Source organism: Paracidovorax sp. MALMAid1276, from assembly GCF_049198005.1.
Taxonomy (GTDB): Bacteria; Pseudomonadota; Gammaproteobacteria; order Burkholderiales; family Burkholderiaceae_C; genus Acidovorax.
This window is the reverse complement of record NZ_JBMIRS010000041.1, coordinates 1-50526: the sequence shown is the minus strand read 5'-3', so window position 1 is coordinate 50526 and position 50526 is coordinate 1. Positions and strand designations below refer to the sequence as shown.

Below are 50526 nucleotides of genomic sequence, written 5' to 3'. Positions count from 1 at the left end.
CGCCTGGGCGGCGACGAGTTCGTGGTGATCAGCCTCAGCCGCCATGGCGGGGACACCGCAGCCGCCGCCGAAGATGGCCTGGCGCGCCGCATCGCGCAGGCCACGCAGGGGCGCTTTGAACTGCCCGGCGGGCCCGCGCTGGACTACAGCGGCCCCAGCGTGGGCGTGGCCACCATGCCCCCCCACCCCGACCACCGGGCCGAAGACGCCCTGCGCACGGCCGACCGGGCCATGTACCAGGCCAAGCGGGCCCGCCGCACCGCCGCGCCCGCATCGCCCTCCGTGCGGGCTTAAGGGACTGAAGAACGGGGGCCGCCCAGGCCATGCCGGCAGCACCCCCTGACCAAGCCCCCTGACCGATAATCCGGGCGCTCCCTTTGCCATCGCCCGCCATGCCGTCCACCGCGCCCCACGCGCCCACTACCCCAGCGCGCGTGCTCGCCGTCATCCCGCCGATGACGCAGCTGAACACGCCGTACCCCTCCACCGCCTACCTCACCGGTTTTCTGCGCTCGCGCGGCGTGCAGGCCGTGCAGGAGGACCTGGCGCTGGCCCTGGTGCTGCAGCTGCTGTCGCCCGAGGGGCTGGGTGCCGTGGCCGAGCGGGTGGACGCGCTGCCGCTGGCGGCCCGCAGCCCGGCCGTGCAGTCTTTTGCCGCGCAGCAGGACCGCTACCTCGCCACCGTCGGCCCGGCCATCGCCTTCCTGCAGGGGCGGGACAGCACGCTGGCGCACCGCATCGCGGGCCGGGGCTACCTGCCCGAGGGGCCGCGCTTTGCATCGCTGGACGTGTACGTGGACGACGAAGGCGGCGACCCGCTGGGCTGGGCCTTTGGCGCCCTGGGCCTGGCCGACAAGGCCAAGCACCTGGCCACGCTGTACCTGAACGACCTGGCCGATGTGCTGCGCGATGCGGTGGACGAGCGCTTCGAGTTTGTGCGCTATGCCGAATCATTGGCGGGCAGCCAGCCCACATTCGACCCGCTGGCACAGGCCCTCGCCGCACCACCCACGCTGGTGGACACGGCGCTGCAGCAGCTCACGCACGCGGCCATCGAGCGGCACCAGCCCACGGTGGTGCTGCTGTCGGTGCCGTTTCCGGGGTCGGTGTACGCGGCCTTCCGCATTGCCCAGGCCATCAAGGCGCGCTGGCCGCACATCGCCACCGTGCTGGGCGGCGGCTTTGTGAACACCGAACTGCGCGAGCTGGCCGACCCGCGCGTGTTCGACCACTTCGACTTCGTGACGCTGGACGCCGGCGAGCGCCCGCTGCTGGCGCTGCTGGAGCACCTGGAAGGCCGGCGCGGCCAGCAGCGGCTGGTGCGCACGTTTATCCGCGATGACGCGGGCCAGGTGCAGTACATCAACCTGATGGAAGCCGATGTGGCCTTCGCCGAGGTGGGCACGCCCACCTGGGACGGCCTGCCGCTGGACCGCTACCTGTCGCTCTTGGACATGCTCAACCCCATGCACCGGCTGTGGAGCGACGGGCGCTGGAACAAGCTGACCGTGGCGCACGGCTGCTACTGGAAGAAGTGCAGCTTCTGCGACGTGGGCCTGGACTACATCGGCCGCTACGAAGGCGCGAGCGCCAGCGTGCTGGCCGACCGCATCGAATCCATCGTGCGCGAGACGGGGCAGACCGGCTTTCACTTCGTGGATGAGGCCGCGCCGCCCAAGGCGCTCAAGGCACTGTCCACCGAGCTGATCGCCCGCAACGCCGGCATCAGCTGGTGGGGCAATGTGCGGTTTGAAAAAACCTTCACCCCCGAACTGGCGGAGCTGATGGCCGACAGCGGCTGCATCGCCATCTCGGGCGGCCTGGAGGTGGCGTCGGACCGGCTCTTGAACCTGATGAAAAAGGGCGTGTCGGTGGACCAGGTGGCGCGCGTGACGCGGGCCTTCACCGACGCCGGCATGCTGGTGCATGCGTACCTTATGTATGGCTTTCCCACGCAGACGGTGCAGGACACGGTGGACGCGCTCGAATACGTGCGCCAGCTGTTCGCCAATGGCTGCATCCAGAGCGGCTTTTTTCACCGCTTTGCCTGCACCGTGCACTCGCCCGTGGGGCAGAACCCCGACGAATACGGCATCACGCTGGCCCCGCTGCCACCGGGCGGCTTCGCCAAGAACGACGTAGCGTTCACCGACCCCACGGGCGTGGACCACGACGCGCTGGGCGCGGGTCTGAAAAAGGCCATCTACAACTACATGCACGGCATCGGCCTGGAGGACGACGTGCGTATGTGGTTCCCCTTCAAGGTGCCCAAGACCACGGTGCGGCGCGACCGCATCGAGCGGGCGCTGCGCGAGCGGGGATGACGGCAGGATATTGGTAAAAATGCCGCTCACCGCTTGCTGTATCTACATTTGCAGCTATTGATTTTGCAGTACACCAGGCACATTGTCGGCCGGCTGTGGCCCCCGTGCGCCACGGCCTGCAGGCTTCGGGCGGGGGACGTTCACCCCTTTTGCGTCTGATACGCCTTGTCGGCCGGCGGGCCCCGGTCCGTGTCCTGCAGGCCCCGCTTCACGTCTTCATAGGCCTGCTCCACCTCGGGGTGCCGCACACCGTCGGTCATGTCGACCGACTGGTCCCGCTCGTGCGGCAAACGCCCTTCGGGCCCCTGCAGGTCTTCCGGGCCACCGTCAGGCGAGCCCTGCGGCTGCGTGGTGCTGACGCGCCGCTCGGTGCGCGCGGGAATGGGGGCGGAGGGGACGACGTGGTCCTCGGTCGGACGGGGGGGTGATGTGGTCATGGGAATCAACCTCTTCTGGCTCATTGCAGTCTTGTGGCTTGGCGGGGTGTCCTGCCAGGGGCAGCACGCCAACCGCTGCGGAGCCCCTACGCTACCCGGTCCATCCCCGCCGCGCTGTAGGCGCGCGTCCCACGTCGGTGCGGGTGCATGGAATGATCTGGTGACGCTGGAAGGTCAATGCAAGCTGCACTGCCCACCCGCCCCCTTGCCGCCGGTGCACTCACGGCGCGCAGTGCAAGCATGCGACACTCACACTGTATGTCTCAACAGGTATGGGCCGCGCAGGCCCTTGAATCTTTCGATGCGGTGGTGAACGCCACCGAGGGTTTTCGCAGCCGCCCTGGCCAGCGGCGGATGGCCGAGCAGGTGGCGCACACTTTCAGCCGCGCCACGCTGGGCAAGGTGGATGACGAAACGGGCGAGACCGCGCCCACACGCGCCATTGCCGTGATCCAGGCCGGCACCGGGGTGGGCAAGTCGCTGGCCTATTGCGCGCCCGCCATTGCGCTGGCGCTGGCGCGGGGCACGCGGGTGCTGATCTCCACGGCCACGGTGGCGCTGCAGGAGCAACTGGTGCACAAGGACCTGCCCGCGCTGGCCGCGCGGCTGCCGCAGCCGTTCAAGTTTGCGCTGGCCAAGGGGCGGGGGCGCTATGTGTGCAAGCTCAAGCTCGACCGGCTGGCGGGCACGGGCGAGGCCGAGGAAGAAGCCGACGACGACCTGTTTGCCGAGGAAGAAGCCGCCGCCCGCGCCAAGCGGCCCCGGCATGAGACCGAGGCGCGCATCCAGTTCTATTCCACGATGGCGCAGACCTTGTCGAAAGGCGCCTGGGACGGCGACCGCGACAGCCTGGACACGCCCCCCGAACCCGAGGTGTGGAGCCCCGTGGCGGCCGAGGGCGCGTCGTGCACTGGCAAGCACTGCCCGGCGTTCAGCCAGTGCACCTACTACGACAAGCGCAAGGAGCTGGTGGGCGCGCAGGTGATCGTGGCCAACCACGACCTGCTTCTGTCGTCGCTGGGCGCGCGCGTGCTGCCCGAGCTGGACAACTGCCTGCTGGTGCTGGACGAGGCCCACCACCTGCCCGCCACGGCGCTGCAGCAGTTTGCCTGCAGCATGGACCTGTCGCGCATCACCTGGATCGAGCGCCTGGCCAGCCGGGGCCTGCGCATCGGCGCGCTGCTGGAGGTGGAGGAGATTGCCGACATCCCCAAACATTCAGCCCAGCTGCGCCAGACGCTGCAGGACCTGGCGCGCATCGTGATGGATGTGTATGGCGAGGCGCTCAAGAGCCAGAGGGACACCTGGGGCCCGGCGCGCGTGCGGGTGCCACGGGGCGAATTGCCCGCGCCGTTGATTGCGCCGCTGGGCCTGCTGGCGGCCAGCGCGGAAGGCTTCCTCGAAGCCCTGCGCGCCATCAGCAAGGCCCTGCGCGCCGAGATGCGCGACAAGCCCGACGAGGCCCGGCGCCTGTCCACGCTGTACGCGCAGATCGGCATGCTGGCGCCGCGCCTGGAAGAGCTGCACGCCGCGGCGCAGCTGCTGCTGCAGGATGCGCCCGAAGGCGCGGTGCCCGCGTCCAAGTGGTTCACGCTGGAGGTGGATGGCGACTTCATCGTGGTGAAGGCGCATGCCAGCCCCATCCTGCCCGGCAGCGCGCTGCGCACGCACCTGTGGAGCGCCGTGCGCGGCGCGGTGCTCACATCGGCCACATTGACGAGCTGCGGCAACTTTGACTTCTTCTTGCGCGAGGCCGGCCTGCACGGCGATGATGCCGCCACCACGCTGGAAGTGCCCAGTCCCTTCAACTACGCCGCGCAGGGCACGCTGATCACCGCCGAGACGCACGCAGACCCGAAGAACGCCGCGCAGTTCACCACCGAGATGGTCGATGCGCTGCTGCACGACATCGCCCGCGTGGAATACGGCGCGCTGGTGCTGTTCACCTCGCGCGAGCAGATGCGCCAGGCCGTGGACGCGCTGCCTACGGCCATGCGCAGCGTGGTGCTGGTGCAGAACGCGCTGCCGCGCACGCAGCTGCTCAAACGCCACCGCGAGCGGGTGGACAGTGGCGAGCCCTCGGTCATCTTCGGCATGCAGTCGTTTGGCGAGGGGCTGGATTTGCCGGGGCGGCTGTGCGAATCGGTCTTCATCACCAAGCTGCCCTTCGCCCCGCCCGACGACCCCGTGGGCGAGGCCCGCGCCGAATGGCTGCGTGCCGTGGGGCGCGACCCGTTCAGCGAGCTGGTGGTGCCAGCCACGGCCATCCGCCTGGCGCAGTGGGTGGGCCGCGCCATCCGCACCGAGGAGGACCAGGCGCATGTGTATTGCTACGACAAGCGCCTGGTGCGCACCAGCTACGGGCAGCGGCTGCTGAAGGGGCTGCCGCCGTTTGCGCTGGTGCAGAGGGCGGCGGGGTGAGCGCCAGACCAGCACATAATTCCGCCATGCACATCAGCCCTTTGCTCCATGCCCGGATCGCTGACATCTGCCGACGCTATCACGTGCGAAGAATGCAGATGTTTGGCTCCGCCGCGGTAGACCAGGAGCGGCCCGACAGTGACGTGGATCTCCTGATCGAGTTCATACCCGGCGAAGCACCCAGCGGTTTCGGGCTGGTGAACATGCAGGACGAGTTGTCGACAGCATTTGGCGGACGCCGGATCGACATGGCGTTTCCGTCGGTGTTGGACAACCCGTATCGCCGCAGAGCCATTGAACCCCAACTGCGCGCGTTGTACCAATGACGATGGACCGCACTCCCGCGCATCTGGCGGACATGCTGGGTTTTGTTCGCGAGCTACGCAGCCTCGTCGCCCCCCCATTGACTGTGCAGGCGTTTGAGGCCCAGCGGGTCCTTTGTCTCGCTGTCGAGAAGCTGTTTATCAACCTGGGCGAAGCCGCGTACCGCGTAGACGCGGCCACTGCCGCAAGGCTGCCGGAGATTCCTTGGCGCCAGGTCATCGGGCTTCGGAACATACTGGCTCACGGGTACGAGCATGTAGCGCACGAAGTGTTGTTCAAGACGATTCGCGATGACCTGCCGGCATTGGAGCTTGCGGTCACCGAAGCATTGAATAACTTCGATTCGGGCTCTGCGTAGAGCAGGCTGGCCCAGCACCTGTCGGACAAACCCCCACGCCTTGCCGCGCTGCCTGCCGACGCAGCCCGCATGTCTCGGCGCCTACAGTGGGTTACACATTGCCAGCCCCCCTGTGGCCCCCCGGGCCGCGCCGATGGCGAACACATCGCTTGCGGGGCTGGCGCATCACCCCGCTGGAGACCCCTCATGCAACACGACCCGACCGCCCACGAGACCCTGTGGAAGCTCATCAAGGACATTCGCTTCGGCATGCTCACGCACCGCACCGCCACGGGCATGCTGCACGCGCACCCGCTGACCACGCAGAACAAGCAGATGGACGAGCACAACGAGCTGTTCTTCTTCATCCCGCGCTCGGGCGAGCTGTATGAGCGGCTGCTCACCGATGGCGAGGTCAACGTGTCCTATGCCAACCCTGATGACGACAGCTATGTGTCGCTGTCGGGCCAGGCGCGCTTTGTGGAAGACCGTGCGAAGAAGGAAGCGCTGTGGTCGCCCATGGCCAAGGCGTGGTTTCCGGGCGGTGTGACGGACCCGGACCTGGCGCTGCTGGCGGTGCGCATTCGCCACGCCGAATACTGGGACGTGGACGAGAGCAAGATGGTGCAGCTGTTCAAGATGGCCAAGGCGGCGATGACCGGCGAGCCGCCGCGCAACCTGGGCGAACACAAGGAACTGACGCTGTCCTGAGCGAACGACGCCCGCTGCCCGCAACGGGCGGCCGCGATGGCGGGCCTGTCGCGGCACAATGCGGGCCCATGCCGCCCATCGCCGTCATCGACTTTGAAACCACGGGCATCTCGCCCGGCCAGGGTGCTCGTGCGACCGAGGTCGCCGTGGTGCTGCTGGAAAACGGGCGGGTGGTGGACCGGTTCCAGAGCCTGATGCGGACCGGCGCGTGGATCCCGCCCTTCATCACGCAGCTCACGGGCATCACCAACGCGATGGTGGCCGCCGCGCCCGATGCGGCGCAGGTGATGCGTGACGCTGCACGCTTTGTGGGCGACGCGCCCATGGTGGCGCACAACGCGGCGTTCGACAGCAAGTTCTGGCAGGCCGAGCTGGCACTGGCCGGGCTGCAGGCACCGCAGCCGTTTGCCTGCACGGTGCTGCTGTCGCGGCGGCTGTACCCGCAGGCGCCCAGCCACAAGCTGGGCACGCTGGTGGACTACCACGGCCTGCCGCGCACGGGCCAGGCCCACCGGGCGTTGGCCGATGCCGAAATGGCGGCCGCGCTGCTTGGCCGCATGCAGCATGACCTGCGCACCCGCTGGCGCGTGGCCGACCCCAGCCACGCGCTGCTGCAGTTGCTGCAGCGCTGCGCAAAGCCCAAGGTGGACGCGCTGCTGGCGCGCCACGCCGTCGATTCGCTACAACTTTCATAGCTGGCTGCGCTTGTCAGATAAGCGCTAAAGGCACTTTTTATTCAATACTTGCTGCATACTGCGGCCCGGGCGGGGCGCGCGCTCGCTCCATTCACCACTGCGATGAAAGGTTGGGCCATGCTGTTTCTGGTGCTGGGACTGGTGCTTTTTCTGGGTGTGCATTCGGTGCGCATCGTGGCCGAGGGGTGGCGCGCGCAGATGCTCGGCACACTGGGCGAGGGCGGCTGGAAGGGGCTGTATTCGCTGGTGTCTGCCGTGGGCTTGGCGCTCATCGTATGGGGTTACGGGCTGGCGCGGCAGCAGCCGGTGGTGCTGTGGGCACCGCCCACCGGCATGCGCCACGCAGCGGCCCTGCTCACGCTCATCGCTTTCGTGCTGCTGGCCGCCGCCTACGTGCCGCGCAACGCGATCAAGGCGCGGCTGCGCCACCCCATGGTGATCGCGGTGAAGGTGTGGGCGCTGGCGCACCTGCTGTCCAACGGCAACCTGGCCGACGTGTTGCTGTTTGGCAGCTTTCTGCTGTGGGCGGTGTTCAGCTTTCGGGCCGCGCGGCAACGCGACCGCGCCCAGAACCTTGCGCGTGCGCCAGGCACAGCCGCCGGCACAACGGCGGCGGTGCTGGTGGGCGCGGCCGCCTGGGCAGGCTTTGCGTTCTGGGGCCACGCCTGGCTCATCGGTGTGGCGCCGCTGGGCCGGTAGGGCCTTGGCAAAGGGGGCGGGCGCCAGATCCCGGAAAATCTCTGCTTTCCGCCTTTCTTTTTCTTGACGACGCCACACGGCCTTTCTCTGCATGACCGACGCCATCCACCCGTCCGCCACCACCACCAACACCACCCCGCCCGCGCTGCCCGACCACCTGTCGGTGGACCCCCGCAGCCCGCACCACGTGCCCGCCGTGTTCGAGCATGACATCGGCATCCGCTTCAACGGCAAGGAGCGCAGCGACGTGGAGGAGTACTGCATCAGTGAGGGCTGGGTGAAGGTGCCCGCCGGCAAGACGGTGGACCGCAGGGGCCAGCCGCTGATGATCAAGCTCAAGGGCAAGGTCGAGGCTTACTACAAGTGACCGGCCGGGGCGCACCGCCCGCCGATGCCGCCATCACCGGCGCCCCCGCCCCCTGGGTGATCCACTGCGACGGAAGCGCCGTGCCCAACCCGGGGCGCATGGGCCTGGGGGCGGTGCTGACCGGCCCCGATGGCGTGGTGCGCCACCAGATCTCGCAAGCCACCCATTTCACCGGCTGCAACAACGAGGCCGAGCTGCGCGCGCTGCTGGCCGCGCTGCAGTGGCTGACGGCAGCACCACCCGAGGCCGAGGCCACGCCAGCCCGGCTGCGCGTGGTCAGTGACAGCAGCCTGCTGGTGCAGCAGCTGGGCCCGCAGCCCGGGGCCCCCATCGTGCGCCTGGCACCGCTGGTGGACGCCGTGCGCAGCGCACTGCAGCCCTTTGCCGGCGTGGAGCTGGTCTGGGTGCCGCGCCACCGCAACACGCAAGCCGATGCCCTGGCGCGGGCTGCGCTGGGTTTGGCGCCCAAGGCGTCGGCCAGGCCGCCATCGAAGAACCACAAGTCGAAAGCGAAGCGGATGTAACACCGGCGCGCGTAGCGGCAGAACGCGCAGCGCAGCGCCTGTCGACCCGGCACCGGCGAAGCAGCCGCAGCCTACGCAGGGTCCAGCCCCCGGGCTGCGCGGTAGGCCGCGATGCGCGGCAGCAGCGCCTTGCGGCGCGCCAGGCTCGCGGCGGGCCACAGGGCCTCGCGGTCGTAATACTGCGGCTCGGCCGGTGTGCCCGGTGGCAGCTGCACCCAGGGCTGTTTGGAGGCGGTGAAGATGTGCACATTCGGCGGCAAGGCGTCGGGCGTGTCGAGCGTTCCCACCCGCACAAAGGCCACCAGCGGCCCCGCCCCCGCATAGTGGCTCCACAGGGCCACATGGCAGTGCGGGCAGCGCGCCACCTTCTGGCCCAGGCCGCTTTCCGACGGGGTGTCGACCACCTCCACCGTGCCGGTGAGGCGGGCCACGCGGTCGGCCTCGATCATGGCGTTCAATGCAAACGAGGCCCCGCTTTCGCGCTGGCACCAGCGGCAGTGGCAGCAGTGCACGAACAGCGGCGCGGTCTCCATGCGAAAGCGCACATGGCGGCAGGTGCAGCCGCCTTCCAGCGGAAAAACAGGTTCGTCAGGCAGGGTGGTGGACATGGCGGAGTTTTCAGGCGGTGGACGTGTGCCCGGATTCTGGCGCCGAAGGCTCGGCCGTGCCAGCGTGCAGTGCCGCCGCGCGGGCGCGCAGCAGGCTTTGCTCCTGCAGGTTGCGCGTGAGCTGCGCGGCCTGCTCGAACGCGGCGCGCGCTTCGGCGGCACGGCCCAGCTTGGCCAGCAGGTCGCCGCGCACGCTGGGCAGCCAGTGGTAATGCTGCAGGCTCGCGTCCTGCACCAGCGCATCCACCAGCGGCAGCGCGGCGGCGGGCCCCAGCGCCATGCCCACGGCCACGGCGCGGTTCAGGGCCACCACGGGCGAGGGCGACACCTGCAGCAGTGCGTCATACAGCGCCACGATGTGGTGCCAGTCGGTGTCTTCGGCGCGCAGCGCGCGCGCGTGGCAGGCGGCAATCGCGCCCTGCAGCGCATACGGCCCCCAGGGCTTGCCGGCGCGGGCCAGCTGCTCGGCCTGGTCGAGCGCGGCCAGGCCGCGGCGGATGAGCAACGGGTCCCAGCGCGCGCGGTCCTGGTCCATCAGCAGCACGGGCTGGCCGGCACCATCGGTGCGCGCGGGCAGGCGCGAGGCCTGAATCTCCAGCAGCGCCACCAGGCCCAGCACCTCAGGTTCGTCCGGCACCAGGCGGGCCAGCACGCGCACCAGGCGCTGCGCTTCGCCACACAGGGCCGGGCGCATCCAGTCGTCGCCCGCGGTGGCGGCGTAGCCTTCGTTGAAGATGAGGTAGATGACCTCCAGCACCGAGGCCAGGCGCGGCGCGCGCTCGGCGGCGCCGGGCACCTCGAAGGGCACGTGCGCGGCGGTGAGGCTGCGCTTGGCGCGCACGATGCGCTGGGCCACCGTGGGCTCGGGCACCAGAAAGGCGCGCGCGATCTCGCCCGTGGTGAGCCCGCCCAGCAGCCGCAGCGTGAGCGCCACGCGCGCCTCGGTGGACAGCACGGGGTGGCAGGCGGTGAAGACCAGGCGCAGCAGGTCGTCGCCGATGTCGTCCTGCTCGGCCTGGACCAGCGTGTCCACCACGTCGGGGGCCTGGTGCGCCTCCAGCGCCTCCAGGTCGGCGCCCAGCGCCTCGTGCTCGCGCGCCTGCATGGCCTGCTGGCGCAGGTGGTCGATGGCGCGGCGCTTGGCGGTGGTCATCAGCCACGCGGCGGGGTTGGCGGGCAGGCCGGTGGCGGGCCAGTGCTCGAGCGCGGCCACGAGCGCGTCCTGCGCCAGCTCCTCGGCGCGGCCCACGTCGCGCGTCATGCGCGCCACGCTGGCGATGATGCGTGCGGCCTCGATGCGCCACACCGAGTCGATGGTGCGGTGCAGCGCCTCGCGGTCGGGCAGGGCAGGGGGTTTCACTTCACGATCTGGAAGGTGGGCATGGGTCCGGCGTATGCGTCCACCGCCTCTCAGCCCAGTGCCTTGCTGGCATCCACCATGTGCACGTATTCCCAGGTGTGGCCGTCCAGGTCGTCAAAGCTGCGCGAATACATGAAGCCCAGGTCCTGCGCCGGGCGGGGCTCGGTGGCGCCCGCGGCCACGGCCTTGTCGACCAGGGTGTCGACGGCGTCGCGGCTGTCGCACGAGAAGCACACCAGCACCTCGGAGGTGGCGCGCGCGTCGGCAATCGCCTTGGCGGTGAAGGTCTGGTAGAAGTCCTTGACCAGCAGCATCACAAACAGGTTGTCGCCCGTGACCAGGCAGGCGCCTTGGTCGTTGGTGAAGTCGGGGTTGAAGCTGTAGCCCAGGGCACGAAAGAAGGCCTGCGAGCGGGCCATGTTCTCGATGGGCAGGTTCACAAAGATTTGTTGGTGCATCTTGTCAGTCTCCGGGAATGGGGAAGGTAAGGGGAAGCGGTGGTTTTGGCAAAGGGGTTTGAAAGCGGCTACGACCCCGCCGGCTTTTGCACCACCGCCTGCAGGTAGGCCAGGCCATCTTCAAAGTCCTGGCCCACCATGCGGTCCATGTTGAAGAACAGGTGCGCGATCTTGGCCAGGTAGGGCACGGGGCCATGCAGCGCCCAGGTGACGCGCGTGGCGCCCGCGCCTTCGGGCTGCAGCGTGAACTCGGCCCGGTTGTGGGCTTCGAAGGGCGCGACGAAGTCGAGCTTCATGTCCACCCGATGCGGCGCCGTGGCGTCCACGATCTCCATGCTGCCCGTGCCCACCTTGTCGCTCTGCCAGGCGTAGCGTGCGCCGGGGCCGGCCGTGGTGGCGCTGTATTCGCCCTTGAGGGCCGGGTCCTTGCGTTCGTAAGGGTTCCAGGTGTTGAACTGGCGCAGGTCGTGGATCAGGCCGAACACGCGTTCGGGCGGGGCCGCAATCACGCGGCTGCGCTCCACGCGGAAGGTGTCGGGCCGCGTGGCGGCATAGGCCAGCAGCAGCCCCAGGGCGGCCAGCAGGATGAGGGCAATGGTCTTGAGCATGGAAGGAGTCCTTGCGGTGTGCAAACAAACCGGTGCTGGGAGGGCGCGCCTCAGCCGTGCCGCGCCTGCAGTTCGCTGAACTGCTCCACGCCGTCCACCCCGGCGAAGTCTTCCATCTCGAACAGCTGGCGCACCTCGATCTCGGCGTCCAGCCCTTCGCCGCGCGGGTTGGGAAACCGGCGCGTCCATTCCAGCGCCTCTTCGCGGGTGCGCACCTGGATCAGCGTGTAGCCGGCAATCAGCTCCTTGGTCTCGGTGAACGGGCCGTCGGTGACGGTGCGCCCGTCCGCGCCATAGCGCACGCGCCAGCCTTGCGCGCTGGGCTTGAGGCCACTGCCGTCGAGCAGCACGCCGGCGCGGGCCAGCTCCTCGTGGTAGCGGGCCATTTCGGCCATCAGCGCGGGGCCGGGCATGCAGCCCTGCTCGGATTCGGAAGTGGCCTTGATGATGATCATGAATCGCATGGGGGTCTCCATATGGGGGGTTGGAAGTTGCTGAGGGCCTGCTGCGCTTTCGGCCTTCACCTGTACGACGAACGGGCCCGGGCCATTTCGACAGGTGGGGTGACATTCGGGCCCCATTTTTTTCACCCCCTTCGCGTGCGGATTCCCCCAATACAAATTGATACATCTGCTGTCTATACTGGATCGGAATTCGCCCGCGCGCCCCTGGAGCAGCTGATGCAGATGCGGGTGTCCACCGCCAGCCGCTACTCGCAGACCGCGCTGGAGGCCCCCGCCGCCGTGAGCGTGGTGACGGCCGAGGACATCCGGGTGTTCGGCTATCGACACTTGGGCGAGGTGCTGGCCAGCATGCGCGGGCTGTATGTGTCGTATGACCGCAGCTACCACTACCTGGGCCTGCGCGGCTTTGCCACGCCAGGCGACTACAACACCCGGGTGCTGCTGCTGGTCAACGGGGTGCGCTTCAACGACAACCTGTACGACCTGGCTGCCATCGGGACGGATTTCCCCATCGACCTGGACCTGGTCGAGCGCGTGGAATTCGTCCCCGGGCCCGGCTCGGCGGTGTATGGGGCCAACGCCCTGTTCGGTGTCATCAACGTCATCACGCGCAACGGCCGCGATCTCTCGGGCCCGCAGGTCAGCGCCGAGGCCGGCAGCCACGGCGCCGCGCGGTTGCGCTTTTCGCTGGGCACGGTCGACCGCCACGGCGGCGACTGGCTGGTGGCCCTCACCCGGTCGACCACCCGGGGGGCCGACCATTACTACCCGTCCTTCGACACGCCCGCCACCCACCACGGCATGGCCCAGGGGCTGGACCATGACCGCAGCACGCAGCTGTTTGCGCGCTGGAGCCGCGACGGCCTGGGGCTGACCCTGGCCCATGGCGAGCGCCACAAGGGCGTTCCCACGGCGGCTTTCTCGCAGGTGTTCAACGATGCACGGTCGCGCATCACCGACACCAGCACGCGGCTGGCGGCGGAATACGCCACCGATCTTTCGCCGCGCCTGTCCTTCAGCGGCCGCATCCATGCGGGCCGCTATCGGTTCGTGGGCGACTACGTGTACGACTACCCCCCGGTCACCCTGAACCACGACGTGAGCACCGGGCAATGGTGGGGCACCGAATGGCAGTGGGTGAGCACCGCGCTGGCGCGCCACAAGCTGTCGTGGGGCATGGACTACCGCCGCGACGCGTCCATCCGGCAGCGCAATTTCGATGCCGAAGCGCAATCCATGCCGTATCTGGACACGCAGCGCAGCGGCCATGCCCTGGGCGTGTTTGTGCAGGACGAGTTCGCGCTGCGGCCGGACATCACCCTGCACGCCGGTGTACGGTGGGGGCGCCAAAGCGGCAACGCGGGGGCATGGCACCCGCGCCTGGGGCTGGTGTACTGGTGGAACCCCCACACGGCCCTCAAGGTGCTGCACGGCACGGCGTTTCGCGCGGCCAATGCGTATGAGCGCGACTACCGGGTGGACATTCCTGGCGGCGTGGTGGATACCGCCCCCATCCGGCCGGAGCGGGTGCGCACGACCGAGCTGGCGCTGGAGCACGCCACCGGCGGCTCCACGCGCCTGCTGGTCACGGTGTTCCGCTCGGTGGTCAAGGACCTGATCACCCTGGCCGATGCGCCGGTGCCGGACCGGCTGACCTTTCAGAACGCGCGGGGCGTGCATGTGCACGGCCTGGAGGCCGAGGCCGAGCAGCGCTTTGGCCCCCAGGCGCGGCTGCGCGCGGTGTACGGCTGGCAGCGCGCGCGCGATGCCGCAACCCAGGCCGCTCTCACCAATTCGCCCGAGCACCTGCTCAAGCTGCAATGGTCGGACGCGCTGCCCGGCACGGCCGGGTCGCCCTGGGCCGCGAGCCGCTATGCGGTGGAGGCGGTCGGCATGGGCCCGCGCTACACGCTGCAAGGCAGGCGCCTGCCCGCGCACGTGGTGACCAACCTCACGGTGTCCATGCGCTGGGCGCAGGTCGACGCGTCCTTCGGCATCTACAACCTGCTGGACCGCCGCTACGCAGACCCGGCCTCGTTCGAGATCCGCGAAGAAGCGATCCGCCAGAACGGGCGGACCTACCGCGTGAAGCTGACCTACCGGTTCTGAGCCCATGCCCGCCGCCCTGCGCCTGCGCACCACGTTGTCCACTGTGCTGTGCACCCCGCTGATCGCGATCCTCTGCGCGATGGGCACGGCTGCGCGCGCGAGCGACGCCGTGGGCGAACTCGACCTCAAGGCGGCCTACATCTTCAACTTCATCCAGTTCATCGAATGGCCCATGCCCACGGCAGCGCCCGCAGGCGCATGGACCATCTGCGTCTCGCCCTTCAGCCCGCTCAAGCGCGCTTTGACCGCGCTGGAGGGCAAGCCCGCACGCAACCAGCAGCCCATCCGCGTGAAGCTGCTGGAGACGGGCGCCCTGCGCGAATGCCGGATCGCCGTGCTGCACAACAGCGACGTGGAGCCGGTGCTGGCGGCGCTGCGCAGCCTGCCGCCCGACCACGGCGTGCTCACGGTGGCCGACGAGCTCACGTTTGCCGGTCCGGAGATCATGATCACGCTGTTTCAGCAGGACGGACGCATTGCGTTCGGCATCCGCACCGAGGCCACGGCGCGCGCCGGCCTCACCGTGAGTTCGCGCCTGCTGCGGCTGGCCAAGCCGGGCCGCTGAGGCTTGCAGGCAGGGATTGGCCATGACACCGAATGCCCCACAACAGCACGATGCGGCAAGCCGCCTCAACGGGGCGTCTGCGGCGTCTGCTGCTCCTGCGTCTGCTTCGGCGTCCGCCGCGCCCGCCGCCGCGCCTCGCGGGGATGGCACGGTGGCCGCAGCCGCCCACCTGTCATCGCGGCTGGTGTTCACAGGCATTCTGGCGGCGGGGCTGGCGCTCTTGACCGTGGTGTTGGCCACCACCTCCATCGACTACTGGAGCAGCCGCAAGGCCATGCTGCAGGACAGCCGCGTGGAAGCCGCCATCGTGGCGGACAACGTCTCCGCCGCGCTGGTGTTTGCCGATGCCCACACCGCCAACGAGATCCTGGGGGCGCTCAAGGCCTCGCCCACGGTGCTGGGCGCCGGGGTGTACGACGCGGACGGCGTGCTGTTTGCCCACTACGTGCGCGAGCGCGACCCCGACTTCCCCACCACGCTGTCGCTGCTGGGCATGGAGGCTGACACCGAGCGCGCGGGATTTCGCGTGCTGGAGATCACCCGGCACGTCACGGCGCCCGGCGCGGTGAGCGGCACGCTCTATCTGCGCAAATCGATGAGTGCGGTGCACCAGCGCCTGGCGATCCGGTTTGCGGGCGCACTGCTGGTGGCCGGCTGCGTGATGGGCCTGGCCACGGTGATGGTGCTGCGCAGCCGCGCTGCGGTGCGCGACGCCGAAAACCGGCTGAACACCCTGGCGCACACCGACGCCGTCACGGCCCTGGGCAACCGCCATGCCTTCAATGCCCGGCTTGCGGCCGAGATCGAGCGCGCTGCAGCGCTGGGCAGCCGGGTGGCCCTGATCTACATCGACCTCGACAACTTCAAGACGCTCAACGACACCTTCGGCCATGCGGCGGGCGACGGCCTGCTGCGCCAGGTGGCGCGCCGCCTGCAATCGGTGGTGCGCTCGGGCGATGCCATCGCGCGGCTCGGAGGCGACGAGTTCGCGCTCATACTGCGCCTGGACATCGACGACCTGTCCCTCGACCGGTATGGCCAGCGCATCGTGGGCGTCTTCCGCGCGCCGTACACCGAAGTGGGCCAGCAGGTCACGGTGACCTGCAGCGCCGGCATCGCCAACTTTCCGGACGATGCGCTGGACATGGACGCACTGGTGAGCAACGCCGACACGGCCATGTACCGCGCCAAGGAAATGGGCAAGAACCGCTGCGTGCGGTTCGAGGCCTCGATGAACCAGGCCGTGGTGCGCCGCCAGGCCATCGAGCACGCGCTGCGCGCGGAGCTGGCGCATGGCAAGGGCCTGGCGCTGCACTACCAGCCGCTGGTGTCGGCGGGCAGCGAGACCGTGGTGGGCGCCGAGGCGCTCTTGCGCTGGACGCACGCCGAGCTGGGCGTGGTGTCGCCGCTGGAGGCCGTGTCGGTGGCCGAAGACTGCGGGCTCATCGTGCCGCTGGGCTACTGGGTGATGCGCACCGCCTGCCGCGATGCCGCAGCCTGGGACCCCGCGCTGTCGCTGCGCGTGGCGGTGAACATCTCGGCGCGGCAGCTGGGCGACCCGCAGTTCCTTGAGTGCGTCATGGACATCCTGCGCGAGGAAAAGCTGCCCGCGCACCGCCTGGAGATCGAGCTGACCGAGACCGTGCTGATGGAAAACGTGGAGGCCGACACCCACACGCTGCACCGCCTGGGCCAGCTGGGCATCCACCTGGCCGTCGACGACTTTGGCACGGGCTACTCGTCGCTGGCCTACCTGCGGCAGCTGCCGATGGGGCGGCTGAAGATCGACCGCAGCTTCGTCAAGGACCTGCCCCACCAGGAGCACAGCCGCGCCATCGTGTCCGCCATCGTGGCGATGGCCCACGGCCTGGGCCTGCATGTGACGGCCGAAGGCGTGGAAACGCGCGAGCAGGCGGCCTACCTCACGGAGCAGGGCTGCGACGTGCTGCAGGGCTACGCCTTTGCCCGGCCCATGCCGGTGGCGCAGTTCACGGCGATGCTGCCGCGGGATTCGGGCCCGGACGGCGGCTGACCCCTGACCGCCAACCGCTGGCCCCGCCCGCCGCTGGCGGCGGAGCGCGCAAGCGCGTCAGGCGCCGTGGTAGCAGGGCGCCACTTCGCGCACTTCCACGGTCGCCCATTCGGCCGCCGGGCAGTCGCGCGCAATGGCCACGGCCTCCTCGCGCGTGGCGCAGTCCAGCAAGAAGAAGCCGCCCACCATTTCCTTGGTCTCCGCAAACGGGCCGTCCACCATGCGGGGCTGGCCGTCGCGCACCTGCAGGCGCACGGCCTGCTCGGTGCTGGCCAGCGACTCGGTGGCCAGCAGCAGGCCCCGGGCCTTCAGGCCCTCGCCAAACTGCAGCATGCGCGCATAGGCCTCCTGCCCCCCGGCCAGCCCCCGCTCGGCGCGCTGGCCGTGGGGTTCCATGATGAGCAGCATGTAGGGCATGAGAAAGCCTCCGGGCGAAGGGTGATGCGGGACCGCCATCCTATCAGCGGCGCATACTATTATTTTGATAGCTATAAGTGCTTATTGGTAAAGCGCTGAAGGCGTTTTTCATTCAAATTGTTGCGGGCCGCAGCCAGCCTGTGCTAAGGTTGGCCCCCTCATGCAACGCAGCCAGCAGCTCCTGTCCACCCTATCGCTAGGCCTAGTGCCCGGCCGGGGTCTGCCTGCGTTCGCCACCGTTGCCATCTCGCGCAACACCTGATCTCCCCCTGACCCCGGCCCGCGAACCAGCCTTTGCACCACGCAAAGGGCTGCAGGGGATGTCACACGTTTCTTTTCGTCTGACCCGCAGTGCCCCCGCGCACTGCACCGTTCGTGGAGCCAAGATCATGATTGCCAAGCCCGCCACCAAGTACCAGCCCATCGCCCCCATTGCGCTCGCCGACCGCCAATGGCCCAGCCGCAGCATCACCCACGCACCCCGGTGGCTCTCCACCGACCTGCGCGACGGCAACCAGGCGCTGTTCGAGCCGATGAACGGCGAGCGCAAGATGCGCCTGTTCGAGGAGCTGGTGCGCATCGGCTTCAAGGAAATCGAGGTCGGCTTTCCCGCCGCGTCGCAGACCGATTTCGACTTCGTCCGCCGCCTGATCGACGAAGACCGCGTCCCCGATGACGTGACCCTGATGGTCATGACCCAGTCGCGCGAAGACCTGATCGCCCGCACGGTGGAAGCGGTGCAAGGCGCCCCCCGCGCCATCGTGCACCTGTACAACGCCACCGCACCCGCGTGGCGGCGCATCGTGTTCGGCATGAACGTGACGCAGGTGATGCAGCTCATCGCCCACCACGTGGGCTACCTCAAGCAGCTCACCGACGCGCAGCCCGAAACGCAGTGGACCTTGCAGTACTCACCCGAGACCTTCAGCGCCACCGAGCTGCCCGTGTCCCTCAAGGCCTGCCAGACCGCGATTGCCACGTGGGGCGCGGGCCCGGGCCGGCCCATCATCATCAACCTGCCCACCACCGTGGAGAACGCCACGCCCAACGTGTTTGCCGACCAGATCGAGTGGATGCACCGGCACCTCAGCCCCCGCGAACACATCGTGCTGTCGGTGCACCCGCACAACGACCGCGGCACCGGCGTGGCCGCGGCCGAGCTGGCGATGATGGCCGGGGCCGACCGGGTGGAAGGCTGCCTGTTCGGCAACGGCGAGCGCTGCGGCAATGTGGACATCGTGACCTTGGCGCTCAACCTCTACACCCAGGGCGTGCACCCGGGCCTCGATTTTTCGGACATCACCTCGGTGGCGCGCATCGCCGAGGAATGCACGGCCCTGCCCGTGCACCCGCGCCACCCCTATGCGGGCGATTTGGTGTTCACCGCGTTCTCGGGCTCGCACCAGGACGCGATCAAGAAAGGCTTTGCCGCGCAGGACCCGAACGGCCTGTGGGAAGTGCCCTACCTGCCCATCGACCCGGCGGACCTGGGCCGCACGTACGACAGCGTGATCCGCGTGAACAGCCAGTCGGGCAAGGGCGGCATCGCCTTCTTGCTGGAGCGCGAGCACGGCGTGGTCATGCCCCGGCGCATGCAGGTCGAATTCAGCGCCGTGGTGCAGCGCGCCACCGATGCCAGCGAAGGCGAGATGAGCGGCGATGCGCTGTGGACGCTGTTCCAGGCCACCTACCTGCACGCCCCCGCGCCGGCCGCCATCACCTGCCACAGCCACCGGCTCGATGAAGACGGCCAGGGCATCGAGCTCGATGTGAGCATCGACGGCACGCGCCAGACCCTGCGCGGCCAGGGCAACGGCCCGATCGCCGCCACGGTGGACGCCCTCGGCCTGCCGCTGCGCATCGACCACTACGAAGAACGCGCCACCGGCACCGGCGCCCACGCCCAGGCCCTGGCCATCGTCGAAGCCGCGATGGACGGCGTGGCCGGCGCCACCTTTGGCGCGGGGGCACACCACAACATCGTCACCGCGTCGGTGCAGGCCATCGTCAGCGTGGCCAACCGGCTGGTGGCGCGGGGTGGGGCGATGCCATCAAAAATCATAGCTGCCAGCGCTTGATGGATAAGCGCTGATGGCATATTTGACCAATATCCCCAGGGCACTGGTGGGGTAGCGGCACAGCGCGCCGCCCTTCCAGTACGCTCGGGCCCATGCCTGTTGCTGTCTCCCGCCTGGGCCTTGCCGCCGCCTGCACCGCCGCCCTGCTGGTGCTGGCCGGCTGCGGCACGTCCCGGCCTCCGCCCCGTTCCGCGCCCGTCGCCCCGGTGCGCACCGCACCGCCCCTCACCGCCGAGCAGGCGCACGACATCGCCATCCACGCGCTGGGACTGGTGGGCACGCCCTACCGCTATGGCGGCAACACGCCGGATTCCGGGTTTGATTGCAGCGGGCTGATCGGCTACGTCTACCGCAACCAGGTGGGCACGCCGCCGCCGCGCACGGTGGCGCAGCTCAACACCTGGGGCATGCCCATCGACGGCAGCGAGCTGCGCACGGGCGACCTGGTGGTGTTCGGCACCGGCGCCCAGCCCAACCATGCGGGCATCTACGTGGGCGAGGGCCGCTTTGTGCACGCGCCGTCCACCGGCGGCACGGTGCGGCTCGACCACCTGCAGTCGCGCCACTGGGCGCGGCAGAACGCGGCGTTTCGCCGGCCTTGAATTCGGACAGCCCCCTGATCGGCTTCGCCGCTGCGCGCTGCGGGCAGGGGGACGACGCACTCGCTGCGGGGCGGCCCTTGCTCTGCGTCTCTCGCGGGGGCCGCGCCGGCATCCGGCAACGTGCCTCACGTGGCCCAGCGACCGGGCTCCGCGACAATCGGGCCCACCATGACCCACGCCCACCGCTTTGCCACCCCCGTTTCCACCCACGACACCACCCGCATCGACGACACGCGCATCAAGGCCGTGCGGCCGCTGATCACGCCGGCGCTGCTGCAGGAATGGCTGCCCGCGCCCGACGCCGCGCACGCGCTGGTGGAGACCAGCCGGGCCGCCATCTCGCGCATCCTGCACGGGCAGGACGACCGATTGATCGTGGTGGTGGGGCCGTGCTCCATCCACGACCACGGCCAGGCCATGGACTATGCGCGGCAGCTGAAGGCGCAGGCCGATGCGCTGCAGGACGACCTGCTGGTGGTGATGCGCGTTTATTTTGAAAAGCCGCGCACCACCGTGGGCTGGAAGGGCTATATCAACGATCCGCACCTGGATGGCAGCTTCGCCATCAACGAAGGCCTGGAGCTGGCGCGCCAGCTGCTGCTGGACGTGCTGGCGCTGGGTCTGCCCGTGGGCACCGAGTTCCTGGACCTGCTGTCACCCCAGTTCATCAGCGACCTGGTGAGCTGGGGCGCGATCGGCGCGCGCACCACCGAGAGCCAGAGCCACCGCCAGCTGGCCAGCGGCCTGTCGTGCCCCGTGGGCTTCAAGAACGGCACCGATGGCGGCGTGAAGGTTGCGAGCGACGCCATCCAGGCTGCGAGCGCCGCGCACGCCTTCATGGGCATGACCAAGATGGGGCAGGCGGCGATCTTCGAGACGCGCGGCAACAACGACTGCCACGTGATCCTGCGCGGCGGCAAGCAGCCCAACTACAGCGCCGCCGATGTGGACGCAACCTGCGCCGTGCTCCAGGCCGCCGGCCTGCGCGAGCAGGTGATGATCGACGTGAGCCACGCCAACAGCAGCAAGCAGCACCAGCGGCAGATAGCGGTGGCGGGCGAGGTGGCGGCTCAGATTGCGGCGGGGGATCGCCGCATCACCGGCCTGATGATCGAGAGCCACCTGCAGGAAGGCCGCCAGGACATCGTGGTGGGCCAGCCGCTCACGCCCGGCGTGTCGGTCACCGATGCCTGCATCAGCCTGGCGCAGACCGTGCCGGTGCTCGAAAGCCTGGCCTCCGCAGTGCGCGCCCGCCGCGCGCGTGGCTGAAGCCGCTCGTCCCTCAAGCCTGCGGTGCGGTGGCAGGGGCCGCCGGGGTCGCCGCCATGCCCGGGGTCTCGACATTGCGTGCGGTGGCGAGCAGCGTGGCGCACAGGGTTTCGTCGCCGGTGGCGGCGTCCACCGCCCACACGTCGGCCGCACACACGGTGAGCAGGCGCGCCGCGTTCACCACCCGGCCCCGGGCCCGCAGGCAGCGGCCCCGGGCGGGCGCCACCAGCTTGAGCGTGGTGTCCACCGTGGCGTTGCTCCAGCCCTGCGGCAGCACGCTGCCCGCCGCCGCCACGGCGGCAAAGTCGGCGATCGCAAACACCGCCGTGGCCTGCAACTGCCCGGGCCGAAAGCAAAAGTCTTCGTTCACCGGCATCTCCAGCTCGATCTGGCCGGGCTCTGCATGCACAAAGCGCAGGCCCAGCGTGCGGGCCATGGGCATGCCCAGCACCAGCGCCTGCAGGCTGTGCAGCGCGTGCGGGGATGAAGGTGCGGACGAGGGCGCGGTAGAGGGTGTGGACGACGGTGCGGACGACGGTGTGGAGGCAAGGGTCGATGTCATGGAAGGCTCCTGGGTGGTGGTGGTGGGGTGGTGCGATGCGGTGCCGCCCCCGGGCCCCGGCCGCGCACGCGGGGCCAGGGTGCGGGGGCCTTGGCGGGGTCGGCGCGGCGCGGGGCCGGGGCCGGGGCGGCCTGGCGGCGCAGCCAGGCCTGGTGCTCCAGCACGGTGGCCTTCTGGGCCTGCAGGCGGGCGATGTCTTTGTCCAGCGCCTGCACGCGCTGCTGCAGGGCCTGCACCATGTCGTCGATGCGCAAGGTGCCGGCGCGGTAGTCGCCCAGGCGACGGGCGATGTCGGGCAGCGCGAAGCCCAGGCGGCGCGACATGGCGATGAACACCACTTCGCGCCGCAGGCCTTCCGGGTACTCGCGGTAGCCATTGGCAAGCCGGCGGGGGCGGATCAGGCCCTGCCGCTCGTAGTGCCGCAGGGCATGGACGGACACGCCGGTGCGGCGCGCGAGTTCGGAGATCTGCATGCGGTCACGTTAGCAAGCCTCGCCCTGCGCGAAGGTTGCCTTGGCGACTGCGCGCACCGGGTGGGGCCTTGTGTCGCACGGTGGGGCCGGCCCGGCGCAACGTGGGACAAACCCGCATCGGCACGCACTGCGTCGGCGGTGCGCGCGGTGTAGCATTGCCTTTTCGCCGTATTCGCCGTGGCGGCCCCGTCCCGGCGGCCTTTCCCCACTGCCTGTCCAGCCGGTCCGACACCCATGTTGCCGACGTTGTTGCGCGCTTGCCGCCCCGCCGTACCGGACCCTGTGCGCGGGTGCGCGCTGATGCGGCACCTGGCCGCCTGACACCATGCAGCCCGCGCAAGCCGCCGCAGAAGCCGCCCGGCTCCACGCCCTGCAGTCCTACGCCATCCTTGACACCCCGGCCGAAGAAGGCTTTGACCAGCTGGCGCTGCTGGCAGCCCGGCTGTGCGGCTGCCCCATGGCCGTGATCAGCTTCGTCGACGGCGAGCGCCAGTGGTTCAAGGCGGCGGTGGGTGTTCCTTTTGAGCAGACGGACCGGGCGGTGGCGTTCTGCGCGCATGTGCTGGGCGGCAGCCGCGAGCCTGTGGTGGTGCCCGATGCCAGCGGCCACCCGGCCCATGCGCAGAACCCGCTGGTCACGGGCGAGCCCGGGGTGCGCTTTTATGCCTGCGTGCCGCTGGTGAGCCCCGAAGGCTTCGCGCTGGGCGCGTTGGCGGTGCTGGACACCACGCCGCGCTCGCTGGATGCCGCGCAGGTCGAGAGCCTGCAGCTGCTGGCCAACCAGGCCATGGCGCAGCTGGAGCTGCGCCGCCAGCAGCGGCTGCTGTCCCAGCTGGTGCAGGAGCGCGAGCAGATGCACACCGAGATGCTGGCGCAAAGCGAGACGCTGCGCGTGGCCGGCCGCATCGCCCGCATCGGCGGATGGATCGTGGAGCTGCCCAGCCTGCAGCTGAACGGCTCGCAGGAGATCGCCGCGACCTTCGGCATTTCCGGGCGGCTGGGGTCGGTGGAGCAGGTGCTGGAGCTGTACCCCGAGATGCACCGCAAGGCCATCCGCACGGCTTTCGAGAACTGCGTGCGGCGCGGCACGCCGTTCGATGTGGAGGCCGAACTCGTCACGCCCGCCGGAAGGCGCTTCTGGGTGCGCACCGTGGGCCAGGCCGTGCGCAACGCCGAGGGGCAGATCGTGCGCATCCAGGGCGCTTTCCAGGACGTCTCGGCGCAGCGGCTGGCCCAACAGGCCCGCAGCGAAAGCGAAGAGCGCTTCCACCTGGTGTCGCGCGCCACGGCCGATGCGGTGTGGGACTGGAACCTGATCACCGACGCCATGTGGTGGAACGAGGGCATGCAGACCCTGTTCGGCGTGCCGCTGCACGAGCTGCCGCCCGACAGCACCTCCTGGACCTTGCGCCTGCACCCCGACGACAGCGAAGAGGTGCTGCGCGGCATCCATGCCGCGATCGACGGCGCCGACGCCCATTGGTCGGCCGAATACCGCTTCCGGCGCAGCGACGGCAGCTATGCCTGGGTGTTCGACCGGGGCTTTCTGATCCGTGCGGCGGACGGCAAGGCCGTGCGCATGGTGGGCGGCATGGCCGACATCAGCGCCCAGAAGGAGGCCGAGCTGGCCGCGCAGCGCGACGCCCGGCAGCACGCCGAGCTGCTGAAGGTGCAGCACCGCATCTCGTCGCTGGACATGCCGCTGCCCGAGGTGCTGCAGCTGGTGGCCGACACCCTGCTGCAGCAGACCGGCGCGCGCGGCGCCATGGTGGAGCTGCTGGAGGGCCGGCAGCTGGTGGCCCAGGCCTCGGCCGGCGACCATGTGCGGCCCCCGGGCAATCTGCTGCCGGTGGACCAGAGCATCCTGTGGCCGGCGCTCAGCGAAGGCCGCACCGTGGTCTGCAACGACACCGAGGCCGAAGGCTGGGACATGGCGTCCATGCCCCACCGGCACGGCGTGCTGTCGGTCATGGCGGTGCCGCTGCGCTCGGGCAACGCGGTGGTGGGCTCGCTCAAGGTCACGTCCGACAAGGCCCACGCGTTCTCGCGCCGTGACGTGGCCCACCTGGAGATCATCACGGAGTCGCTGGGTGCCATGGTGCAGCTGCGGCACGTGGCAGGGCAGTTGCGCGCGTCCGAGCAGCAATACCGCATGCTGTTTGACGAGCACCCGCACCCGATGTGGGTGTACGACAAGCAGTCCCAGCAGCTGGTGGCCGTGAACCAGGCGATGGTGACGCACTACGGCTACACCGAGGCCGAGCTGCTGGGCATGGGCATGACGGACCTGTGGCCGCCCGAGCGCCGCGAGAACGTGCGCGCCCTCATCGACGCCATCCCCATGGACCAGCGCAACAAGCCGGTGGTCAGCCGCCACGTGAAGAAGAACGGCGGCTTCATGGATGTGGAGATCACGGCCGGCAGCATCAGCTTCAACGGCCGGCCGGCGCGGCAGGTGCTGGCCACCGACGTGACCGAGCGGCTGCGCACCGAGCGCGAGCTGGCCCGCATGGGGCGCGCGCAGCGCCTGCTGAGCGCCTGCAACGAAACCCTGGTGCGCGCCACCTCCGAGACCGCGCTGCTGCAGGCCATCTGCCAGATTGCGGTGGACATCGGCGGCTACCGCATGGGCTGGGTGGGGTTCGCGCTGGATGACGAGCGCAAGTCCATCCAGCCGGTGGCGCACGCGGGCCACAACGAGCGCTATCTGGACAACCTGCCGCTGTCCTGGTCGGCCGATGACCCCTATGGGCGCGGCCCGGCCGGCATCGCCGTGCGCTCGGGCAAGCCGGTGATCGTGCAGGACATCCGCACCCAGGGCGACTTTGCCGACTGGACCGGGCGCATGCTGGAAAACGGCTTCCACGGCGTGATCTGCCTGCCGCTCACGGCCCGCGACCCGGGCCAGGGCGAGGACCGCACCTTCGGCTTGCTCTACCTGTACGCGCCGGACATCCTGCAGATCAGCCCCGAAGAGGCGGCGCTGCTGCAGGAGTTGTCCAACGACGTCGCCTTCGGCATCACCAGCCTGCGCGCGCGCAAGGAACAGCAGCGGCTGCAGGCCTCGGTGCTGAAGGTGGCGGCTGCCGTGTCGGCCAGCACCGGCACCGAGTTTTTTGTGCAGCTGGTGCGCAACATGGCCGACGCGCTGGGTGCCCAGGGCGGCTGTGTGGTGCGCCTGCTGCCCCCGGCCAAGGACCAGCCGCCGCGTGTGGCCACCCTGGCCGCCGTGGTGGATGGGCGGCTGATGCCCCACAACGAGTTCACCCTGGCCGGCACGCCCAGCCTGCTGCTGCTGTCGCAGCGCGCCTACGTGGTGACCGACAAGGCGCAGCAGCAGTTTCCCGAGGCGCCCATGCTGCGCTACGTGGGCGCCCAGGGCTATGCCGGCCAGCAGCTGTGCAACGCCGATGGCGAAGTGGTGGGCATCGTGTTCGTGCTGTTCCGCCAGCCCATTGCCGAGACGGGCTTCATCACGTCCACCCTGCAGATCTTCGCGGCCCGGGCCTCGGCCGAGATCGACCGCCAGCAGGCCGACGCCCGCATCCGCCACCAGGCCTCGCTGCTGGACAAAGCGCAGGACGCGATCCTGGTGCGCGACCTCGAACACCGCATCATCTTCTGGAACAAGAGCGCGGAGCGCCTGTACGGCTGGTCGCAGCTGCAGGCGCTGGGCCAATCCATCGAATCCCTGCTCTACGACGACCCCACCCACTTCCGCCACGCCACGCAGGCCGTGCTGGACCACGGCGAGTGGACGGGCGAGATCGTGCAGCGCCACCGCGACGGCAGCACCATCGAGGTGGAGGGCCGCTGGACGCTGGTGGTGGGCGAAGACGGCAAGCCGCAGTCCATCCTGGCCATCAACACCGACATCCGCCAGCGCAAGGCCAGCGAGCGCGAGATCCAGCGCCTGGCCTTCTACGACGCGCTCACCGGCCTGCCCAACCGCATGCTGCTGATGGACCGCATGGGCCATGCGCTGAACAACGCGCAGCGGCGCCAACAGGGCGGGGCGCTGCTGTTCATCGACCTGGACAACTTCAAGCAGCTCAACGACACGCTGGGCCACGACCAGGGCGACCTGCTGCTGCAGCAGGTGGCGCAGCGCCTGAACACCTGCGTGCGCGCCGTGGACACCGTGGCCCGCCTGGGGGGCGACGAGTTCGTGGTGATGCTGGAGGAGCTGAGCCCCAAGCCCCACGAACTGGCCCTGCATGCGCGCGGCGTGGGCGAAAAGATCCTGGCCATGCTGGCCGTGCCGTATGCGCTGTCCGGCTACCAGTACCGCAGCACGCCCAGCATCGGCATTGCGCCGTTCACGGGCGCCACCACCAGCGTGGGCGAGCTGCTCAAGCAGGCCGACCTGGCCATGTACCAGGCCAAGACGGCCGGGCGCAACACGCTGCGCTTCTTTGACCCCGACATGCAGGCCGTGGTGACCACCCGCGCCGCGCTGGAGGCCGACCTGCGCGCGGCGCTGGTGCAGGACGAGTTCTTGCTGCACTTCCAGCCGCAGATGCACCAGTCCGGCCGCTGCGTGGGCGTGGAGGCCCTGGTGCGCTGGGCCCACCCGCAGCGCGGCATGGTGTCGCCGGCGCAGTTCATCCCGCTGGCCGAGGAGACCGGGCTCATCCTGTCGCTGGGCCGCTGGGTGCTGCACAACGCCTGCAAGCTGCTGGCCAGCTGGCAGGACGACCCCGCGCTGGCCCACCTGACCATGGCCGTGAACGTGAGCTCGCGCCAGTTCCGCCACGCCAGCTTTGTGGACGACGTGGCCCGCGTGCTGGCCATCACGGGCGCGCCCTCGGGCCAGCTCAAGCTGGAGCTGACCGAGAGCGTGCTGGTGGAAGACATGGAAACCACCATCGCCACCATGGAGGCGCTGCGCAGCTACGGCGTGGGCTTCTCGCTGGACGACTTCGGCACGGGCTATTCCAGCCTGAGCTACCTCAAGCGCATGCCGCTCGACCAGCTCAAGATCGACCAGAGCTTCGTGCGCGACCTGCTCACCGACCCCAACGATGCCGCCATCGTGGACACCATCATCGGCCTGTCGCGCAGCCTGCGGCTGGAGGTGATCGCCGAAGGCGTGGAGACCGAGGAGCAGCGCGCACTGCTGGCCGAGGCGGGGTGCATGCTGTGCCAGGGCTACCTGTTCAGCCGCCCGCTGTCGGCCGACCGGCTGCAGGCCTTCCTGCGCCCCGCAGACGCCTAGGCCACGGGGTTGGGATGCGCCAACGCGCGCCGGGCAGCTGCGCGTCCTCCGTCCTCAGGCCTTCACTTCCACCACCGGCTCGAAGCCGCCAAAGATCATGCGCTTGCCGTCGAACGGCATGGGCGGGTTGCCGGGGGCGTTCGGGTCCATGCGCGGGTCCTCCATCATCTTCTTCATGCCCGCGTCGCGCGTGGCCTTGTCGGGCCACTCGATCCATGAGAACGCCACCGTCTCCTGCGGCGTGGCCTGCACCGCGCGGCGGAAGTCGGTGAGCTTGCCGTCCGGCACGTCGTCGCCCCAGCCCTCGATCACGCGCAGCGCGCCCAGTTCGAGAAAGATCGGGTCGAGCTTGCGTGCATGGTCGATAAAGGCCTGCTTGTTGGCCGTGGGGACGGCGATCACGAAACCATCGATGTAAGACATAGATCTGCTCCTGTGGATGGATGGATGAATGGATGAACCGTGCGGTGCGCCCCTGTGGGCGCCCTGCATGCTTACGACGAACGGGCCGCAGCCCGCTCGACACGCGCGCCGCGCCATTTCGTCACGAAGTGTTTCGGGCGCGTGCCTGCATGCACGCATGCGTGGCGTCCGCGCGGGTTCTCCCCTGTCTTGTTCCTTTATCTTTTTATAAATACATAGTGGTAGTAGTAAGGGCCCGCCCGGGCTGTGGACAACTGCCTTTTTGCCAGGCGCACCAAGCACTTGCGCGCCCCGCAACCCTGTGCATGCGGCCCCGCTGCCGCTGCACCCGCAACGGGGACAAACCGGAGCCGACCGCTTTTTCTGTGGACAACGGCCCGGTTGTGCCAGATCTATCCCCACGCTTGTGCACCGCAGGCACTGCGCGCAAAAAATTCAATAAAAATCGGCTTCAGCGCTTATCCATCAAGCGCTGATAGCTATCAATTTGATAACAAACCTTCTCGTCTGCGTGGTGCTGGGTAGAAGGAGAGGGGCGCGGGCACCGCGTTGCCCATCCGTCGCTTCTTCACTTCTTCACTTCTTCACTGCGCAATGGCGCTGTGCGACCCGCAAGCGCCCAGACGCATCACCCCGTTGGGCCCACCCGTCGACCTCCCGCTGCGCCGATTGCCGACGCACCCTGTCCACACGGCTTGCGCCGTACCCCGGATTTGGGGGTTTCTGTTGTTCATTGAATTCAATTTATATAAATAGCAGTAGTAGTAGAGCGGGCGCTTTTCTGTGGACAAGGCCTTTTTCTTCAATGCCGACAAGGGCTTGCACACCGCCAAAGTCTGTGGGACGCAGCCGGGGTTTGCACGGTGCGAACAGACAACAACTTTCGCGAGGCGCGATTTTCTGTGGATAACCTCCGGGTTGTGCCAGAACTCCTCCCAGGTTTGTCCACAGGGAGCGCGCTGGCTTAAGAGCCTGTTCAATGTCTTTTTGGAGTCGCACAAGTACCTTGCCGGGATGGGATGCCAGGCGCGGTGCGCAGTGGATAGCCCAGCTATCCACAAGCGCCGCAACGCCGCAGACCGCCCGACAAGGCCACTGCCCTTCGGGTTGGAGCGAAATCGGGCGACTGAACGCCCCGGCTGCTGGCATGGGCATGAGCCCATGCGGCGCATCCGAGGCATCCACTCATCCCGATTGCGCTCCAACGCGACCCCTGCGAGATCGTAAACACGTTCTTAGGAGGTCGGCGAAGCCAGCATGGTCACCAAGGCGATTGGCCTGGATATCCACGGCGCAAGTGGCTTGGGCGTTGTTTGACGATCCGCGCACCGCCAACGTCCGTTCGGGCTGAGCCTGTCGAAGCCTTGCGCAGCGCTTCGACAGGCTCAGCGTGAACGGCTATCTATGCTTCGCGGCGCACTCAACGCACGCGCTGAAACCCGCCGTCGGCCCAGGCTGCTGCGCTGGCCGGCGTGAGCTTGAAGGTGGGCGGCGCAGACGCACGCGCCACCTCTTCACCCAGCTCGTCCTGCGCGCTCAGCGTGGCCGTGGCGCCTTCCTCGTCGGGCACGATGGCCAGCGCCACGCGCAGGCGCTGGCCATCGGCGGTGGTGATGTGCACGCTCTTGTTCAGCTGTGCGTGCAACTGCTGTTCGTGGCGGCGCAGCACCTCGCTCGCGGTCTTGACCAGGGTGTGGAAGGCCGACACATCGAGCGGCTTGGGGTTCTTCTTGTCGCGCCCCATCGTCCAAGGGCCGACCAGCGCGGGCTCGGATTCGCCTTTGAGCGTCATGGACACCGCCCAGCCGTCGTCGTCCTCGTTCTTGATGACCTGCGCCGTCCAGCGGCCATCGCTCCAGCAGCGGGGTTCCTGGATGGTGTCCGGCGTGTCGTGCGTGTCGGAGCTGTCGGAAGTGGGGTGGGTCATAAGGTGGCGCACGGAACGGAAAAAAGGCGCAGAGCATAGCGGCAACCGGCTGCCGCATCCCTCACAGCGTGCCCGCCAGCCTCAGCCCCATCCACACGGCCATGCCCACCATCATGAGGTTCTCGGTCAGCGAAACGAAGCCGAGCGGCACCTGGCTGCCACCGCCCACGCAGGCGCAGCGCAGTGCGCGCTTTTCCACATACACGGCCTGAAACACCGACACCGCGCCCACCGTGCCGATGAACGCCGCCACGGGCACCACCAGCCACAGCCCTTGCCCGGACAGCATCAGCACCCCCGCGAGCAGTTCGCCGAACGGGTAGGCGTAGGCATAGGGCACGGCGCGGCGGGCCAGCAGGTCGTAGTTCAGGAACATGGTGGAAAACGATTCCAGGTCCTGCAGCTTGAGCATGGCCAGCAGACACATGCTGGCCGCCACGAACGACGCCACCAGCTCGGCGCTCACGAGCGGCAGCCCGGCCGCCCACCGCATCGCAGCGGCCATCAAGAGCGCCACGGCGAACACGGCCACCACGGGCCGGTATGTGGTTTCGCCCTCCTCCTTCACGTGCAGGCCGAAGTGGCGGCGCAGCGCTTCATAGCCGCCAATGCGGCGTCCGTCGATGAACACCTGGGGCGTGGATTCGACGCCATGCCGGGCCTTGAATTCGTCGGTCTCTTCGCGGGTCCGCAACCAGTGGTCGTCCACCGCCAGCCCCTTGCGCCGCAGCAGAAAGCGGGCCTTGAGGCCATACGGGCAGATGTGGCCCGGCATGACCATGCGGTAAAGCGTGGCCACCGGCCGACCGTCGGTCGCCGGAGAGCGGGAATGTGCGGGAGTGTCTGCGGGGGAAGTCATGGGCCCATGGTGCGCGCGCCCGGTCACGGTGTCTGTAGGAACGCACCGCCCGGAGGCGGTCGTCCCAATCGCCCCCGGCCCTGCTGCACGTCCCGGTCTCTTCGTGGCTCCACGAACATCCCGGGCGGGGCGTTCCCCGCACAGCGCCTCAGTTCGCCACCGTGAACCGCTTTTGCAGGTGACGCGGCGTTTCCAGTTCGTCCACGATGGCGACGGCCAGGTCGGCCACGCTGATGCTGCCGGGCTGGTCGCCGTTCATCAGCGGCGCGTCTTCGCCCAGGCGGTACTGGCCGGTGCGCTCGCCGGGCTGCAGCAGGATGGGAGGGGACAGAAACGTCCAGTCCAGCGCGCCTTCGGTGCGGATCCAGTTCAGCGCCTCGCGCGCGGCCAGGGCACCCTGCTTCCATTCGGCCGGGAACTGGGGCGTGTCGACCAGTTGCACGCCAGGCGCCACAAACAGGCTGCCCGCACCGCCCACCAGCAGCAGGCGGCGCACGCCGGCCTGCTTGGTGCCGTCGATGATGGCGCGCGTGCCCTTGAGGAACTGGTCGTGGATGTCGGGCACCGACCAGCCGGGGTTGTAGGCGCTCACCACCGCGTCGTGCCCCGACGCAGCCTGGGCCACCTGGGCGGCGTCCTGCGCGTCGCCGGCCACCACGGTCAGGTCTTCCCGGGCCGTGAGTTTGGAAGGGCTGCGCACCAGCGCAGTGACGCGGTGGCCGCGCCGCAGCAGTTCGTTCAGCACGGCCGATCCGACGAAGCCGGTGGCACCGATCAGGGCGATGTTCATGGCGTTTCCTTGTGTTCAGAGTTGCGATGGCGTGAGAATAAGAGCTTGTCAAAGCGGGCAGTAGAGGGCGAAATCCGCTTTCTTTTTGAAGTTGCACTTCACAATCAACCAGCACCCATGGATGACTTGAAACGCATGGCGGTGTTTGCCGCCGTGGTACAGCACGGCTCGATGAGCGGCGCCGCGCGTGCCCTGGGCATGAGCACCTCGGCCGTGAGCCAGCAGGTGCGCCAGCTGGAGCGTGATGGCGGCGTGACGCTGCTGCACCGGTCCACCCGCAAGCTGGCGCTGACCGAGGCGGGCCAGCGCTACCACGCGCGCTGCGCTGCCATGTGGGCGGCGGCCGAGCAGGCGCGGGCAGAGCTCGCAGCATCGCGCGACGAGCCCAGCGGCGAGCTGCGGCTGTCGGCCACGGTGGGGTTTGCACGCCACATCGCCCCCGCCCTGGGCGACCTGCTGGCGGCCCACCCCGCCCTGCGCCTGCGGCTGCTGGTGGACGACGCGGCCATCGACCTCATCAACGCCCGCATCGACCTGGCGGTGCGCTTTGGGCGGCTGCCGGATTCGAGCTGGGCGGCGCGCAGGCTGTGCGGCATGCAGTGGCTGCTAGCGGCGTCGCCGCAGTGGGTGGCGCAGCATGGCGCACCGCGCGACCCCGATGCCTTGCTCACGCACAGCTGGCTGGGCTTTGCGCGTGAAGGGGGTGGGCTGCTGCTGGACCTGCGCAGCCCGGCGGGCGAACCCCGCGTGCTGCGGGTGGAGCCGCGCATTGCCAGCAACAACCAGCTGTCGATCCAGCAGATGTGCGAGGCAGGGCTGGGCCTGGCGCTGGTGGGCAGCATGGACGCCCACGAGGCGCTGCAGGCCGGGCGGCTGGTGCAACTGCTGCCCGAATGGTCGTTTGGCACGCTCGACATCTGGGCCGTCACGCCCCAGCGCGATGCGCAGCCTGCCAAGGTGCGCCAGGCGATTGCGGCACTGCACGCCTACCTGCGGCAGGTGCCGGGCATTTCGGACTGATTGTTCCCATCGGTTTTTTATTGCCGGGCCCGCCGCCCGGGCGCCGGTGTGACGGCACCGCCACGCCCGCATGCTGCAGCGCACTATTCGGGTATTGCCTGAAGATTTAACGCACTGCGCGCGCCGTTTGGGTCCTAGAATTTGTAAAGGCGCGTATCTTTCTTCTCAGCGCAAAGGATCCACCATGAAAGCCATCCAGCAGGACATCGACGAGCGGACCAACCTCACCAGCACCAACAAGTTCGAGCTGCTGCTGTTCCGCCTGGGCACCGACAACGCGCTGGGCAAGTCCGAGCTGTTTGGCATCAACGTGTTCAAGATCCGCGAGATCGTGGCCATGCCCAGCATCACCCCCATCGCGGGCACCACGCCGCATTCTCTGGGCGTGGTCAACCTGCGCGGCCAGGTGATTCCCGTGCTCGACCTGCCCTCCATCGTGGGCTGCAAGCCCCAGACCGGCCTGAACATCATGCTGGTGACCGAATACGCGCGCACCACCCAGGCTTTCGCGGTCGAATCGGTGGAAGACATCGTACGCCTGGACTGGAAGCAGGTGCTGTCGGCCGAAACCAGCGGTGCCAAGGGCAAGCTGGTCACCAGCATTGCGCGGCTGGATGGCAACACCGATGAATCCCGCCTGGCCCAGGTGCTGGATGTGGAGGCCATCCTGCAGATGGTGTCGCCTTCTGACGGCCACGAGGTGACCGAGGAAAAGGTGGGCGCCAAGCTCACGCTCAAGCCCGGCACCATCATTCTGGCGGCCGACGATTCGTTTGTTGCGCGCTCACTCATCGAGCAGGAACTCAAGGTATTGAATGCACCGTACGAGATGGTGAAGTCGGGCAAGGAGGCCTGGGACCGCCTCAATGCCATCGCCCGGAGCGCGGAAAGCGAAGGCAGAACGGTGCTGGACCGCGTGGCCATGGTGCTGACCGACCTGGAAATGCCCGAGATGGACGGCTTCACGCTGACCCGCAACATCAAGCAGGACTCGCGTTTCCACGGGCTGCCCGTGGTCATCCACTCGTCCCTGTCGGGCTCGGCCAACGAAGACCATGTACGCAGCGTGGGGGCGGACGGGTACGTCGCCAAGTTCGTCGCCGAAGACCTGGCCGAAACCATCCGCCGGGTGCTGCCGCGCTGACGGGGCCGCCCGGCCACAGCGCACCCCTGGCGCCAGCAAAAGCCTGGAGGGGTGACGCCACCGTCATTGGCGCGAAATGATTGGCAAAAAGTGGCTTCAACGCTTACCCATAAAGCGTTTTTAGCTATTTAATTTGTAGCAGTCGAGTGTTCAGCTCTTTCGTCCGGTCAACCGTCCGCCGCCCTTGTGCGCTATGGCAGAAGGCCTGCGCGCACCGCCGGGCGGGCGCGGCAAAGATGTAACAGGTTGCCGGTCGGCTTTTCGGGCGCTTTACCTACAGGCAGGAACGCGCCCCCCTGCCCATAGTCTGAACACCATGACACATACATTCGCCCGCTTGATTTCCACTGCGGTCCTGGGCGCCGCAGTCACGGGTTGCGCCACGGTGCCGGGCGATCCGTATTACGACTCGACCCCGTACCGTGTGTACGAGCAAGCGGGATACGTCTACAGCACACCACAACCCACCTACGTGCGCCCGGGGTATTCCACCTATCCGGCCTACACCACACCCCCGCCTGCGGTGATCTATTACGGCGGGCGCGACCGGCCCGACGACCGCTGGGACCGGGACCATCGCCACAACAACGATTGGCGCGAGCGCGAACGTGACCGGGCTGAACGCGACCGCTTGGCCAGAGAACGCGAACGCGACCGGGCAGAGCGCGACCGCATGGCCCGTGAGCGCGACCGTGACCGCGACCGCCGCGAACAGCAGGCCCGCGAGGCCGACCGCCGCCAGCGCGAGCAGGCCGAACGTGATCGGCGCGCCTACGAGGCCGGCCGGGGCCGTGATACCCGCCCGGGCCATATTGCCCCCGGCTCCTATACACCACACCCGCAGGATTGGCGCTCCCGCCAGTTTGAAAACGGCAGCGAGAAGCCCTGATTTGCGTTGATCTGCGTTGAGTCGCCGTGAATCGCGTTCTGCCGCGCTCCGTCATTCAACGCAAAACACTCACAACTCCAACCCGACGGAGACATGTTGCCGTGACCCTGTTCCGCTGCGCCCCCCTGGTGTTGATGGTCTGCTTGGTCGGCTGGAGTGCCAGCGCACAGGCGCAGGTGGTGCGCTGCACCGATCCGCGCACGGGCCAAGTGACCTACACCGATGGCACCTGTGCGGGTGGCGCGTCGGTGCGCGAAGTGGAGCCGCGCAAGACCCCGCAGGAGTTGCAGCAGGAGCGCGAGCTCGCTGCCGAGGCGCTGGAGCGTCGGCAGCAACGCCTGCAGGCCGAGGCAGCCGCTGCCGACGCCACCGCGCAGCGCAACGCCGAACGGGCCCGCGCGCGGGCCGCTCAAACTGCGGCAGCAGCACCCCAGCCGCACGACTACGCACGCTCGCCGGAATGCGCGCGCTCACGCCGCAGCCTCGACATCGTGGCCAGCGGCGTGGCGCGGTCGGCGCATGAACAGGAACTGCGGCTCGATGCCGCGCAGCGCCAGGTGGACCTGGACTGCCTCGGTCCGCAGGGTTATGCCGAGGTGGAAAAGGCGCGCGCCAACCAGCCCCGCGTGGTGGTGGTGCCCCCGGTGCAGCCGCGCGCCGTGTTTCCAGAGCCTTTTCCGCCCATCGTCAGGCCCCAGCCCGCGCCCTATCTCACGCAGTGCGGCGACTTTCGCTGCACGGACAACCTGGGCAACACCTATCCCCGCGCAGGGCCCGGGCGCTTCCCGGGGCAGGGCGGTGTGTGCCGCTCGAACGGCGGTCAGGCGCCCTGCTGACCGAGGCCTGCCAGGCCTTCGTGCACCGTGGGGTAGCGCAGGCGCAGGCCCAGCTCCTGCACAAGCCGCCGGTTGCACAACCGGCGTGATTCACTCATGAAGCTCAGCAGCATCAGCGGCAGCTGGTCACGGGCCGCGTTGCGCGGCACCCGGGGCGGGCGCGGTAGACCGTACAGGTCGGCCGCCAGGTCGAAGTAATCGCCCATCTTGAGCGCGGTGTCATCGCTCACGTTGTAAGCGCGCTGCGGGCGGCCACGCCACAGCGCCGCCATGCAGGCGCGGGCCAGGTCGTCGGCATGGATGTGGTTGGTGAACACATCGTCCTCGGCGCACAGCACCGGCGTGCCCCGGCGCAGGCGGGCCTCGGGCGTGCCGCCTTCGCGGTCAAGCGCGTAGATGCCCGGAATGCGCAGCACACTGGCCCGAACACCGGCGCGGCCCAGGTGGCGCACCGCGCGCTCGGCGTTCACGCGGCGCTGCGCGCGGGGCGTGCCGGGCGCCACGGGCCGTGCCTCGGGCACCAGGGCGCCCTGGCAATCGCCGTAGACCCCGCTGGTGGAGGCATACACCAGCGACACCGGCAGGCTGCGCTGGCGCAGTGCACGGGTCAGCGCCACGGTGCGCGGGTCCAGCCACCAAGCGGCCCCCGCCCCCTCTCCCGGGGGCGGCGCCAGATGCAGCACGCGGGTGGCCACGCCGGCCAGGCGGCGCAGCGTGCCGGCATCGTCCAGATTGCCCACCAGCGGGCGCATGCCCTGGGCGCGCAGGCCGGCCACGCGCGCGGGGCTGGAGGTGAGCGCCAGAACCTGCAGGCGCCCCGCGCCCGGGCCGCGCTGCAGGTCGCGCGCCACGCGCTGGCCCACGTCACCGCAGCCCACGATCAGAAGGCGTTCACGGCGGAAGCGCGCCGGGAGGGCGCCGAGGGGGCTTTGTATTGAAGGCAAAATCGAGTCCGTTTGCCCGGCGCCTGCCGGGCGGTTGGTTTGACCGAGACGACTCCGAGGATACCCACAACATGACCACCGCAGAGGCTGCAGGCACCGCAGCAGCGTTCCAGATCACCGTGCAGCCCAGCGGCCGCGCCTTCAGCGCCCAGGCGGGCGAGGCCATCCTGGCCGCAGCCATTCGCAGCGGCGTGGGCCTGCCCTATGGCTGCAAGGACGGCGCCTGCGGTTCGTGCAAGTGCAAAAAAATCAGCGGCGCGGTGCACCACGGCGAACACCAGTCCAAGGCCCTCACCGCCGACGAAGAGGCCGCGGGCCTGGTGCTGACCTGCTGCGCGCAGCCGCTGACGGACGTGGTGCTGGAGTCGCGCCAGGTGACGGACGAAAGTGCCTACCCCATCAAGAAGATGCCCGTGCGCGTGTCCACGCTCGACAAGAAGTCGCATGACGTGATGCAGGTGCGGCTGCAGCTGCCGGCCGCAGACACCTTTCGCTACCACGCGGGCCAGTACATCGAATTCATCCTGCGCGATGGCGCGCGCCGCGCCTACTCAATGGCCAATGCGCCGCACACGCAGGCCGACTCGCCCGGCGTGGAGCTGCACATCCGCCACATGCCCGGCGGCAAGTTCACCGACCATGTGTTCGGCGCCATGAAGGAAAAGGAGATCCTGCGCGTCGAAGGCCCCTTCGGCAGCTTCTTCCTGCGCGAGGACTCCGCCAAGCCCATGGTGCTGCTGGCCTCGGGCACGGGCTTTGCGCCCATCAAGGCGTTGATCGAGCACATGCAGTTCAAGGGCATCACGCGCCCCGCCGTCGTCTACTGGGGCGGCCGCCGCCCGGGCGACCTGTACATGCACGACTGGCTGCAGGCCCGCACGGCCGAGATGCCGCAGCTGCGCTATGTGCCCGTGGTGTCCGATGCACTGCCGGAAGACGGCTGGACCGGCCGCACGGGCTTTGTGCACCAGGCGGTGATGGACGACTTTGACGATCTCTCCGGCCACCAGGTGTATGCCTGCGGTGCGCCCATCGTGGTCGAATCGGCACGCGACGCCTACAGCGCCCACCGGGGCCTGCCTGCAGAAGAATTTTTCGCGGACTCGTTCACCTCCGAGGCCGACAAGCAGGGCGTCTGAGGCCCCGCGCAAATCCGTGGGCACGCCGACTGCACCCGCCGCCATGCCCCTGCTGCAGCGGCTGCGCCATGCAGGCCCGGTGGCCATGGCGCTGGCCGCAGCCGTGGCACTGGTGTGGGGCGCGGGCGAATGGGCCACGCGCAACGAGCTGGAAACACAATGGGACAGCCTGCGCCGCTCGGGCGAAGTGCAGGCGCTGGCCCTGCGCGGCGTGGCCACCCGGTACACCTACCTGCCCGCCACCGCCGCGCAGCAGCCGCTGATTGCCGCCCTGCTGCGCAACCCCGAGGCGCGCGACCTGCAAGGCGCGGCCAATGCCTACCTGCACACGGTGAATGCCCACGCAGGCTCCGACGCGCTGTATGTGATGGACGCCACGGGCCTCACGCTGGCATCCAGCAACTGGGCCACGCCCAGCTCGTTCGTACACCAGAACTACGGCAACCGCCCCTATTTCCGCGACGCGCTGCAGGGACAGGCCGGGCGCTTCTATGGCGTGGGCAAGACCACGGGCGAGCCAGGCCTGTTCGCGTCGGCCCCCGTGGTCGACAACGGCGAGGTGATCGGCGTGGTGGCGGTGAAGGTGCAGATGCAGCCCATCGTGGACACCTGGGCGCAGCTGCGCGACCCCGTCTTCCTGGCCGATGCGCGCGGCATCATCTTTCTCGGATCGGTCGGCGCATGGCTCTACAAGACCACCCGCCCGCTCAGTGATGCCGAGGTGCTGCAGGTGCAGCGCGACGAACAGTATGGCGCGCGCTGGACCCCCGAGCCCGTGCCGTGGAGGGCACAGCGGCAGAGGGACCAGCCCGGCATGGAATTGCGCCTGCCGGACACCGGCAAGGAATGGCTGGCGCTGGAAGAGCCCTTGCCCGACCTGGGCTGGACGCTGACCCTGACGGCCGACAGCCGCGGGGTGACCCAGGCCCGCCGACAGGCCTGGGCGCTGGCCACGCTGGCATCGGGCCTGCTGGTGCTGGGGGCGCTGTACTGGCAACTGCGCGAGCGGCGCCTTCGCGAGAACCGCCAGGCCCGCATCGAGCTGGAGCAGCGCGTGCACGAGCGCACCCACGCGCTGCAGCAGGCTCAGGCGTTCCGCCAGTCGATGGAGGATTCGCTGCTGGTGGGCATGCGCGCACGCGACCTGCAGGGCCGCATCGTCTACGTGAACGCCGCCATGTGCGAGATGGTGGGGTACAGCGCGGACGAACTCATCGGCCAGTTGCCGCCCTACCCCTACTGGCACCCCGACGAGCTGGACCGCCACTGGAACGACAGCGACACCGTGCTGGCAGGCAAGCCTTCGCCCCAGGGGCGCGAGAACCGGCTGCGCCACCGCGATGGTTCGGACGTCTACACCATGTTCTACACCACCCGGCTCATCGACGGCGAGGGCCAGCACATCGGCTGGATGAGTTCGGTGGTGGACATCACGGCCCAGAAGCGCGCCGAAGAACAGCAGCAGCAGCGCGAAGCCCAGCTGCAGCGCGTGCAGCGCGTCATCACCGTGGGCGAGATGGCCTCCACGCTGGCGCACGAGCTGAACCAGCCCCTGGCCGCCCTGGTGAACTACGCTGCCGCCGCGCGCTCGCTGGCCGCGCAGGGCAAGGCCGAGGCGCTGAACGACAGCCTCGCCGCGCTGTCCAGCCAGGCGCTGCGCGCAGCCGACATCGTGGGCCGCATCCGCCGCTGGGTGCGCCAGCACCCCGAATCGCGCGAGCCCTGCGACCTGAACGCTGCGGTGGACCAGTCGCTCGCCCTGCTGCTGCGCGCCGAGGCGCGGCGCAACGGCGTGGCCGTGCGGCTGGACCTGTCGCGCCACCCCCTGCGCGTGAGTGCCGACCGCGTGCTGCTGGAGCAGGTGGTGCTCAACCTGGGCCTCAACGCCCTGCAGGCCATGCAGGCCATGCCCCCCGCTGCGGGCGACGCCCGGCCGCCGCACGAACTGTTGCTGCGCACCTTGGCCGACACGGGCCATGCCCTGCTGCAGGTGCTGGACCGGGGCCCGGGCCTGCCGCCCGAAATTGCGGAGCGCCTGTTCGAGCCGTTTTTCACCACCCGCGAAGGTGGCCTGGGCCTGGGGCTCAACATCTGCCGCTCCATCGTCGAGAGCATGGGCGGCGAGCTGCTGGCGCGCAACCGCGATGGCGGTGGCGCCATCTTCGAGATCCGGCTGCCGCAAGCCGCCAACACCCCACCACCATGACCGACACTCCACCCCCTTCCGGGCACGCAGAGCCCGCCGCACCGGCCACCGTGTACATCGTGGATGACGATGAGGGCGTGCGCCATTCGCTGGCGGCGCTGCTGCTCGCACGCGGCCATCTGCCGCTCAGCTTCGGCAGCGGGCCCGACTTTCTGCAGGCCGCCGACCTGTCTCAGCCGGGCTGCGTGCTGCTGGACCTGCGCATGGACGGGATGAGCGGGCTGCAGGTGTTCGAAGACATGCAGCGGCGGGGCACCGTACTCAAGGTGGTGTTCCTCTCCGCCCACGGCGAACTGTCGTCGGCCGTGGCCGCCGTCAAGCAGGGCGCGGTGGACTGGCTGGAGAAGCCCTGCAACGAGCACACGCTGCTGACGGCCGTGGCCAGGGCGGCGCAGCTGTCGGCCGAAGCGGCAGAGCGCGCGCAGCGGCGGCGGGCGCAGCGCGACCGCTGGAACGCGCTCAGCCCCCGCCAGCAGGAGGTGGCCCTGCAGCTGGCCACGGGCCTCAGCAGCAAGGAAGCCGCCCGTGCCCTCACCCAGCGCACGCCCGAGCGCCCCATCGACCCCCGCACGGTGGACACGCACCGCTCGGCCATCTTCTTGAAGCTGGACATCCGCTCATCGCACGAGCTGGGCATGCTGGTGGAGGACCTGGGCCTGTCTGCCACCCCGCCGCGCGCGGCGTAAGGAGCTGGGCATAGCGAGGGTGCAGGTGAGGGCTGCACGACACCGCCACAGGGTCTTGCTAAGCTTTCTTACGATTTTTTTGCACAATGGCACCCATGAACCGCAGAAACCTCACCCTCCTCGCCAGCGCTGCCGCAGCCGCAGCCGCTTTCTCGTTCTCCCCCGCCGCCCTGGCGCAGGATTCAGGCCAGCCCATCCGCCTGATCGTGCCCTATGCACCCGGCGGCCCCATCGACGTGACGGCGCGTGCGCTGGCCGAGCGCGTGCGTGACTCGCTGGGCACGGTGATCATCGACAACAAGGGCGGTGCGGGCGGCAACATCGGCGCCGACGCGATCGCCAAGGCCGCACCGGACGGCCTGACCATCGGCATCGCCGCCACCGCCACGCACGCGGTCAACCCCTGGCTGTACTCCAAGATGCCCTACGACGCGGCCAAGGACTTCGCGGGCATCACGCAGATGGTGCGCGTGCCCAACGTGCTGGTCATGAACGCCGCCAAGGCCGATCAGCTGAAGATCAACACCGTGGCCGACCTGATCGCCTACGCCAAGTCCAACCCCGCCAAGCTGAACTACGGCAGCGGCGGCAACGGCAGCGCAGGCCACCTGGCCGGCGAGCTGTTCAAGCAGCGCGCCGGCATCTTTGCGCTGCACATCCCCTACCGCGGCGCCAACCCCGCGCAGCTCGCGCTGCTGGCCGGCGAGGTGGACTTCAACATCGACAACCTGGCCGCCGCCGCGCCCAACATCCGCTTGGGCAAGCTCAAGGCCCTGGCCGTGACCTCGCTGGAGGCGTCGTCCTCGCTGCCCGGCGTGCCCCCGCTGTCGGCCACGTTCAAGGGCTTTGCCATCGACACCTGGTGGGGCCTGGTGGCACCCGCAGCCACACCCAAGCCGGTGATCGACAAGCTGAACAAGGCTTTCGTCGCTGCGCTCAACGCGCCCGAGACCAAGACCCGCTTCGGCGCCCTGCTGGCCGAGCCCGTGGCCACCACGCCGCCACAGTTCGACAGCTTCATGGCCGCCGAACGCGCCAAGTACCAGCAGGTGGTGAAGGCCTCGGGCGCCAAGGTGGACTGAGGGGGCACAGGGCAACCCGCAGTTCACAGCCCGCAGCCCGCAGCGCGGCGTGTTGCGGGCGGGTTGCCCTGCCGAATTTTTTGAATGTTTTTGGCCTTCAGCGCTTATCCATCAAGCGCTGGCAGCTCCCATTTCAGGAGCAATCAACCCCCACCGGCCCGACCACGCCATCGGCCCACCCGGCATCGCGCACGCGGTGGATGGCCTGCGCAGACACCGCCCGCAGCGCGTCGGCGCTCACCTGCCCCGGCAGCAGGTCCGACAGCGGCAGGAGCACGAAGGCGCGCTCGGCCATGCGCGGGTGTGGCACCGTGAGCTCGGGCGTGTGCACCGCCTGGCCGCCAAACCACAAAATGTCCAGGTCCAGCGTGCGCGGCGCGTTGCGGTAGGGCCGCTGGCGGCCCCCGGCCTGCTCGATGGCCTGCAGCGCCTGCAGCAGCGCGAGGGGTTCGAGCGTGGTCGCCACCTCGGCCACGGCATTCAGGTAGTCCGGGCCGCCCGCATCCACCGGCGCGCTGCCATACAGCGGCGACACGCGAAGCACCCGCGTGCCGGGGCACCGGCCCAGCGCCAACAACGCCGCGCGCAAGGCTGCCTCACGCTCACCCAGGTTTGCGCCCAGGCCCACATACGCCAGCGTCGGCTGCATGCGGATGCTGCCGTCGGGGCTCACTCCGTCAGCCACTCATTCGCCGGCCGAGGCGGGGGCAGCGCCGGTCCCCCCGCCCGTGCCACCCGCACCGCCGGCTCCTCCCGTGGGCTTGCGGCGACGGCGGCGGCGCTTCTTGGGTGCGCTGCCGTCCGGCGGCAGCTCCATGTCTTCGCCGTCGGCCGGGGCGGCATCGACCCGGGCGCCCGCCGTGGGGGTCGGTGCGGTCGCCGGGCGGGGTGCGGGCGCAGCCGCCGCGCGCGGCACGCGCTTGGCCACAGGCTGCTGTGCCTTCTGGCGCGCGCGCTGCTCTTCGCGGGCCTGGTCCATCAGGTCGTCGCGGCGTTCGTCGTCGGCCGACTGAAAATCCTGCCACCACTCGGCCAGCGCCTCCTCCACTTCGCCCACGTCGGCGCGCAGGCGCATGAAGTCGAAACCGGCGCGAAAGCGCGGCTGGATGACCATGCCAAAGGGCGTGTTGCCCACGCGCTTTTCAAAGCGCGGCTGCATGACCCAGATCTCGCGCATGTCGGCGGCCAGCTTGCCCCGGCCCGACACGTCGCCGATGCGTCGGTCAAACACCTCGTCGATGGCCTCCTGCAGCGCGGGCAGCGGGTGCTGGCGCTGGGCCAGGCGCTCCTGCCAGCCCGTGCGCACGTCTTCCCACAGCACGCAGGCCAGCAAAAAGCTGGGGGCCACGGGCTTGCCTTCGTTCACGCGGCGGTCGGTGTCGAGCAGCGCGGCTTTCACGAAGGGGCTGTCGGCGCGCTCCACCGCCACGTCCAGCAGCGGGTAGATACCGCGGGCCATGCCCAGCTTGCGCAGCTGCTCGATGGTGGCGATGGCGTGGCCGGTCTGCAGCAGCTTGAGCATTTCGTCGAACATGCGGCTTTGCGGCACCTCGGCCAGCAGGGCCTGCGACTGCACCAGCGGCGCGGCCGACTTGGGGTCGATGCTGAAGCCCAGCGGGCTGAGCTTGGCCGCGAAACGCACGGCGCGGATGATGCGCACCGGGTCTTCGCGGTAGCGCGTGGCGGGGTCGCCGATCATGCGCAGCGTTTTCTTCTTCGCGTCCTGGATGCCTTTGTGGTAGTCCACCACGATCTGGCTCACCGGGTCGTAATACATGGCGTTCACGGTGAAGTCGCGGCGCGTGGCATCTTCGTCCTGCGGGCCCCAGACGTTGTCGCGCAGCACGCGGCCACTGGCGTCCACCGCGTGGTGCATGCCGGCCAGCTGCGCCTTCGATGTCTTCTCGTTGCCGTTGACCTGCCCGGCAGCGCTGTTGTCCAGGTAGGCGCGGAAGGTGGAGACCTCGATCACCTCATGCTCTCGGCCCCGGCCGTGCACCACGTGCACGATGCGAAAGCGCTTGCCGATGATGAAGGCGCGGCGGAACAGCGCCTTGACCTGTTCGGGCGTGGCGTTGGTGGCCACGTCGAAATCCTTGGGGCGCAGGCCGAGCAGCAGGTCGCGCACGGCGCCGCCCACGATGTAGGCCTCGTAGCCCGCCTGCTTGAGCGTGGCCACCACGTCGGCGGCGCGACGGTCCACCAGCTCGGGGTTGATGCCGTGGACAACGGCCGGCACTTCCTCGCGCTTGCCGAAATGGGGCTTGCCGCCTGCGGTGCTGGGCGCCGATTTGCCCAGCAGTTTGTCGATGAACTTCTTGATCATGATGGTGTGAATAGGTCCAGAACGCGCCAGCCGCGCTCCATGGCCAGCGCGCGGAGGCGCGGGTCGGGGTTGGTGGCGACCGGGTGGTTCACCTTTTCGAGCAGGGGCACGTCGTTCATGGAATCACTGTAGAAGGTGCTGTCCACGTCGGCCCAGCCGAGCTGGCGCTCGGCCAGCCACTGCTCCATGCGCGTGACCTTGCCCTCGCGCATGGTGGGGGTGCCGTCGATCTGGCCGGTGTACCAGCCATTCGCGTCACGCGCCAGTTGCACCGCCAGCAGCTGCGGCACGCCCAGCGCCCTTGCGATGGGGGCCGTCACGAATTCGTTGGTGGCAGTGACGATGAGCACCTCATCGCCCGCCGCCTGGTGCCCGCGGATGAGGTCGAGCGCCTGCGGCTGGATGGCGGGGGTGATGACCTCGCGCATGAACTGCTGGTGCGCAGCGGCGGCGGCCTCGGGCCCGCGCTGGCGCACGGCCTCGGTGGCAAAGCGCACATAGTCGTGCACGTTGAGCGTGCCGGCCTGGTAGTGCGCATAGAACTCGTCGTTGCGGCGCGCGAACTCGACCGGATCGTTCCAGCCGATGCGGATGGTGAACGCGCCCCACTCGTAATCGGAGTCGAGCGGCAGCAGCGTGTGGTCCAGGTCGAACAGCGCAAGCCGCAGACGGCGGGGGTCAGAGGTCATTCAAACTCACAAAAAGGCCAGAGAGACGCCGCGTCATTCCGTCTCCAGCATGGTTTTCAGCAACGGAATCGTGATGGCGCGCTGGGTGCGCAGGGCGAAGGCGTCGAGCCGGTCGAGCAGGCCCATCAGGCTACCCAGGTCGCGCGAAAAATGCGTGAGCATGTAGTCCATCACCTCGTCGCCCAGGAACACGCCGCGCGCATCGGCCTCCTGGCGCAGCACGGCGCGGCGTTCGGGTTCGCCCAGCAGCTGCAGCTGGAACACATGGCCCCAGCCCAGGCGGCTGCGCAGGTCGTCGCGCAGGGGCAGGTCGGCCGGGGGCAGGTCGCCCGCCGCCAGCACCCAGCGCGGACTGCCGCTGGCCGGGCTGATCGCGTTCACGAACCAGTTGAACGCCGTGGCCTGCTGGGTGGTGTCGTAAAGGTGCACGTCGTCCATCAGCACGGCCACCCAGCCATCGTCGAATTCGGGCGGCTCGGCCACCGTGGGGTCCAGCCAGCCCAGGGCGCCGCCGTGCTGCTCGCGCAGGGCCTGGCGCACCGCCTTGAGCAGGTGCGACTTGCCGCTGCCGGGCTCGCCCCACAGATAGGTGGGCACGGGCGAACGCGTCGCCTGGCTGCTGCCCTCGCCCACCGCCAGCCGCAGGTGCTGCAGCGCGGCCTCGTTGGGCCCCGCAAAAAACCGCGCCAGCGTGGGGCCGGTGGCCAGGCCGATGTCCAGCGCCAGCTGCTTCATCGGCGGCATCATGCGCGGCACCCGGGCGGCGGCACGCCGCGGCCCATGGCAGGCGGTGCGGGATCGGCAGGCGGAAGCAGGATCGGCAGCAACATCGCGGCAGGTGAAGGTGGAAGGCGTCCGGCCCGGGATGACTGGGGCCGGCGATGCAACGGAAGTGGGGGCTCACGGCGGGCCGTGGCGGCCGAGGAATGCACAAAAAGTGAGCATTCCACAGCGACAATACGCGCGATTTTAGTCTCTGCCGGGCGCCCCCCCGGCCAGCACCCGCCATGGCCCCTGACACTGTCGCGCCCCGCCGCCTGCCCGCCGGAATCTGGGCGCTGGGCTTCGTCAGCCTGCTGATGGACGTCTCGTCCGAGATGATCCACAGCCTGCTGCCGGTCTTCATGGTCACGGCGCTGGGCGTGAGCATGCTCACGGTGGGCCTGATCGAAGGCGCAGCCGAGGCCACCGCCATGGTGCTCAAGATCTTTTCGGGGGCGCTGAGCGACTGGTGGGGCAAGCGCAAGCCGCTGGCCGTGCTGGGCTATGGGCTGGGCGCGCTGTCCAAACCGTTGTTCGCGCTGGCGTCCACCGCCGGGCTGGTGGTGGCGGCGCGGCTGCTGGACCGCGTGGGCAAGGGCATTCGCGCCGCACCGCGCGACGCGCTGGTGGCCGACCTGGCCCCGCCTGAGCAGCGCGGCGCGGCCTTCGGGCTGCGCCAGTCGCTCGACACTGTGGGCGCCTTCCTCGGCCCCTTGCTGGCCATGGGGCTGATGGTGCTGTGGGCGAACGATTTCCGCGCCATCTTCTGGGTGGCGGTGATCCCCGCGGCGCTGTGCATGGTGGTGCTGGTGTTCGGCGTGAAGGAGCCCGAGCGCCCCGCCGGGCTGCCGCGCACCAACCCCATCCGCCGCGAGAACCTGCGCCGCCTGTCCGCCGGCTACTGGTGGGTGGTGGCCCTGGGCGCCACCTTCACGCTGGCCCGTTTCAGCGAGGCCTTTTTGGTGCTGCGCCTGCAGCAGGACGGGCTGCCCCTGGCCCTGGCGCCCCTGCCGCTGGTGCTCATGGCCCTGGTGTTCTCGCTGGGCGCCTACCCGCTGGGCAAGCTGTCCGACCACACCAGCCACACGCGCCTGCTGGCCTGGGGCCTGGTGGTGCTGGTGGCTGCCGACGCCTTGCTGGCATGGCGCGGCAGCGGGGCGGCCGCCTGGCTGGGGATTGCGCTGTGGGGCCTGCACATGGCGATGACGCAGGGCTTGCTGGCCACCATGGTCGCCGCCGCCGCGCCTGCCGACCTGCGCGGCACGGCCTTTGGCATGTTCAACCTGGTCAGCGGGGTGGCCCTGCTGTTCGCCAGCGCATTGGCCGGCCTGCTGTGGGACCGCTGGGGCGCGAGCGCCGCCTTTGTGGCGGGCGGGGTGTTCGGCACCCTGGCCTTGCTGGGTGTGCTGTGGCACGCGCGGGCGGGCGCTGCGGGCCACCCCGGTCCAAGCCCTTAAAATCTCCGGCTTCCAGCCCGCACAACGGGCCTACCTGCACCAAAGCACCTTCCCATGAGCTCTTCTGCCCCCTCCACCCCCATCTCCTACAAAGACGCCGGCGTCGACATCGACGCGGGCGACGCGCTGGTCGAGCGCATCAAGCCGCTGGCCAAGAAGACCATGCGCGAGGGCGTGCTGGCAGGCATTGGCGGCTTTGGCGCGCTGTTCGAGGTGCCCAAGCGCTACAAGGAACCGGTGCTGGTGAGCGGCACCGACGGCGTGGGCACCAAGCTCAAGCTGGCCTTTGAATGGAACATGCACGACACCGTGGGCATCGACCTGGTGGCCATGAGCGTGAACGACGTGCTGGTGCAGGGTGCCGAGCCGCTGTTCTTTCTGGACTACTTCGCCTGCGGCAAGCTGGATGTGGACACCGCCGCCGCCGTGGTGGGCGGCATCGCCAAGGGCTGCGAGCTGAGCGGCTGCGCGCTGATCGGCGGCGAAACCGCCGAGATGCCCGGCATGTATCCCGCTGGCGAATACGACCTGGCCGGCTTTGCCGTCGGCGCGGTCGAAAAGAGCAAGATCCTCACGGGCCGCGACGTGAAGCCCGGCGACGTGGTGCTGGGCCTGGCCTCGGCCGGTGTGCACTCCAACGGCTTCAGCCTGGTGCGCAAGTGCATCGAGCGCGCGGGCGACAGCGCCCCCGCCACGCTGGACGGCAAGCCCTTCAAGCAGGCCATCATGGAGCCCACCCGCCTGTACGTGAAGAACGTGCTGGCCGCGCTGGCAGCCCACCCGCACTCCGAGGATGCCGCATCGCCCGGCGGCATCAAGGCCCTGGCCCACATCACCGGCGGCGGCCTGCTCGAAAACATTCCCCGCGTGCTGCCCGAAGGCACGGCCGCCCACCTGAAGAAGGGCAGCTGGCCGCAGACCGAGCTGTTCGCCTGGCTGCAGAAGACTGCCGGCATCGACGACATCGAGATGAACCGCACCTTCAACAACGGCATCGGCATGGTGGTGGTGGTGGATGCGGCCGCTGCCGACGCCACCGCCGCCACGCTGCGTGCGGCGGGCGAGCAGGTGTACGCCATTGGCACCATTGCGGCGCGCGGCGACGGCGCTGCCGTGGTGGTGGCCTGACGTGAGGCAGCGCAGGACGGCGTGGGCATGGCGCGGGCAGCGCCGGGCCGTGCCGGTGCCCTGCCGCCCTGGAGACTCGCCGCAGCGTGACTGACCCGATCCCGTCCCCGTCGCCACCGCCGCGCGCCCCGACCCAGGGCATCGTGGTGGCCAGCTATGTGCTGATGGCCGGCGTGCTGCTTCTGGTGATGTGGCGCGGCCTGCTGCCGGGCCTGCTGTGCGTGTGCCTGGGTTTTCTGCTCACCCGCGCGCTCACGCGCTGGTTCACGGCCCTGGCCTTGCGCGTGCAGCGCCAGGCCCTGGCCGGGCCCCGCACGCTGCGCATGGCGCAGGTGTGTGCCGCCGCCCTGGTGATGCTGCTGCCCCTGGTGCTGCTGGGCGTGGGCCTGACCCATTCGCGCGGCTACCTCGTCGCGGCGCCGCACCAGTACCAGGAACTGCTCACCTACATGGCCCGCACGGTGCTGGAGCTGCGCCTGAAGCTGCCGCCCGACATGGCCAGCCACCTGCCCGATGGCGCGGTGGAGCTGCAGCGCGTGATCGCCAACTACCTGGGCGCCAAGGCCGGCGCGCTGGCCATGGCCGGGCGCGCCTGGCTGGCGGGGGTGCTGTTCGCCTACGTGGGGCTGCTGATCGGCTCGCTGGCGGCCGTGCGCCCGGTCGGCGGCACCCGGGGCCCGCTGGCGGTCCAGCTGCGCCAGCGCATCACCTTGTTCGGCGAGGCGTTCCGCCAGATCGTCGCGGCGCAGTTCTGGATTGCGGCCTTCAACACGCTGCTCACCGCGCTGTTCCTGCTGTTCGTGCTGCCCCTGTGGAACATGGAGTTGCCCTACACGCCGGTGCTGATCACCTTCACCTTCGTGGCCGGGCTGGTGCCCATCGTGGGCAACCTGGTGTGCAACGTGGTGCTCACCATCGTGGGCCTGTCGGTGTCGCCGCTCGCGGCGGCGGCCTGCCTGGGCTTTCTGATCCTGATCCACAAGGCCGAATACGTGATCAACGCCAAGGTGGTGGGCCGGCGCACGCAGATGGGCGTGTGGGAGCTGCTGTCGGTGATGTTCGCCGCCGAGGCCGTCTTCGGCCCGGCAGGGCTGGTGGCGGCCCCCCTGTTCTACGCCTATCTGAAGAAAGAACTGGTGGCGGCGCAGCTGGTCTAGACGCCGTCCGCCCCCCCGCGCACGCGGCCCGCGCCGGGGCGGCCATCCTTCCTTTTCCTGCTTGCCATTGCGTCGCATTCCGGCGGTGCGGCAGCGCTGGCCCCTGCGGGTTATTGCCACGCCGTGGCCTGCGCACCGGGCAGTATCCTGACCCCGACATCACCGGCTGCTGGGAATTCGGCAGACCGATGTGTCCCATGAACGCCTGTTTTTTTGTTCTGTTTCAAGAGGCCTTTCATGACCATCGCACGCAAACTGGCCCTTCTGGTGGCGAGCGCCATCCTGGGCATCATCCTCATGACCGCGTGGTTCCTGGTGTCCGAACGCCAGCTGATCCTGGAGGAGCGCCAGGCCGGCGTGCGCCAGGTGGTGGAAACCGCCCACGGGATCGCCACCCATTTCCACGAGCTCAGCACCAAGGGCGCCCTGCCCGACGACGAGGCCCGCAAACGCGCTGCGGCGGCCATCCAGGCGGTGCGCTACAGCGGCAACGAGTATCTGTGGATCAACGACATGCACCCGCGCATGGTGATGCACCCCATCCGCCCCGAGCTCAATGGGCAGGACCTCACCGCCAACAAGGACCCCAAGGGGAAGCAGCTGTTCGTGGAGTTCGTGCGCACCGTGCAGGCGAGCGGCGCGGGCTTCGTGCCTTATCTGTGGCCCAAGGCGGGCAGCGACACGCCGGTCGAGAAAACCTCGTACGTGAAGGGCTTCGCGCCCTGGGGCTGGGTGATCGGCTCGGGCGTGTACATCGACACGGTGGACACCGCCATCCTGCAGCGGGCGATGCGCTTCGGGGTGCTGGCCGTGCTGCTGGGCGGCGTGCTGCTGCTGATCGGCACCCTGATTGCGCGCAACCTGATCCAGCAGCTGGGAGGGGAGCCGGGCCATGCACGCGGCATCGCCCGCCGGATCTCCGAAGGCGACCTGTCGGTGGCCGTGACCACACGCGCGGGTGACAGCGCCAGCCTGATGCACGACATGAAGACCATGCGCGACGCGCTGCACGGCATCGTGCAGAAGGTGCGCAACGGCACCGAGCACATCGCCAGCGCCTCGCAACAGATTGCGGCGGGCAACCACGACCTCTCGGCCCGCACGGAGTCGCAGGCCAGCGCGCTGGAGCAGACCGCAGCATCGATGGAGGAGATGACGTCCAACGTCAAGCAGAACGCCGACAACGCCCGCCAGGCCAGCGCACTGGCGCAGGCGGCCTCCGAGGTGGCGCGCAAGGGCGGCGCGGTGGTCGAGCAGGTGGTACAGACCATGGGTTCCATCGACGCATCGTCGCGCAAGGTGTCCGACATCACCGGCGTGATCGAAGGCATCGCGTTCCAGACCAACATCCTGGCGCTCAATGCCGCCGTCGAGGCCGCCCGCGCGGGCGAGCAGGGCCG

The 50526-nt window shown here is 69.2% G+C and carries 47 protein-coding genes; 29 read left to right on the top strand and 18 right to left on the bottom strand.

All coding sequences use genetic code 11. From position 1 onward, the window contains the following. Positions 1-294: diguanylate cyclase domain-containing protein (locus ACOQFS_RS02265; RefSeq protein WP_421561361.1), on the top strand; the 294-nt coding region annotated here is incomplete at its 5' end. A gap of 161 nt (positions 295-455) precedes the next feature. Further along, on the top strand, positions 456-2324 hold the full coding sequence (locus ACOQFS_RS02260; RefSeq protein ID WP_421561368.1) for a B12-binding domain-containing radical SAM protein: 1869 nt from the start codon (positions 456-458) through the stop codon (positions 2322-2324). A gap of 140 nt (positions 2325-2464) precedes the next feature. Here ACOQFS_RS02260 and ACOQFS_RS02255 read toward each other — a convergent pair whose 3' ends face one another. Continuing rightward, entirely contained in the window at positions 2465-2761 is a 297-nt protein-coding gene (locus tag ACOQFS_RS02255; protein ID WP_421561360.1) for a hypothetical protein, read from the bottom strand. 258 nt (positions 2762-3019) lie between these two features. Here ACOQFS_RS02255 and dinG point away from each other — a divergent pair, with 258 nt between their 5' ends. The 8 genes from dinG (at position 3020) to ACOQFS_RS02215 (ending at position 8839) form a co-directional block, all read left to right on the top strand. Then, positions 3020-5182 (top strand): ATP-dependent DNA helicase DinG, encoded by a 2163-nt coding sequence (gene dinG / locus ACOQFS_RS02250; protein WP_421561359.1) that lies wholly within the window; start codon positions 3020-3022, stop codon positions 5180-5182. Positions 5183-5208: 26 nt separating this feature from the next. After that, on the top strand, positions 5209-5508 hold the full coding sequence (locus ACOQFS_RS02245) for a nucleotidyltransferase family protein (RefSeq protein WP_421561358.1): 300 nt from the start codon (positions 5209-5211) through the stop codon (positions 5506-5508). A 2-nt stretch (positions 5509-5510) separates the two neighbouring features. Beyond that, the gene (locus ACOQFS_RS02240) at positions 5511-5864 is read left to right on the top strand and encodes a DUF86 domain-containing protein (protein WP_421561357.1); all 354 of its coding nucleotides are present in this window, start codon (positions 5511-5513) and stop codon (positions 5862-5864) included. A gap of 186 nt (positions 5865-6050) precedes the next feature. After that, positions 6051-6554: a pyridoxamine 5'-phosphate oxidase family protein gene (locus ACOQFS_RS02235; protein WP_421561356.1), complete on the top strand. Its 504-nt coding sequence runs from the start codon at positions 6051-6053 to the stop codon at positions 6552-6554. Between the two features lie 68 nt (positions 6555-6622). After that, positions 6623-7249, top strand: coding sequence for a PolC-type DNA polymerase III (locus ACOQFS_RS02230; protein ID WP_421561355.1), 627 nt, complete (start codon positions 6623-6625; stop codon positions 7247-7249). A 117-nt stretch (positions 7250-7366) separates the two neighbouring features. Continuing rightward, on the top strand, positions 7367-7948 hold the full coding sequence (locus ACOQFS_RS02225; RefSeq protein WP_421561367.1) for an NnrU family protein: 582 nt from the start codon (positions 7367-7369) through the stop codon (positions 7946-7948). A gap of 91 nt (positions 7949-8039) precedes the next feature. Continuing rightward, on the top strand, positions 8040-8315 hold the full coding sequence (locus tag ACOQFS_RS02220; RefSeq protein ID WP_421561354.1) for a DUF3297 family protein: 276 nt from the start codon (positions 8040-8042) through the stop codon (positions 8313-8315). Continuing rightward, complete coding sequence (locus tag ACOQFS_RS02215; RefSeq protein WP_421561353.1) at positions 8312-8839, top strand: reverse transcriptase-like protein; 528 nt, start codon at positions 8312-8314, stop codon at positions 8837-8839. Before ACOQFS_RS02220 ends, ACOQFS_RS02215 begins: the two co-directional genes overlap by 4 nt. 71 nt (positions 8840-8910) lie before the next feature. Here the strand turns inward: ACOQFS_RS02215 and ACOQFS_RS02210 are convergent, their stop codons facing one another. From ACOQFS_RS02210 to ACOQFS_RS02190, 5 genes are all read right to left on the bottom strand, one after another. Then, entirely contained in the window at positions 8911-9447 is a 537-nt protein-coding gene (locus tag ACOQFS_RS02210) for a GFA family protein (RefSeq protein WP_421561352.1), read from the bottom strand. 10 nt (positions 9448-9457) lie between these two features. Then, on the bottom strand, positions 9458-10807 hold the full coding sequence (locus tag ACOQFS_RS02205) for an RNA polymerase sigma factor (protein WP_421561351.1): 1350 nt from the start codon (positions 10805-10807) through the stop codon (positions 9458-9460). Positions 10808-10857: 50 nt separating this feature from the next. Next, a complete protein-coding gene (locus tag ACOQFS_RS02200; protein WP_421561350.1) occupies positions 10858-11265 on the bottom strand; it encodes a VOC family protein in 408 nt (135 codons plus the stop codon). Positions 11266-11333: 68 nt separating this feature from the next. Next, a complete protein-coding gene (locus ACOQFS_RS02195) occupies positions 11334-11873 on the bottom strand; it encodes an SRPBCC family protein (RefSeq protein ID WP_421561349.1) in 540 nt (179 codons plus the stop codon). A 50-nt stretch (positions 11874-11923) separates the two neighbouring features. Further along, on the bottom strand, positions 11924-12337 hold the full coding sequence (locus tag ACOQFS_RS02190; protein ID WP_421561348.1) for a YciI family protein: 414 nt from the start codon (positions 12335-12337) through the stop codon (positions 11924-11926). Positions 12338-12553: 216 nt separating this feature from the next. Here ACOQFS_RS02190 and ACOQFS_RS02185 point away from each other — a divergent pair, with 216 nt between their 5' ends. From ACOQFS_RS02185 to ACOQFS_RS02175, 3 genes are read left to right on the top strand one after another with little or no spacing between them, the layout of a single operon-like run. Beyond that, on the top strand, positions 12554-14446 hold the full coding sequence (locus ACOQFS_RS02185; RefSeq protein ID WP_421561347.1) for a TonB-dependent receptor plug domain-containing protein: 1893 nt from the start codon (positions 12554-12556) through the stop codon (positions 14444-14446). Between the two features lie 4 nt (positions 14447-14450). Further along, positions 14451-15011, top strand: a complete 561-nt coding sequence (locus ACOQFS_RS02180; protein ID WP_421561346.1) for a YfiR family protein — start codon at positions 14451-14453, stop codon at positions 15009-15011. Positions 15012-15033: 22 nt separating this feature from the next. Then, positions 15034-17043, top strand: a complete 2010-nt coding sequence (locus ACOQFS_RS02175; RefSeq protein ID WP_421561345.1) for a putative bifunctional diguanylate cyclase/phosphodiesterase — start codon at positions 15034-15036, stop codon at positions 17041-17043. Between the two features lie 57 nt (positions 17044-17100). Here ACOQFS_RS02175 and ACOQFS_RS02170 read toward each other — a convergent pair whose 3' ends face one another. Further along, a complete protein-coding gene (locus tag ACOQFS_RS02170; RefSeq protein WP_421561344.1) occupies positions 17101-17460 on the bottom strand; it encodes a YciI family protein in 360 nt (119 codons plus the stop codon). 389 nt (positions 17461-17849) lie between these two features. On the opposite strand from ACOQFS_RS02170, the gene leuA reads away from it, so the two are divergent. The 3 genes from leuA (at position 17850) to ACOQFS_RS02155 (ending at position 21409) form a co-directional block, all read left to right on the top strand. Beyond that, positions 17850-19538: a 2-isopropylmalate synthase gene (gene leuA, locus ACOQFS_RS02165; protein WP_421561343.1), complete on the top strand. Its 1689-nt coding sequence runs from the start codon at positions 17850-17852 to the stop codon at positions 19536-19538. A gap of 92 nt (positions 19539-19630) precedes the next feature. Continuing rightward, complete coding sequence (locus ACOQFS_RS02160) at positions 19631-20140, top strand: C40 family peptidase (RefSeq protein WP_421561342.1); 510 nt, start codon at positions 19631-19633, stop codon at positions 20138-20140. Between the two features lie 168 nt (positions 20141-20308). After that, entirely contained in the window at positions 20309-21409 is a 1101-nt protein-coding gene (locus ACOQFS_RS02155; RefSeq protein WP_421561341.1) for a 3-deoxy-7-phosphoheptulonate synthase, read from the top strand. A gap of 13 nt (positions 21410-21422) precedes the next feature. On the opposite strand, the gene ACOQFS_RS02150 is transcribed toward ACOQFS_RS02155, so the two are convergent. Beyond that, the gene (locus ACOQFS_RS02150) at positions 21423-21851 is read right to left on the bottom strand and encodes a PaaI family thioesterase (protein WP_421561366.1); all 429 of its coding nucleotides are present in this window, start codon (positions 21849-21851) and stop codon (positions 21423-21425) included. 116 nt (positions 21852-21967) lie between these two features. After that, complete coding sequence (locus ACOQFS_RS02145) at positions 21968-22444, bottom strand: MerR family DNA-binding transcriptional regulator (RefSeq protein WP_421561340.1); 477 nt, start codon at positions 22442-22444, stop codon at positions 21968-21970. Between the two features lie 325 nt (positions 22445-22769). Here ACOQFS_RS02145 and ACOQFS_RS02140 point away from each other — a divergent pair, with 325 nt between their 5' ends. Next, on the top strand, positions 22770-27662 hold the full coding sequence (locus ACOQFS_RS02140) for an EAL domain-containing protein (protein WP_421561339.1): 4893 nt from the start codon (positions 22770-22772) through the stop codon (positions 27660-27662). Positions 27663-27716: 54 nt separating this feature from the next. On the opposite strand, the gene ACOQFS_RS02135 is transcribed toward ACOQFS_RS02140, so the two are convergent. The 4 genes from ACOQFS_RS02135 to ACOQFS_RS02120 form a co-directional block, all read right to left on the bottom strand. Further along, a complete protein-coding gene (locus ACOQFS_RS02135) occupies positions 27717-28085 on the bottom strand; it encodes a DUF1428 domain-containing protein (protein WP_421561338.1) in 369 nt (122 codons plus the stop codon). Between the two features lie 1420 nt (positions 28086-29505). After that, positions 29506-30012, bottom strand: coding sequence for a hypothetical protein (locus ACOQFS_RS02130; RefSeq protein ID WP_421561337.1), 507 nt, complete (start codon positions 30010-30012; stop codon positions 29506-29508). A gap of 61 nt (positions 30013-30073) precedes the next feature. Beyond that, positions 30074-30793 carry a glutaredoxin family protein gene (locus ACOQFS_RS02125; RefSeq protein ID WP_421561365.1) on the bottom strand — a complete coding sequence of 240 codons (720 nt, stop codon included), beginning with the start codon at positions 30791-30793 and terminating at the stop codon, positions 30074-30076. Positions 30794-31019: 226 nt separating this feature from the next. Continuing rightward, positions 31020-31661, bottom strand: coding sequence for an NAD(P)-dependent oxidoreductase (locus ACOQFS_RS02120; protein WP_421561336.1), 642 nt, complete (start codon positions 31659-31661; stop codon positions 31020-31022). Between the two features lie 117 nt (positions 31662-31778). Here ACOQFS_RS02120 and ACOQFS_RS02115 point away from each other — a divergent pair, with 117 nt between their 5' ends. The 4 genes from ACOQFS_RS02115 to ACOQFS_RS02100 all read left to right on the top strand — a co-directional run bounded on the left by ACOQFS_RS02115 (position 31779) and on the right by ACOQFS_RS02100 (position 35550). After that, positions 31779-32681, top strand: a complete 903-nt coding sequence (locus ACOQFS_RS02115) for a LysR family transcriptional regulator (RefSeq protein ID WP_421561335.1) — start codon at positions 31779-31781, stop codon at positions 32679-32681. Positions 32682-32865: 184 nt separating this feature from the next. Continuing rightward, entirely contained in the window at positions 32866-33825 is a 960-nt protein-coding gene (locus ACOQFS_RS02110) for a chemotaxis protein (RefSeq protein WP_421561334.1), read from the top strand. Between the two features lie 316 nt (positions 33826-34141). Then, complete coding sequence (locus tag ACOQFS_RS02105; protein ID WP_421561333.1) at positions 34142-34714, top strand: hypothetical protein; 573 nt, start codon at positions 34142-34144, stop codon at positions 34712-34714. Positions 34715-34848: 134 nt separating this feature from the next. Next, positions 34849-35550 (top strand): DUF4124 domain-containing protein, encoded by a 702-nt coding sequence (locus tag ACOQFS_RS02100; RefSeq protein ID WP_421561364.1) that lies wholly within the window; start codon positions 34849-34851, stop codon positions 35548-35550. Here ACOQFS_RS02100 and ACOQFS_RS02095 read toward each other — a convergent pair. Continuing rightward, the gene (locus ACOQFS_RS02095; RefSeq protein WP_421561332.1) at positions 35535-36494 is read right to left on the bottom strand and encodes an NAD-dependent epimerase/dehydratase family protein; all 960 of its coding nucleotides are present in this window, start codon (positions 36492-36494) and stop codon (positions 35535-35537) included. The genes ACOQFS_RS02100 and ACOQFS_RS02095 overlap by 16 nt on opposite strands. A 71-nt stretch (positions 36495-36565) precedes the next feature. Here ACOQFS_RS02095 and ACOQFS_RS02090 point away from each other — a divergent pair, with 71 nt between their 5' ends. The 4 genes from ACOQFS_RS02090 to ACOQFS_RS02075 all read left to right on the top strand — a co-directional run bounded on the left by ACOQFS_RS02090 (position 36566) and on the right by ACOQFS_RS02075 (position 41607). After that, complete coding sequence (locus tag ACOQFS_RS02090; RefSeq protein WP_421561331.1) at positions 36566-37633, top strand: CDP-6-deoxy-delta-3,4-glucoseen reductase; 1068 nt, start codon at positions 36566-36568, stop codon at positions 37631-37633. 43 nt (positions 37634-37676) lie between these two features. Further along, complete coding sequence (locus ACOQFS_RS02085) at positions 37677-39839, top strand: PAS domain S-box protein (protein ID WP_421561330.1); 2163 nt, start codon at positions 37677-37679, stop codon at positions 39837-39839. Next, positions 39836-40525 (top strand): response regulator transcription factor, encoded by a 690-nt coding sequence (locus ACOQFS_RS02080; protein ID WP_421561329.1) that lies wholly within the window; start codon positions 39836-39838, stop codon positions 40523-40525. Before ACOQFS_RS02085 ends, ACOQFS_RS02080 begins: the two co-directional genes overlap by 4 nt. 95 nt (positions 40526-40620) lie before the next feature. Next, positions 40621-41607, top strand: a complete 987-nt coding sequence (locus ACOQFS_RS02075) for a tripartite tricarboxylate transporter substrate binding protein (RefSeq protein ID WP_421561328.1) — start codon at positions 40621-40623, stop codon at positions 41605-41607. Between the two features lie 133 nt (positions 41608-41740). On the opposite strand, the gene folK is transcribed toward ACOQFS_RS02075, so the two are convergent. From folK to hda, 4 genes are read right to left on the bottom strand one after another with little or no spacing between them, the layout of a single operon-like run. Continuing rightward, a complete protein-coding gene (gene folK / locus ACOQFS_RS02070; RefSeq protein WP_421561363.1) occupies positions 41741-42256 on the bottom strand; it encodes a 2-amino-4-hydroxy-6-hydroxymethyldihydropteridine diphosphokinase in 516 nt (171 codons plus the stop codon). Between the two features lie 36 nt (positions 42257-42292). Beyond that, on the bottom strand, positions 42293-43933 hold the full coding sequence (pcnB, locus tag ACOQFS_RS02065) for a polynucleotide adenylyltransferase PcnB (RefSeq protein WP_421561327.1): 1641 nt from the start codon (positions 43931-43933) through the stop codon (positions 42293-42295). Next, positions 43930-44622: an HAD family hydrolase gene (locus ACOQFS_RS02060; protein ID WP_421561326.1), complete on the bottom strand. Its 693-nt coding sequence runs from the start codon at positions 44620-44622 to the stop codon at positions 43930-43932. Before ACOQFS_RS02060 ends, pcnB begins: the two co-directional genes overlap by 4 nt. Before the next feature lie 33 nt (positions 44623-44655). Then, the gene (hda, locus tag ACOQFS_RS02055; RefSeq protein ID WP_421561362.1) at positions 44656-45357 is read right to left on the bottom strand and encodes a DnaA regulatory inactivator Hda; all 702 of its coding nucleotides are present in this window, start codon (positions 45355-45357) and stop codon (positions 44656-44658) included. A 272-nt stretch (positions 45358-45629) separates the two neighbouring features. On the opposite strand from hda, the gene ACOQFS_RS02050 reads away from it, so the two are divergent. From ACOQFS_RS02050 to ACOQFS_RS02035, 4 genes are all read left to right on the top strand, one after another. Beyond that, positions 45630-46841: an MFS transporter gene (locus ACOQFS_RS02050; protein WP_421561325.1), complete on the top strand. Its 1212-nt coding sequence runs from the start codon at positions 45630-45632 to the stop codon at positions 46839-46841. Between the two features lie 54 nt (positions 46842-46895). After that, positions 46896-47969 (top strand): phosphoribosylformylglycinamidine cyclo-ligase, encoded by a 1074-nt coding sequence (gene purM, locus ACOQFS_RS02045; protein WP_421561324.1) that lies wholly within the window; start codon positions 46896-46898, stop codon positions 47967-47969. Between the two features lie 86 nt (positions 47970-48055). Further along, complete coding sequence (locus tag ACOQFS_RS02040; protein ID WP_421561323.1) at positions 48056-49126, top strand: permease; 1071 nt, start codon at positions 48056-48058, stop codon at positions 49124-49126. Positions 49127-49363: 237 nt separating this feature from the next. Next, the coding region (locus ACOQFS_RS02035) for a cache domain-containing protein (protein WP_421561322.1) at positions 49364-50526 on the top strand (1163 nt) is incomplete at its 3' end.

Coding starts and splice junctions, on each gene's coding strand:
- ACOQFS_RS02155 (WP_421561341.1), top strand. CDS start 20,309: ATGACCCACGCCCACCGCTTTGCCACCCCCGTTTCCACCCACGACACC.
- folK (WP_421561363.1), bottom strand. CDS start 42,256: ATGCAGCCGACGCTGGCGTATGTGGGCCTGGGCGCAAACCTGGGTGAG.
- ACOQFS_RS02245 (WP_421561358.1), top strand. CDS start 5,209: ATGCACATCAGCCCTTTGCTCCATGCCCGGATCGCTGACATCTGCCGA.
- ACOQFS_RS02225 (WP_421561367.1), top strand. CDS start 7,367: ATGCTGTTTCTGGTGCTGGGACTGGTGCTTTTTCTGGGTGTGCATTCG.
- ACOQFS_RS02190 (WP_421561348.1), bottom strand. CDS start 12,337: ATGCGATTCATGATCATCATCAAGGCCACTTCCGAATCCGAGCAGGGC.
- ACOQFS_RS02085 (WP_421561330.1), top strand. CDS start 37,677: ATGCCCCTGCTGCAGCGGCTGCGCCATGCAGGCCCGGTGGCCATGGCG.
- ACOQFS_RS02080 (WP_421561329.1), top strand. CDS start 39,836: ATGACCGACACTCCACCCCCTTCCGGGCACGCAGAGCCCGCCGCACCG.
- ACOQFS_RS02230 (WP_421561355.1), top strand. CDS start 6,623: ATGCCGCCCATCGCCGTCATCGACTTTGAAACCACGGGCATCTCGCCC.
- ACOQFS_RS02150 (WP_421561366.1), bottom strand. CDS start 21,851: ATGCCCATGGCCCGCACGCTGGGCCTGCGCTTTGTGCATGCAGAGCCC.
- ACOQFS_RS02115 (WP_421561335.1), top strand. CDS start 31,779: ATGGATGACTTGAAACGCATGGCGGTGTTTGCCGCCGTGGTACAGCAC.
- ACOQFS_RS02260 (WP_421561368.1), top strand. CDS start 456: ATGACGCAGCTGAACACGCCGTACCCCTCCACCGCCTACCTCACCGGT.
- ACOQFS_RS02185 (WP_421561347.1), top strand. CDS start 12,554: ATGCAGATGCGGGTGTCCACCGCCAGCCGCTACTCGCAGACCGCGCTG.
- ACOQFS_RS02090 (WP_421561331.1), top strand. CDS start 36,566: ATGACCACCGCAGAGGCTGCAGGCACCGCAGCAGCGTTCCAGATCACC.
- ACOQFS_RS02240 (WP_421561357.1), top strand. CDS start 5,511: ATGGACCGCACTCCCGCGCATCTGGCGGACATGCTGGGTTTTGTTCGC.
- leuA (WP_421561343.1), top strand. CDS start 17,850: ATGATTGCCAAGCCCGCCACCAAGTACCAGCCCATCGCCCCCATTGCG.
- ACOQFS_RS02110 (WP_421561334.1), top strand. CDS start 32,866: ATGAAAGCCATCCAGCAGGACATCGACGAGCGGACCAACCTCACCAGC.
- ACOQFS_RS02050 (WP_421561325.1), top strand. CDS start 45,630: ATGGCCCCTGACACTGTCGCGCCCCGCCGCCTGCCCGCCGGAATCTGG.
- ACOQFS_RS02130 (WP_421561337.1), bottom strand. CDS start 30,012: ATGACCCACCCCACTTCCGACAGCTCCGACACGCACGACACGCCGGAC.
- ACOQFS_RS02100 (WP_421561364.1), top strand. CDS start 34,849: ATGGTCTGCTTGGTCGGCTGGAGTGCCAGCGCACAGGCGCAGGTGGTG.
- ACOQFS_RS02105 (WP_421561333.1), top strand. CDS start 34,142: ATGACACATACATTCGCCCGCTTGATTTCCACTGCGGTCCTGGGCGCC.
- ACOQFS_RS02170 (WP_421561344.1), bottom strand. CDS start 17,460: ATGCCCTACATGCTGCTCATCATGGAACCCCACGGCCAGCGCGCCGAG.
- ACOQFS_RS02180 (WP_421561346.1), top strand. CDS start 14,451: ATGCCCGCCGCCCTGCGCCTGCGCACCACGTTGTCCACTGTGCTGTGC.
- ACOQFS_RS02140 (WP_421561339.1), top strand. CDS start 22,770: ATGCAGCCCGCGCAAGCCGCCGCAGAAGCCGCCCGGCTCCACGCCCTG.
- purM (WP_421561324.1), top strand. CDS start 46,896: ATGAGCTCTTCTGCCCCCTCCACCCCCATCTCCTACAAAGACGCCGGC.
- ACOQFS_RS02255 (WP_421561360.1), bottom strand. CDS start 2,761: ATGACCACATCACCCCCCCGTCCGACCGAGGACCACGTCGTCCCCTCC.
- dinG (WP_421561359.1), top strand. CDS start 3,020: ATGTCTCAACAGGTATGGGCCGCGCAGGCCCTTGAATCTTTCGATGCG.
- ACOQFS_RS02235 (WP_421561356.1), top strand. CDS start 6,051: ATGCAACACGACCCGACCGCCCACGAGACCCTGTGGAAGCTCATCAAG.
- ACOQFS_RS02145 (WP_421561340.1), bottom strand. CDS start 22,444: ATGCAGATCTCCGAACTCGCGCGCCGCACCGGCGTGTCCGTCCATGCC.
- pcnB (WP_421561327.1), bottom strand. CDS start 43,933: ATGATCAAGAAGTTCATCGACAAACTGCTGGGCAAATCGGCGCCCAGC.
- ACOQFS_RS02175 (WP_421561345.1), top strand. CDS start 15,034: ATGACACCGAATGCCCCACAACAGCACGATGCGGCAAGCCGCCTCAAC.
- ACOQFS_RS02200 (WP_421561350.1), bottom strand. CDS start 11,265: ATGCACCAACAAATCTTTGTGAACCTGCCCATCGAGAACATGGCCCGC.
- ACOQFS_RS02075 (WP_421561328.1), top strand. CDS start 40,621: ATGAACCGCAGAAACCTCACCCTCCTCGCCAGCGCTGCCGCAGCCGCA.
- ACOQFS_RS02135 (WP_421561338.1), bottom strand. CDS start 28,085: ATGTCTTACATCGATGGTTTCGTGATCGCCGTCCCCACGGCCAACAAG.
- ACOQFS_RS02125 (WP_421561365.1), bottom strand. CDS start 30,793: ATGGTCATGCCGGGCCACATCTGCCCGTATGGCCTCAAGGCCCGCTTT.
- hda (WP_421561362.1), bottom strand. CDS start 45,357: ATGAAGCAGCTGGCGCTGGACATCGGCCTGGCCACCGGCCCCACGCTG.
- ACOQFS_RS02060 (WP_421561326.1), bottom strand. CDS start 44,622: ATGACCTCTGACCCCCGCCGTCTGCGGCTTGCGCTGTTCGACCTGGAC.
- ACOQFS_RS02160 (WP_421561342.1), top strand. CDS start 19,631: ATGCCTGTTGCTGTCTCCCGCCTGGGCCTTGCCGCCGCCTGCACCGCC.
- ACOQFS_RS02220 (WP_421561354.1), top strand. CDS start 8,040: ATGACCGACGCCATCCACCCGTCCGCCACCACCACCAACACCACCCCG.
- ACOQFS_RS02120 (WP_421561336.1), bottom strand. CDS start 31,661: ATGAACATCGCCCTGATCGGTGCCACCGGCTTCGTCGGATCGGCCGTG.
- ACOQFS_RS02195 (WP_421561349.1), bottom strand. CDS start 11,873: ATGCTCAAGACCATTGCCCTCATCCTGCTGGCCGCCCTGGGGCTGCTG.
- ACOQFS_RS02210 (WP_421561352.1), bottom strand. CDS start 9,447: ATGTCCACCACCCTGCCTGACGAACCTGTTTTTCCGCTGGAAGGCGGC.